59 protein-coding genes and 1 riboswitch (1 of these 60 cut by a window edge) are annotated in these 54654 nt (G+C 68.7%); of the genes, 29 read left to right on the top strand and 30 right to left on the bottom strand.

Annotated features, from left to right (window positions below):
* The first annotated feature begins 264 nt into the window (after positions 1–264).
* Positions 265–552: a hypothetical protein gene (locus tag A5705_RS19480; RefSeq protein WP_082956567.1), complete on the top strand. Its 288-nt coding sequence runs from the start codon at positions 265–267 to the stop codon at positions 550–552.
* 76 nt (positions 553–628) lie between these two features.
* Positions 629–1492, top strand: a complete 864-nt coding sequence (locus A5705_RS19475; RefSeq protein WP_197521300.1) for a protein NO VEIN domain-containing protein — start codon at positions 629–631, stop codon at positions 1490–1492.
* A 1247-nt stretch (positions 1493–2739) separates the two neighbouring features.
* Here A5705_RS19475 and A5705_RS27365 read toward each other — a convergent pair.
* A complete protein-coding gene (locus tag A5705_RS27365) occupies positions 2740–3075 on the bottom strand; it encodes a DUF732 domain-containing protein (protein ID WP_197521299.1) in 336 nt (111 codons plus the stop codon).
* A gap of 217 nt (positions 3076–3292) precedes the next feature.
* Here A5705_RS27365 and A5705_RS27880 point away from each other — a divergent pair, with 217 nt between their 5' ends.
* Both A5705_RS27880 and A5705_RS27875 read left to right on the top strand, forming a co-directional pair.
* Positions 3293–3550 (top strand): hypothetical protein, encoded by a 258-nt coding sequence (locus A5705_RS27880; RefSeq protein WP_156763165.1) that lies wholly within the window; start codon positions 3293–3295, stop codon positions 3548–3550.
* 643 nt (positions 3551–4193) lie between these two features.
* Complete coding sequence (locus A5705_RS27875) at positions 4194–4556, top strand: hypothetical protein (protein WP_156763164.1); 363 nt, start codon at positions 4194–4196, stop codon at positions 4554–4556.
* Between the two features lie 87 nt (positions 4557–4643).
* On the opposite strand, the gene A5705_RS19470 is transcribed toward A5705_RS27875, so the two are convergent.
* Positions 4644–4931, bottom strand: coding sequence for a hypothetical protein (locus A5705_RS19470; RefSeq protein WP_067874819.1), 288 nt, complete (start codon positions 4929–4931; stop codon positions 4644–4646).
* A 78-nt stretch (positions 4932–5009) separates the two neighbouring features.
* On the bottom strand, positions 5010–6515 hold the full coding sequence (locus A5705_RS19465) for a DUF4185 domain-containing protein (protein ID WP_082956565.1): 1506 nt from the start codon (positions 6513–6515) through the stop codon (positions 5010–5012).
* 312 nt (positions 6516–6827) lie between these two features.
* Between A5705_RS19465 and A5705_RS19455 the strand changes: the two genes are divergently transcribed.
* The 4 genes from A5705_RS19455 to A5705_RS19440 all read left to right on the top strand — a co-directional run bounded on the left by A5705_RS19455 (position 6828) and on the right by A5705_RS19440 (position 11707).
* Positions 6828–8249, top strand: coding sequence for an MFS transporter (locus A5705_RS19455; protein WP_067874824.1), 1422 nt, complete (start codon positions 6828–6830; stop codon positions 8247–8249).
* A gap of 229 nt (positions 8250–8478) precedes the next feature.
* Positions 8479–9705 carry an acetyl-CoA acetyltransferase gene (locus tag A5705_RS19450; RefSeq protein WP_067874827.1) on the top strand — a complete coding sequence of 409 codons (1227 nt, stop codon included), beginning with the start codon at positions 8479–8481 and terminating at the stop codon, positions 9703–9705.
* Positions 9706–9707: 2 nt separating this feature from the next.
* On the top strand, positions 9708–11222 hold the full coding sequence (locus tag A5705_RS19445) for a carotenoid oxygenase family protein (protein ID WP_068279355.1): 1515 nt from the start codon (positions 9708–9710) through the stop codon (positions 11220–11222).
* Between the two features lie 2 nt (positions 11223–11224).
* Positions 11225–11707: a VOC family protein gene (locus A5705_RS19440; RefSeq protein ID WP_068279352.1), complete on the top strand. Its 483-nt coding sequence runs from the start codon at positions 11225–11227 to the stop codon at positions 11705–11707.
* A 4-nt stretch (positions 11708–11711) separates the two neighbouring features.
* On the opposite strand, the gene A5705_RS19435 is transcribed toward A5705_RS19440, so the two are convergent.
* The 6 genes from A5705_RS19435 to A5705_RS19410 all read right to left on the bottom strand — a co-directional run bounded on the left by A5705_RS19435 (position 11712) and on the right by A5705_RS19410 (position 17814).
* A complete protein-coding gene (locus A5705_RS19435) occupies positions 11712–12146 on the bottom strand; it encodes a hypothetical protein (protein WP_067874835.1) in 435 nt (144 codons plus the stop codon).
* 10 nt (positions 12147–12156) lie between these two features.
* The gene (locus A5705_RS19430; protein WP_068279349.1) at positions 12157–12939 is read right to left on the bottom strand and encodes a VOC family protein; all 783 of its coding nucleotides are present in this window, start codon (positions 12937–12939) and stop codon (positions 12157–12159) included.
* 198 nt (positions 12940–13137) lie between these two features.
* Positions 13138–13611 carry an SRPBCC family protein gene (locus A5705_RS19425; protein WP_067874841.1) on the bottom strand — a complete coding sequence of 158 codons (474 nt, stop codon included), beginning with the start codon at positions 13609–13611 and terminating at the stop codon, positions 13138–13140.
* A 3-nt stretch (positions 13612–13614) separates the two neighbouring features.
* Positions 13615–13800 carry an antitoxin gene (locus A5705_RS19420; RefSeq protein WP_067874844.1) on the bottom strand — a complete coding sequence of 62 codons (186 nt, stop codon included), beginning with the start codon at positions 13798–13800 and terminating at the stop codon, positions 13615–13617.
* 34 nt (positions 13801–13834) lie between these two features.
* Positions 13835–16225, bottom strand: a complete 2391-nt coding sequence (locus A5705_RS19415; RefSeq protein ID WP_068279346.1) for a cation-translocating P-type ATPase — start codon at positions 16223–16225, stop codon at positions 13835–13837.
* Positions 16222–17814, bottom strand: a complete 1593-nt coding sequence (locus A5705_RS19410) for a serine hydrolase (RefSeq protein WP_068279343.1) — start codon at positions 17812–17814, stop codon at positions 16222–16224. Before A5705_RS19410 ends, A5705_RS19415 begins: the two co-directional genes overlap by 4 nt.
* A 133-nt stretch (positions 17815–17947) precedes the next feature.
* Here A5705_RS19410 and A5705_RS19405 point away from each other — a divergent pair, with 133 nt between their 5' ends.
* Positions 17948–18586: a hypothetical protein gene (locus A5705_RS19405; RefSeq protein WP_067874851.1), complete on the top strand. Its 639-nt coding sequence runs from the start codon at positions 17948–17950 to the stop codon at positions 18584–18586.
* A 4-nt stretch (positions 18587–18590) separates the two neighbouring features.
* Here A5705_RS19405 and A5705_RS19400 read toward each other — a convergent pair whose 3' ends face one another.
* Both A5705_RS19400 and A5705_RS19395 read right to left on the bottom strand, forming a co-directional pair.
* Entirely contained in the window at positions 18591–19709 is a 1119-nt protein-coding gene (locus A5705_RS19400; RefSeq protein WP_068279339.1) for an MBL fold metallo-hydrolase, read from the bottom strand.
* A 5-nt stretch (positions 19710–19714) separates the two neighbouring features.
* A complete protein-coding gene (locus tag A5705_RS19395) occupies positions 19715–20449 on the bottom strand; it encodes an enoyl-CoA hydratase (RefSeq protein ID WP_067874855.1) in 735 nt (244 codons plus the stop codon).
* 26 nt (positions 20450–20475) lie between these two features.
* Between A5705_RS19395 and A5705_RS19390 the strand changes: the two genes are divergently transcribed.
* On the top strand, positions 20476–21987 hold the full coding sequence (locus A5705_RS19390; RefSeq protein WP_068279336.1) for a carboxyl transferase domain-containing protein: 1512 nt from the start codon (positions 20476–20478) through the stop codon (positions 21985–21987).
* Positions 21988–22003: 16 nt separating this feature from the next.
* Here A5705_RS19390 and A5705_RS19385 read toward each other — a convergent pair whose 3' ends face one another.
* Entirely contained in the window at positions 22004–22552 is a 549-nt protein-coding gene (locus A5705_RS19385) for a TetR/AcrR family transcriptional regulator (protein WP_068279333.1), read from the bottom strand.
* Positions 22553–22651: 99 nt separating this feature from the next.
* Between A5705_RS19385 and A5705_RS19380 the strand changes: the two genes are divergently transcribed.
* The 3 genes from A5705_RS19380 to A5705_RS19370 all read left to right on the top strand — a co-directional run bounded on the left by A5705_RS19380 (position 22652) and on the right by A5705_RS19370 (position 25954).
* On the top strand, positions 22652–23809 hold the full coding sequence (locus tag A5705_RS19380; RefSeq protein ID WP_068279330.1) for an FAD-dependent monooxygenase: 1158 nt from the start codon (positions 22652–22654) through the stop codon (positions 23807–23809).
* 80 nt (positions 23810–23889) lie between these two features.
* Positions 23890–24600, top strand: a complete 711-nt coding sequence (gene prrA / locus A5705_RS19375) for a two-component system response regulator PrrA (RefSeq protein ID WP_156738272.1) — start codon at positions 23890–23892, stop codon at positions 24598–24600.
* A gap of 13 nt (positions 24601–24613) precedes the next feature.
* Positions 24614–25954: a HAMP domain-containing sensor histidine kinase gene (locus A5705_RS19370; RefSeq protein WP_068279327.1), complete on the top strand. Its 1341-nt coding sequence runs from the start codon at positions 24614–24616 to the stop codon at positions 25952–25954.
* A gap of 38 nt (positions 25955–25992) precedes the next feature.
* Here the strand turns inward: A5705_RS19370 and A5705_RS29225 are convergent, their stop codons facing one another.
* Genes A5705_RS29225 through A5705_RS19360 form a run of 3 tightly spaced genes read right to left on the bottom strand, consistent with a single transcriptional unit; the run spans position 25993 to position 28225 of the window.
* Entirely contained in the window at positions 25993–27066 is a 1074-nt protein-coding gene (locus A5705_RS29225) for a hypothetical protein (RefSeq protein ID WP_369829611.1), read from the bottom strand.
* On the bottom strand, positions 27066–27215 hold the full coding sequence (locus A5705_RS28215; protein WP_197516900.1) for a hypothetical protein: 150 nt from the start codon (positions 27213–27215) through the stop codon (positions 27066–27068). The genes A5705_RS29225 and A5705_RS28215 overlap by 1 nt, the downstream gene beginning before the upstream one ends.
* 11 nt (positions 27216–27226) lie before the next feature.
* Positions 27227–28225: an OmpA family protein gene (locus tag A5705_RS19360; protein WP_082956564.1), complete on the bottom strand. Its 999-nt coding sequence runs from the start codon at positions 28223–28225 to the stop codon at positions 27227–27229.
* A gap of 86 nt (positions 28226–28311) precedes the next feature.
* Here A5705_RS19360 and A5705_RS19355 point away from each other — a divergent pair, with 86 nt between their 5' ends.
* Together A5705_RS19355 and A5705_RS19350 are read left to right on the top strand one after the other, a co-directional pair.
* Positions 28312–28575 (top strand): DUF2630 family protein, encoded by a 264-nt coding sequence (locus tag A5705_RS19355; RefSeq protein ID WP_068279324.1) that lies wholly within the window; start codon positions 28312–28314, stop codon positions 28573–28575.
* Positions 28572–30167: an NAD(P)/FAD-dependent oxidoreductase gene (locus tag A5705_RS19350; RefSeq protein WP_231982514.1), complete on the top strand. Its 1596-nt coding sequence runs from the start codon at positions 28572–28574 to the stop codon at positions 30165–30167. The genes A5705_RS19355 and A5705_RS19350 overlap by 4 nt, the downstream gene beginning before the upstream one ends.
* 44 nt (positions 30168–30211) lie before the next feature.
* Here the strand turns inward: A5705_RS19350 and A5705_RS19345 are convergent, their stop codons facing one another.
* Both A5705_RS19345 and pdxH read right to left on the bottom strand, forming a co-directional pair.
* The gene (locus tag A5705_RS19345) at positions 30212–31507 is read right to left on the bottom strand and encodes a citrate synthase (protein WP_067874877.1); all 1296 of its coding nucleotides are present in this window, start codon (positions 31505–31507) and stop codon (positions 30212–30214) included.
* Positions 31508–31693: 186 nt separating this feature from the next.
* Positions 31694–32320 carry a pyridoxamine 5'-phosphate oxidase gene (gene pdxH / locus A5705_RS19340; RefSeq protein WP_156738276.1) on the bottom strand — a complete coding sequence of 209 codons (627 nt, stop codon included), beginning with the start codon at positions 32318–32320 and terminating at the stop codon, positions 31694–31696.
* Between the two features lie 116 nt (positions 32321–32436).
* Between pdxH and A5705_RS19335 the strand changes: the two genes are divergently transcribed.
* Positions 32437–33555 carry a citrate synthase 2 gene (locus A5705_RS19335; RefSeq protein WP_068279319.1) on the top strand — a complete coding sequence of 373 codons (1119 nt, stop codon included), beginning with the start codon at positions 32437–32439 and terminating at the stop codon, positions 33553–33555.
* Between the two features lie 205 nt (positions 33556–33760).
* Positions 33761–34216 carry a VOC family protein gene (locus tag A5705_RS19330; protein WP_067875260.1) on the top strand — a complete coding sequence of 152 codons (456 nt, stop codon included), beginning with the start codon at positions 33761–33763 and terminating at the stop codon, positions 34214–34216.
* Here A5705_RS19330 and A5705_RS19325 read toward each other — a convergent pair.
* Complete coding sequence (locus tag A5705_RS19325; protein ID WP_068279316.1) at positions 34213–35910, bottom strand: FAD-dependent oxidoreductase; 1698 nt, start codon at positions 35908–35910, stop codon at positions 34213–34215. The genes A5705_RS19330 and A5705_RS19325 overlap by 4 nt on opposite strands.
* 18 nt (positions 35911–35928) lie before the next feature.
* On the bottom strand, positions 35929–36954 hold the full coding sequence (locus A5705_RS19320; RefSeq protein ID WP_067874888.1) for a diiron oxygenase: 1026 nt from the start codon (positions 36952–36954) through the stop codon (positions 35929–35931).
* A gap of 198 nt (positions 36955–37152) precedes the next feature.
* Between A5705_RS19320 and serC the strand changes: the two genes are divergently transcribed.
* Both serC and sepH read left to right on the top strand, forming a co-directional pair.
* Positions 37153–38271, top strand: coding sequence for a phosphoserine transaminase (serC, locus tag A5705_RS19315; protein ID WP_067874891.1), 1119 nt, complete (start codon positions 37153–37155; stop codon positions 38269–38271).
* 121 nt (positions 38272–38392) lie between these two features.
* Positions 38393–39187: a septation protein SepH gene (gene sepH, locus A5705_RS19310; RefSeq protein WP_067874894.1), complete on the top strand. Its 795-nt coding sequence runs from the start codon at positions 38393–38395 to the stop codon at positions 39185–39187.
* Between the two features lie 27 nt (positions 39188–39214).
* On the opposite strand, the gene A5705_RS19305 is transcribed toward sepH, so the two are convergent.
* The 3 genes from A5705_RS19305 to A5705_RS19295 are packed head-to-tail and all read right to left on the bottom strand — an operon-like array spanning position 39215 to position 40733.
* Positions 39215–39484 carry a DUF2537 domain-containing protein gene (locus tag A5705_RS19305; protein ID WP_067875263.1) on the bottom strand — a complete coding sequence of 90 codons (270 nt, stop codon included), beginning with the start codon at positions 39482–39484 and terminating at the stop codon, positions 39215–39217.
* Positions 39481–40305: an RNA methyltransferase gene (locus tag A5705_RS19300; protein WP_067874897.1), complete on the bottom strand. Its 825-nt coding sequence runs from the start codon at positions 40303–40305 to the stop codon at positions 39481–39483. The genes A5705_RS19305 and A5705_RS19300 overlap by 4 nt, the downstream gene beginning before the upstream one ends.
* Complete coding sequence (locus tag A5705_RS19295) at positions 40302–40733, bottom strand: MarR family winged helix-turn-helix transcriptional regulator (RefSeq protein ID WP_067874900.1); 432 nt, start codon at positions 40731–40733, stop codon at positions 40302–40304. Before A5705_RS19295 ends, A5705_RS19300 begins: the two co-directional genes overlap by 4 nt.
* 119 nt (positions 40734–40852) lie before the next feature.
* Here A5705_RS19295 and A5705_RS19290 point away from each other — a divergent pair, with 119 nt between their 5' ends.
* Together A5705_RS19290 and A5705_RS19285 are read left to right on the top strand one after the other, a co-directional pair.
* A complete protein-coding gene (locus A5705_RS19290; RefSeq protein WP_067875266.1) occupies positions 40853–41128 on the top strand; it encodes a DUF2530 domain-containing protein in 276 nt (91 codons plus the stop codon).
* 18 nt (positions 41129–41146) lie between these two features.
* Positions 41147–41602, top strand: a complete 456-nt coding sequence (locus A5705_RS19285; RefSeq protein ID WP_067874903.1) for an SRPBCC family protein — start codon at positions 41147–41149, stop codon at positions 41600–41602.
* On the opposite strand, the gene A5705_RS19280 is transcribed toward A5705_RS19285, so the two are convergent.
* Entirely contained in the window at positions 41599–42495 is an 897-nt protein-coding gene (locus A5705_RS19280) for a DUF3027 domain-containing protein (protein WP_068279312.1), read from the bottom strand. The two genes, A5705_RS19285 and A5705_RS19280, sit on opposite strands and share 4 nt — an antisense overlap.
* A gap of 119 nt (positions 42496–42614) precedes the next feature.
* Here A5705_RS19280 and A5705_RS19275 point away from each other — a divergent pair, with 119 nt between their 5' ends.
* The 3 genes from A5705_RS19275 (at position 42615) to A5705_RS19265 (ending at position 45748) form a co-directional block, all read left to right on the top strand.
* Complete coding sequence (locus A5705_RS19275) at positions 42615–44276, top strand: MFS transporter (protein WP_068279309.1); 1662 nt, start codon at positions 42615–42617, stop codon at positions 44274–44276.
* A 14-nt stretch (positions 44277–44290) separates the two neighbouring features.
* Entirely contained in the window at positions 44291–44776 is a 486-nt protein-coding gene (locus A5705_RS19270; protein WP_067875269.1) for a DUF2771 domain-containing protein, read from the top strand.
* A 105-nt stretch (positions 44777–44881) separates the two neighbouring features.
* The gene (locus A5705_RS19265) at positions 44882–45748 is read left to right on the top strand and encodes an endonuclease domain-containing protein (protein ID WP_068279306.1); all 867 of its coding nucleotides are present in this window, start codon (positions 44882–44884) and stop codon (positions 45746–45748) included.
* A 73-nt stretch (positions 45749–45821) separates the two neighbouring features.
* On the opposite strand, the gene A5705_RS19260 is transcribed toward A5705_RS19265, so the two are convergent.
* The 3 genes from A5705_RS19260 to A5705_RS19250 all read right to left on the bottom strand — a co-directional run bounded on the left by A5705_RS19260 (position 45822) and on the right by A5705_RS19250 (position 49318).
* The gene (locus tag A5705_RS19260; RefSeq protein ID WP_068279303.1) at positions 45822–46826 is read right to left on the bottom strand and encodes a glutathione S-transferase family protein; all 1005 of its coding nucleotides are present in this window, start codon (positions 46824–46826) and stop codon (positions 45822–45824) included.
* Between the two features lie 22 nt (positions 46827–46848).
* Positions 46849–48774, bottom strand: a complete 1926-nt coding sequence (locus A5705_RS19255) for an acyl-CoA dehydrogenase family protein (RefSeq protein WP_067874918.1) — start codon at positions 48772–48774, stop codon at positions 46849–46851.
* A 133-nt stretch (positions 48775–48907) separates the two neighbouring features.
* Complete coding sequence (locus tag A5705_RS19250; RefSeq protein WP_067874920.1) at positions 48908–49318, bottom strand: cold-shock protein; 411 nt, start codon at positions 49316–49318, stop codon at positions 48908–48910.
* 164 nt (positions 49319–49482) lie between these two features.
* On the opposite strand from A5705_RS19250, the gene A5705_RS19245 reads away from it, so the two are divergent.
* From A5705_RS19245 to A5705_RS19230, 4 genes are all read left to right on the top strand, one after another.
* The gene (locus A5705_RS19245) at positions 49483–49896 is read left to right on the top strand and encodes a YccF domain-containing protein (protein WP_067874924.1); all 414 of its coding nucleotides are present in this window, start codon (positions 49483–49485) and stop codon (positions 49894–49896) included.
* A complete protein-coding gene (gene moaA, locus A5705_RS19240; RefSeq protein WP_067874927.1) occupies positions 49893–50972 on the top strand; it encodes a GTP 3',8-cyclase MoaA in 1080 nt (359 codons plus the stop codon). Before A5705_RS19245 ends, moaA begins: the two co-directional genes overlap by 4 nt.
* Positions 50965–51252, top strand: a complete 288-nt coding sequence (locus A5705_RS19235) for a MoaD/ThiS family protein (protein ID WP_067874930.1) — start codon at positions 50965–50967, stop codon at positions 51250–51252. The genes moaA and A5705_RS19235 overlap by 8 nt, the downstream gene beginning before the upstream one ends.
* A gap of 206 nt (positions 51253–51458) precedes the next feature.
* Positions 51459–51672, top strand: a riboswitch (cyclic di-AMP (ydaO/yuaA leader).
* 13 nt (positions 51673–51685) lie between these two features.
* On the top strand, positions 51686–52507 hold the full coding sequence (locus A5705_RS19230) for a transglycosylase family protein (protein ID WP_068279300.1): 822 nt from the start codon (positions 51686–51688) through the stop codon (positions 52505–52507).
* Positions 52508–52538: 31 nt separating this feature from the next.
* On the opposite strand, the gene A5705_RS19225 is transcribed toward A5705_RS19230, so the two are convergent.
* The 4 genes from A5705_RS19225 to A5705_RS19210 are packed head-to-tail and all read right to left on the bottom strand — an operon-like array spanning position 52539 to position 54162.
* Positions 52539–52964 (bottom strand): molybdenum cofactor biosynthesis protein MoaE, encoded by a 426-nt coding sequence (locus A5705_RS19225; protein WP_068279297.1) that lies wholly within the window; start codon positions 52962–52964, stop codon positions 52539–52541.
* Positions 52961–53443, bottom strand: coding sequence for a molybdenum cofactor biosynthesis protein B (locus tag A5705_RS19220; protein WP_067874935.1), 483 nt, complete (start codon positions 53441–53443; stop codon positions 52961–52963). The genes A5705_RS19225 and A5705_RS19220 overlap by 4 nt, the downstream gene beginning before the upstream one ends.
* Positions 53443–53952 carry a cyclic pyranopterin monophosphate synthase MoaC gene (gene moaC, locus A5705_RS19215; RefSeq protein ID WP_082956562.1) on the bottom strand — a complete coding sequence of 170 codons (510 nt, stop codon included), beginning with the start codon at positions 53950–53952 and terminating at the stop codon, positions 53443–53445. Before moaC ends, A5705_RS19220 begins: the two co-directional genes overlap by 1 nt.
* A 9-nt stretch (positions 53953–53961) precedes the next feature.
* Positions 53962–54162, bottom strand: a complete 201-nt coding sequence (locus A5705_RS19210) for a hypothetical protein (protein WP_197516901.1) — start codon at positions 54160–54162, stop codon at positions 53962–53964.
* Positions 54163–54255: 93 nt separating this feature from the next.
* On the opposite strand from A5705_RS19210, the gene A5705_RS19205 reads away from it, so the two are divergent.
* Positions 54256–54654, top strand: partial view of a helicase-associated domain-containing protein gene (locus A5705_RS19205; RefSeq protein WP_068279293.1) — the 5' portion only. 1854 nt of this gene lie beyond the right edge of the window; only the first 399 of its 2253 coding nucleotides appear in the window; the start codon lies at positions 54256–54258; its stop codon lies off the right edge, out of view.

Here is a 54654-nt window from a genome sequence, read left to right as displayed (position 1 = left end):
GACAAGCGCTGGTAACTGCTGGTCAGGGCCGTACAGCCACGGGAAACCTACTTGGAGGATTTTGTGACATAGCACTGGCACTCCGTCATGAAAGATCACCAGCAGCACCACCCGACCGCGCGGCACGGCGTCGGCGACTGTCCCGGTGAGGGCGAGATTGAAAGCGAAGCGATCCGCCCTTGGCGGGTTGGATCGCCACGATCCCGCCTTGGTGGACGCCCTAGGGCTGGTGGGGCTGGCATTGGCGCTTCATACGATGAGGTAATGGCGTTAGGCGATGTTCGGCATGAAGATGTGCTCGGCGCGATTGCTCTATTGGACGATCCCGTCGAAGGTCCGAGACTTCTCGACGAGCTTCACTTCGGGCCAGCCAAGTACCTCCGACTGATCTACAGGGGCAAGTTTTACGACTCCAAGGCGGTCGTGGGGATAGCGCACGGTCTGGGCGATGGGCGCGAGTACCTAACTCGCCGGGAGTTCACCGGCGGCGAGGAGAGTGTCGTACGAGTCCTCGAACGGCTGGGGTTCTACGTCGACAGGGGATTGCTATAGGGCATCACTCAACTGCGTGTCGATCGAACCCATGGCAAGCCAGCCGCATACCAGTACGTCGTACTCCTATGGGCTATTGCCCGAGCACGATCTGGGCTGCCCCGCATGGTCCCCGTTCAACCAGGTCCGTGCCGAGCTAGCGCAAATCCTTGCGCCGTTCGCGGTTGCGCAGGCCGCGCCGGACCCCGTCATGCCTTGGAGAGCGCTAGACGGATCGATGCTGTGGGAGTTGGAGAAGCCGTCGGGCGCGACATCAGTCAGCGAATCAGACGTAAAGTCGCTCAATCTCCGCGCTGGTCTATCGGAGTTGATGTACAACCGCATCCCCGACGGTGACGCCTCCTACCAAGGTGGGGGCAAAGGCTTCGCTGGGATAGCGGTCGACGTGATCGCCACGTTGGTAGGGAGCGAACCGGGGTTTTCCCCGCTATTGGAGCAACTTGGATTAGCTGATCTGAGGTCCGTCGCGAGAGCCGATGAATCCTCTGAGGTCGCGGACGCGATCGCTGCGGTCGAGTCGGTGAGTAATCCGCGACGCAAGTTCGGTAGACGCCTCACCGCAGAGGAGAATCTGGCGATCGAGATGCGAGCGGTTTTCGTGACCCGCGAGCACTTCGAGGATGAGTTGGGTTACAGGACTGAGGATGTCGGAACGTATGACTCCTACGACGTGCGGGCGAGCAATGGTCAACAAGTCATCAAGATCGAGGTGAAGGGCACGACCACGGATGGTGCAGCGGTTGTCTTGACGAGGAACGAGGTCAATCTCCACCGAGTGGAGTATCCGAACAACGCCCTCGCGGTTGTTCGCAACATCGTCCTTGATCGGAGTGGCGGTCGACCAGTTGCAACCGGCGGAGAGTTAATTCTTGTTATGCCGTGGGAGATTAACGAGGGCGGTCTGGTACCCATCGCCTATGACTACCGCACTGGCGTCTGAATCCGCTCGCAAGTCGACCAGCGTCATTCCACGAGTTGGACGGTGCCGGCCTCGTCGACCGTCCAAACTTCGATTCCCAACAGCCGTCGCACTTCATCCGAGACACGGAGAGCAGACCGTCGAGCAGATTCAGGCACGACCAAGGCGTATCGAACTCGCTCTTGCTGATCTCGCATCCTTCGAAGCAGTTGCCCATACGCGGTGTCCACGTCCAGCCCAGGCTCCGAAGTCGTTCCCTTGACCTCGGCAACCCCGCCGTCGTCTCACACGCCTTGTACGCCGCCGACAACTCCACACGCCGGTCAACCGCCGCACCAATCATGGACAAGATGTCCTGCTCGGCCGCCGTCCATTCCAGTTGCTCCCCAGACGCTTTCGCAGATGCCGCAAGCTCGACATTCAGCGCGGCCAAAAGCCGTTGCGCCTCTTTGGTTTTCGGTCTCTTGACAGCCATCAGCCCAGCATATCAGCCCCACCGGCGACGACCTGCGTTTATGCGTGCGCAGCCGGATCACCTGTTTCGGCCATGGGCCGCCTGGGGGGGGTGGACCGGGGGAGGGTGATCAGCGCCCCGTCGCAGGGTCGGTGCTGATCGGATGGTCGCTCAGTGTGGGTTGTGTCGCTGTTTTGTTTGGTGAGCGGCGAGCGGGGCGTGTTGCGCATGGGGCAGCGTTCGCACCACACGCCATCCCGTGGGGTGTTGCGCGGTTGGGTTGATGCACAGCGTGCGTCAGCAAGTTGACCGGATTGCCCCAGTGCCCGGCGGCACTCCCAGTCGGCTTCGCATGGTGGGCCGGTGGCTTCGCTACCAAAAGAGATGGGGGGTGGTTGCCGGTGCCGTCCGGCCCTTGCTCGAAACTGGGCAAAATGTGGTCACGGCGCTGGCGGCGGTGGGCCAATAGGGAAATCCGGCGGCGTCGGGAACCAGGTGCAAGAGCCGGTTGCGGTGGTGAGGCTGGTGATGTGCCAGTCGCATTCATCGCGGGAACCATCAGGGTAAGTGCAGGTGGAGTGTGATGCCCCGAACATTCCGATGCCGCCGCACTGCCCATTCGCGTTCGCAATGCATACCTGATGGGCCTGCGGGTTGGTCTTGTCGGTGCATTGCCCCGCCGCGTGCGCCGACGTTGGCGGTATCAACATCCACGCGACCAACACCGCCGCGGGGGGCACAGCTTTCAACCACATGATTCGATTCTTTCGGTCGCGGGGTCGCCGAAACGGATAGATCATTGTTCTCACCTCGTTTACATCTTTTTGCCGGGGCAATAGTGCCGATCCGGCGCACTGAGGAACTGCGTTGAAGCACGCATCTCAGTGAGATCGACCGCCGACGGGTCAACGTTTGGGTCGATGAACTTGCGGATGATGTCGGTCATGACCGCTGAGTCGCCTCTAGCGGTGCCGATATTGGCGCAGGCGTAGTGCGCTTCGCTCACAGCGTCATTGGAATCGAAACTTAGCGTAGCCCATTGGCTTTGGCTACGCAGGTCTCGCAGGAATGCGTCATCTGTGTCGTCGGCGCGGGCAGTGGCCGCCAACGTTAAGCTGGCGGCGGCCAGCGCCGCGAAGGCTCGTTTCATCATTGCTTGTCGCCCCCACCGTTTTACCTAGTGGGCATTGACCAGCTTGGGCAAGAATTAAACCTCTAGCACTGGATTACTTGAACGTTAATATCAAGCCCAACTATTCGACCGATGACAAATTAACTATTCGATCGGGTGACAATCCGTCTGCGTTTTGAGCGACGAGCGCCAGGGAACACTCAGATCGACTGAAGGACTGACAACGGGGAACGCCATGACCATCACGACTAGGGTCGCTTCAGCTGCTGCCACGGTTGCTGCTCTTGCCATGTTCGCAGCACCGCTGGCTCAAGCCGATATCCCGACCGTCCACGCCGAAAGCCCTAGCACCTCATGTACAGATTGGGGTAACTACACGGTGTGCCGCACGACGTCGTATGACATCAGAACCGGCGAGGGCTACACCATGGATTGCTACTACTACAACGATGGCACCAGCAAATGCAGTTGCAGCGGCTCGCTCTGTTCGTGAAGAGCGTCGTTTAGCGGTTCGGTGACCTAGTCGAGTGCCAATCACCGTGTGCCTGACCGGCACCTGCCTGAGTCGCGGCGTCCTGCGCTCCGGGCGGCCTCACGTTCTCTGCCATCGTCCAGGCCGCTCTTCCTCTAATCGAATTGCCGCCATCACCAGGGCATACCGCGCCGTTTGCGTGGCGCACGTTCAGGCGGTGCCGGTGCTCCGAAGTCCGAGAGCTTGCCCGAGCGGTAAGCGCCCATCCAATCGCCGGAGCCGTTGACGATCTGCTGCGGCGTTGTCGGCCCCGGCAGGGCGGGTCTCGCTGACACTGCCGCAGTCGGTGCCGGTGGCTGCGGCGCCGCGCAGAGCTCAGGCAGTGATGCAGTGCGGCCCCGGAAACAAGCACTCGGCTCGGGAGTCAAAGCGCGCTTTTGCGCCTGCAGGCGGCGGTGCCGTCAGCCCAAGTCGCGAGTCCACGACGGCAGCTCCCTGATGCAGAATTTGGCTGACTCCAGGGATGCGTTGACTGGCCTTTCGCACGAATTCGGCAACCTCCGATGCCCGCGGGCGAATTGATACTGCCCGGCTTTAGAACGGAAACACCCTTCAATGCCGTGCACCGCTAGAGTCAATCCGTCAGTCAACGAAAGGCGCGGCCATGTCTGACAACGAGAACCCCGCTGAAGCCCACTGGGATGATCCCCAATCGCTCGCCGAAGAAGCATTCCACGCCAGTCAGCGAGCGCAGCATGCACGGCGAGATGCGCAGGCGGCCCAGCGATCTGCAGCCGATAGTTTGGACGCCTCCGCGGACAGTCACGACCGAACTGCTAAGGCATACGAGGAATCTGCTGAGCAAAACGAACGTCGGCGGGATGAATACGGGCGCCACGCGGCTCAACACCGCAAGTACGCTCAGGAAGACCGCTGCATTGCCCAGCGGCTGCGCCAAATGGCAGAAAATGACTTCGTGGGCCGCCCTCCCCCTGCCTCCTCGAGCGGTGAGGAGTCATCCACGTAACTGCGCCCCGCCTCCGCGCAGGGCGCTAGCTGCTCATCTGGTGTGTTAGCTCGGCTCATGCTTGACACGCTCGCATGAGGGCGCGAGTCACCCGCCGGCCGAGTCCGCCGCCGCCATCAACGCCCTGGCCAACTTCCGGGCTTGGGGCAACGTCATGACCGGGGTATCGGGACAGTCGATGATGATCTCGCGCAACGCGCGGCCGTCCGCGTACTGCACACCGATGACGGACACCACGATGTCGACGCGTCCCGCATCGCCGGTGGCGTGCTTGATTCGCCACTCGGGGCCGTCGAATGCCCGGAAGCCGACCCCGAAGTCTTCCCATTCACCGACGCGGGTCGCGCGGGCGGGTGGTGCAAGGTTGGGTTTCATGGCTCGATCGTCTGCGGGATGCCGCCGGCGGGCACGAGTAGTGCACTACTTCACTCGGATTGCGTACGCCGCAAACGGCTACGGCAACACGGTGTGCATCAGCATCACGTCGTATGCCGACCACAGCGACAGGTTGAAGTACAGGTCCCTGCCCGACGACCAGGGGTGGATCATCGGCGCGTAGATGCCACCCGGCATCGAGAACGCCGACACCAGCGGCTGCTCCCCGCTCCACGGTCCCGTCGGCGTGGGCGCGGTCCGCGCCACCACGTCGTTGCTGCCGCCGTTGGTGTACAGCACCAGATACTGCTTGAGGTAGCTGTTGTACTGGGCCGACATCTCGCCGACCGGGCCGGGCCACAGCGGCGTTGCCGCACCGGGATTGGCCGCGACCCAGTGCCCGCCGTTGTCGCCGTTCCAGTACTGGTACTTGCTCAGGTCGGGCAGGTAGTTCGGGGGAACCCGCGCCAGAAATGCCGCACCGCCGCGGCCCGACGGCGTCCCGAACTGGTACAGGTAGCCGTCGTTGCCCTTCATGAACGCGCCCATCTGGAAGTTCTCGTTGCCGGGCGTGAACCCCATCCCGGGGATCGCGTCGGCCGAGGCCGTGCGGATGGTGCTCGGGAAGATCCCCCAGTTCTGGCCGTTGTCAACGGATCTCGCGATCGCCGAGTAGTTGGTACTCCATTCCCCGTCGCGGCCCCACTGCCTGATGGACATGTAGCTCATGTACTGGGTTCGCCCGAGGGAGATGGCGGCGGTCGGGATGATGCCCGTCTCGTGCGTCGCCTTGTGGATGGTATTGACGACCTGCTTGGAAAGCCCGGTGGTCCACACCGGCGAGCCGGAGTAGCGGTCGTTGGGCACACCCTCGGCGATGTGAATTCCGTGCGACAGGTCGCGGTCGGAACTGCGGAACAGCACGTTGTATCGCCACTGCTGGCCGTGCACCTTGCAATAGCCGAAGGTGTCACCGAACGCCATCAGGACCTGACGGTTGGCGGGATCGCCGTTGTCCCAAGCGATCCCGAGGTCGGTACCGGAGATGCCGAAGCGCTGCAGGGTCTTGTTGGGGCCGTCCGTTCCGGTCACCCAGTCGACCAGTGACGTCGGTGCCCCCGCGATGTTGGCGGGAGGCGGCGGCGCCGGTTGCTGGGCCGGCTGGGGTGCGGGCTGCGGCTGAACGGGTGCCGCGTTGGGCTGCAGCTGATTGGCGTTCGGCGGCTGCGGCATGCCCGGCGGCTGCGGATTGGGTCCGGGCGGCGGAACGACGCCCGCCTGGGGTTGGATCGGCGCGGAGTAGCGCTGGCCCCCCGCTCCCGGCCTCATGAAAGAACTGATCAGCGGGCCCAACTTGGGCAAGGGCGCCTGGTCGTTCGTGTGCGAGGGCCTGCGCCCCGTCGGCGGTTGGACGACCGGCTGGGGCGCGGGCATCGCCGGCGGCGCGGCCGGGGGGTCGACGTTGGCTTCCGGCGCGCTGCAGGGTGTGGCGTTCGCCGACGGCGCGGGACCTATCGCCACGAAGAAACCGACGGCGGTCACCGACGCCACCGATAGCGATAGGACTCGGGGAATCGCCGTCAAAGTCGTACCTTTCCAGGGGCGGGGCCGTCGCATTGACGTCCGCGGTTGGCTCATGTGACGATAGTGATTCGCGTGGCTCGTGTGACCAGTGATCTGCCGATAGGTATGCATCCGTGACCGTGTCGCAACGCATCGGTTTCCGGCCGAGACGCCTGCGCTTGTCGCTGCGAGGTGGCACAACGGCACATCCCCGGGATCATGTCGACACTCTCGAGCCCGAGGGGCGGAGCCCGCCGAGCCGCGGTACGCTGCCCACCGCCAGCACACCCCGGTCGGCGCCCCGCGCGGGCGCTCCACCAAGGAGGCCATCCGGTGAGTGTCCCTGATCAGTTGCAGCCGGATCCGTTCCAGCGGCCCGGGTTTCTTCGGCGGGTGGTCGCGGCGTCCATGGCCGGCACCGTCGTCGAATGGTACGAGTTCTTCCTGTACGGCACGGCGGCCACGCTGGTGTTCAGCAAGGTGTTCTTCCCGCGCGGGGGCAACGAGCTCGACGCCATCCTCGCCGCCTTCGTGACCTACGCCGTCGGCTTCGCCGCCCGCCCGCTCGGCGGGCTCGTCTTCGGCCACTTCGGGGACCGGTACGGGCGCAAGAAGCTGCTGCAGTTCAGCCTGCTGTTGGTCGGCGCCGTGACCGTCCTGATGGGCTGCCTGCCGACCTTCGCGCAGATCGGCTACTGGGCCCCCGCGCTGTTGGTGGTGCTGCGCTTCTTCCAGGGCTTCGCGGTGGGCGGCGAATGGGGCGGCGCGGTGCTGCTCGTCGCCGAGCACAGCCCCAAGGACAGCCGCGGTTTCTGGGCGAGCTGGCCGCAGGCGGCGGTGCCCGTCGGCAACATGCTGGCCACCGTCGTGCTGCTGGCTCTGACCTCGACGCTGTCGGACGCGGCGTTTTTGAGCTGGGGCTGGCGTGTCGCGTTCTGGTTGTCCGCGGTCGTCGTCCTGATCGGCTACTACATCCGCACGAAGGTGACGGACGCACCCATCTTCCTGGCGGCCCAGCAGGAAGCCGAGCGCTCCAAGACCACCCGGCTCGGTGCCCTCGAGGTGTTAAGGCGTTACCCGCGTGGCGTTTTCACCGCCATGGGCTTGCGCTTCGGTGAGAACACCATGTACTACCTCGTGGTCACCTTTTCCATCACCTACCTGAAGGTGCAGGTGCACGCCAACACCAAGGTCATCCTGTGGTGGCTGCTGGCCGCCCACGCCGTACACTTCGTGGTCATTCCACTGGTCGGCCGTCTCAGCGACCGATTCGGCAGGCGCCCAATCTATTTCATCGGCGCCCTCTGCGCCTGCACCTGGGGCTTCTTCGCCTTCCCGATGATGGACAGCCGGCGCAACGCGGTCATCATGGCGGCGATCGTCATCGGTCTGGTGTTCCACGGCCTCATGTACGCGGTCCAGCCGGCGGCCATGGCGGAGATGTTCCCGACCCGGATGCGCTACTCGGGGGTGTCGCTGGGCTACCAGGTCACCTCGATCGTGGCCGGCTCGCTGGCACCGATCATCGCGGTTCGGCTGCTCGAAACGTACAAGTCTTCGGTGCCGATCTCGTGGTACCTGGCGGCCACCGCGGCGGTGAGCGCGGTCGCCGCCCTGGCCGCGCGCGAGACCAAAGGCATCGACCTGGCGGCCGTCGACCTCGCCGACGCCGAGGCCCTCCGCGGACGCGCGGCCACCCCCGCCGCGGAATCGGATGGACCGGAGCCGACCGCGCTCGTCGAAGGCCCGGTTTAGCGCTGGCGGCGCCCTGAACAGCGCAAAGCCGAATCCACCGAGATCAGCACGCATTCTCGGGTCGGCGGCCGCGTTGATTCCCAATGTTTGTCAACCCCGCCGCGCGGTAATGATGCAAAAGAGGCGTGCGCGTCGGCCGGCCTTCGCGCCCGTCTAGGTCCCGTCGGTTCAGCCCGAGAGCCGACGGGGCCGCCCTCGTTCAGGGGGCCGGCGGAGTAGCGTTCCGCGTATGGACGGCTCGACGGGCGTGTGGATACTGGGCGGCTGCCAAAGCGATTTCGCCCGCAACCTCACCAGGGAAGGCGGAGACTTCGCGTCGTTGACCGCCGAGATCGTCGACGGCACGCTCTCCGCCGCGAAGATAGACGCCACGGATATCGGCGTCGTCCACGTCGGCAACGCCTTCGGCGAGATGTTCGCAAGCCAGGGCCACCTCGGGGCGATGCCGGCCACCGTCTGCGACCAACTCTGGGACACCCCGGCGTCGCGGCACGAGGCCGCCTGCGCGTCGGGCAGCGTGGCGGCGCTGTCGGCCATGGCCGATCTGCGGTCGGGCGCCTACGACACCGCGCTGGTGGTGGGGATCGAACTGGAGAAAACGGTGCCCGGCGACACCGCCGCCCAACACCTCGGCGCCGCGGCGTGGACCGGACACGAGGGCGACGGCGCCCGCTACCTGTGGCCGTCGATGTTCGCCCAGATCGCCGACGAGTACGACCGGCGCTACGGCCTGGACGACGCGCACCTGCGGGCCATCGCGCAGCTCAACTTCGCCAACGCGCGGCGCAACCCCAACGCCCAGACGCGCGCGTGGACGGTGCCCGACCCGATCACCGACGACGACGCGACCAATCCGGTGACCGAGGGCAGGCTGCGCCGGTTCGACTGCAGCCAGATGACCGACGGCGGCGCCGGAGTGGTGTTGGTGAGCGACGCGTACCTGCGCGACCACCCGGCGGCGCGCCCGATCGGCCGCATCGACGGCTGGGGGCACCGCACCGTCGGCCTGGGTCTGCGGCAGAAACTGGATCGGGCTGCGGACGATGCGTATGTGCTGCCCCACGTGCGCGCCGCCGTCCTCGACGCGTTGCGCCGCGCGCGGTTGACCCTCGACGGCGTCGACGGGTTCGAGGTGCACGACTGCTTCACGCCCAGCGAGTACCTGGCGATCGACCACATCGGGTTGACCGGCCCGGGCGAGTCGTGGAAGGCCATCGAAAACGGCGAGCTCGAGATCGGCGGCCGGCTGCCGATCAATCCCAGCGGCGGACTGATCGGCGGCGGCCACCCCGTCGGGGCGTCGGGGGTGCGGATGCTGCTCGACGCGGCCAAGCAGGTCAGCGGCGCGGCCGGCGACTACCAGGTCGAGGACGCGAAGGTTTTCGGCACCCTGAACTTCGGCGGCAGCACCGCCACCACCGTCAGCTTCGTCGTGAGCGCAACCGAAGGTTGGTGACCATGGATGTCGAGATCGTCGGCAAGTTCCTGTCGACCCTGCCCGAAGACGACGACCACCCCTACCGGACGGGACCGTGGCGGCCCCAGACCACCGAGTGGGACGCCGAAGACCTCACCGCGGTGGACGGTGAAATCCCCCGCGACCTGGACGGCGTCTACCTGCGCAACACCGAGAACCCGTTGCACCCGGCGCTGAAGACGTATCACCCCTTCGACGGCGACGGCATGCTGCACGTGGTCGGCTTCCGCGACGGAAAGGCGTTCTACCGCAACCGGTTTGTGCGCACCGAGGGATTCCTGGCGGAGAACGAGGCCGGCGAACCGCTGTGGCCGGGCCTGGCCGAAGCGGTGCAACTGGCCCGACGGGAGGACGGCTGGGGCGCGCGGACGCGGATGAAGGACGCGTCGAGCACCGACGTGATCGTCCACCGCGGCATCGCGCTGACCAGCTTCTACCAGTGCGGCGACCTGTACCGGCTCGACCCGTACTCGGCCGACACGCTCGGCAAGGAGACCTGGAATGGGCGCTTCCCCACCGACTGGGGCGTGTCGGCGCATCCCAAGGTGGACGCCAAAACCGGCGAGCTGCTGTTCTTCAACTACAGCAAGCAAGAGCCCTTCATGCGCTACGGCGTGGTCGACGACAGCGACGAGCTGGTCCACTACGTCGACGTCCCGCTGCCCGGGCCGCGGCTGCCCCACGACATGGCGTTCACCGAAAACTACGTGATCCTCAACGATTTCCCGTTGTTCTGGGATCCGCTGCTGCTCGAGCACGACGTGCACCTGCCGCGCTTCTATCCCGACATTCCGTCGCGCTTCGCCGTGCTGCCGCGGCGGGGCGGCACCGGCGACATCCGCTGGTTCGAGGCCGACCCGACGTTCGTGCTGCACTTCGTCAACGCCTACGAGGAGGGCGACGAGATCGTGCTCGACGGCTTCTTCGAGGGCGACCCGCAGCCGCTCGACACCGGGGGAACCAAGTGGGAGAAGCTCTTTCGGTTCCTGGCGCTGGATCGCCTGCAGGCCCGGCTGCACCGGTGGCGCCTCAACCTGGTCACCGGCGCGGTGACCGAGGAGCGGCTGTCGGAGTCCATCACCGAGTTCGGCACCATCAATCCCGACTACGCCGCGCGGGCCTACCGGTACACCTACGCCGCCACGGGCAAGCCGGGCTGGTTCCTGTTCGACGGCTTGGTCCGGCACGACGTGGTCACCGGCGGCGAGGAACGCATCGCCTTCGGCGACGGTGTCTACGGCAGCGAAACCGCGATGGCGCCGCGCCTCGGCGCGACCGGCGAGGACGACGGCTACCTTGTCACCCTGACCACCGACATGAACGCCGACGCCTCGTACTGCCTCATTTTCGACGCCGCCCGCATCGCCGACGGCCCGGTGTGCAAACTTCAACTGCCGGAACGCATTTCCAGCGGCACACATTCGACCTGGGCGCCGGGTGATCAGCTGCGGCGCTGGCATACCGCGGAGTCGGCGGCAAGCGGGCTGGGGCTGTGACGATGTATCCCGAATCCAACCATCGCGCAACGCACTGGCCCCCGCATTTGGCGCCGCTCGGCGCCATTCGCTTTGCCCGCCGCTCCTCGAATTTCGAAGAGACGGTGCGGTTTTACCGTGAGCTGGTGGGCCTGCCGCTGTACGAGACGTTCGAGGCCAGCTTCGGCAGCAACGGCGCCATCTTCGGCCTGCCCAGCTGGAACCTGACGCTGGAGGTCGTCGAGTCGGTCGACCCCGTCGCGGTGGACGACCACGAACAGCTCTGTCTGTATTTCCCCGACCGGCAGGCTCAGCAAGCCGCGATCGCGCGCCTGCATGGCGCGGGAGTGCCGCCCGTCGAACAGCATCCGTACTGGGAGGCGACCGGTGCGGTCACCTATCGCGACCCCGATGGCCGCGAAGTGGTGTTCGCGCCGTTCGTGTTCGGCGTCAACGAGCCCGCGGACAGCACCGGCTCGGGTAAGCACGAGTTTCCCTCGGCGTGAGACCTCACCGGCCCTGTCGGCCGGACGCCAGCGCCGCGATCACCGCGGCGGCCGAGCACACCACCGCGCAGACGGCGCCGACGGCGCCGACGTAGAGCCCGTACTCGGCCGCCACCGGCGGGTTGACGTTGAGCTTGTAATACCACACCGTGAGGGCCGCGATGAGCAGCGAAATGACAAGCGCGGCAACAGAAGCGGCCCTCACGGACAGGCCGCGGCCCACCATGGCGCCGGCCACCAACAGGGTCGATGCGAGCAACACGATCAGCTGCCCCGCCCCGAATCCCCTCGGCAGTTCCAGGTTGCCGTGGGTGCCGCCGATCGCGTTGGCCCAGCCACCGCCATTGACCGCGGTGGTGAGCCACGGCATCCAGGTGCTGGCCGAAATGAGCAGGGCGAAAAACGCCACCAGCCAACCAGGGCGCAGCCGGCGAGTCATGGTTGCGAGATTAGCCGACGTCACTCTCCAGCGATGACAGGTTGAAGATGACGCCCGTCGGGTCGGTCGCCGCGGCCAACCGGCCGTAGGGGGTGTCCTCGGCGGCCTGCACCACCGCGCCACCGTTGTCGGCGATCACCCGCAGCGTCTTGTCGACATCCTCGGCGCCGAAGAAAATCGTCCAGTTCGACCCGACGCCGTCCGGCAGGCAGCGCGCGCCGTCCATCACGCCGAGCAATTGCTGGTCACCGAACCAGGCCGTGATGTAACGGAATTCGTCGGTATCGGAAACTTTTTCGGTGCGCCATCCGAACACCTCACGGTAGAAATCGACGGCGGCGCCGAAGTCACGGGTGGTCAGCTGGTGCCACACCGGGGAGCCGGCCTCGCCGATCACCTCGAAGCCGCGGTGCTCCAGCGGCTGCCAAAGCCCGAAGAGCGCGCCCGACGGGTCGGTCACCAGGCCCATGTGGCCCTTGGCCGGTATCTCCATCGGTCCCATGCACGCCGCGCCACCCGCCCCGGTCGCCGCGGACATGGTCGCGTCGATGTCGGCGGTGTGGAAGTAGGTGGCCCAGTTGTCCGGCGAGCCGAATTCGGGCCGGTTGGCCATCAGGCCGGCGACCTGGTGGCCGTCCCTGGCGGCGGTGACGTATCCGCCGTACTCGGGCCCGGCGGATTCGAACGTCCAGCCGAAGACCGTGCCGTAGAAGTCCTGGGCGCGGTCGATGTCCGATGTCGTCAAATCGATCCAGCAGGGCGCGCCCAGCGGCGCGCCGTCACGGATGGGCACGATGACCTCTCCTCATGTGTCGTGTGTCCTGGCCCCGTCAGCGGGGTTCGCACATATCGACTGGCGCCGACGCGAAAACTCATCGGCCGAGGGGTCAGCGGCGGGCACCCGGCCACCGCGACACATAAACGCCTGCGACGAAACGCCGAGACCGCTCGCGAGGAATTATGTCTCGCGTGGGGGCGGGTCGGCGGCAGGTCAACGACGAACGCCGCCGTGCCCGTTCATGCCCGGGTCGGGCCGCGTGAACACCCTGACGAAGTTCTCCAGCGACTGGTTGATGTCGCTGCGCAGCGCCGCGGCGACGATCATCCCGATCGGCCCGAACAGCGCCGGGCCGCCGAGGTGCACGTCGAATCCGACGATGGAGCCGTCGTCGGTGGGCCGCACTTTGGCCATCAGCTTGACCTTGACGCCACCGACGCCGTCGCCGTTGAGCGTCATGCCTTCCGGTGGCTTGTAGCGCACGACCGTCCACTTGATCCGGTTGTACATGCCCTTGACCTCGACGATCGACTCGACGACCGTCCCCTTGTCGATGTCGTCGGGCAGCATGCTGCGCCACACCCGATGGATGGTCAGCCAGTCCTTGTACCGGGACAGGTCGGAGGCGTGCTTCCAGGCCACCTCGGGAGGCAGCGGCACGTCGATGGATCCGGATAGTTTCGCCATAGTTCAGTTCTGCGGCTCGTTGTTAGCGGAGTCGGCGGCCTTCTTGGCCTCGTCGGCCACCTTGTGGATGGTGTCGGAGTACTTGCCCTGCGTCTTGTCGTCGACGAACTCACCGGCCTTGTCGATCGCCATCTCGACCTTGTCCGCGTTCTGCGACAACAGGTCCTTCGCCTTGTCCAGGAATCCCATCTTGTGCCCCTTCCCCGAGGATCCGCCGGGAATTTTACTTGGCGGCCATCGCCGGCTCGCGCCACAACCGCGGCTGCACGCCCAGCATCCTGGCCCGCGTCCACCACATCGCCTCGATGGCAGCGGCGCCCAGCACACCGATCCCCAGCGCCGTCGACGTCACCACCGGGTTCGACGGGTCGAGCAGGAATTTCTGCTGCGCCAGCGGGGTGCTGAAGATCACCACGTACGCCAGCGCCGAGGAGGCGACCAGCGCCACCCGCCACCACTGGTAGGGACGCGCCGCGACCGCGAGCACCCACAGCGCGCTCACCAGCAAAGTGATCAGCGCCGCGGTCGAGGCCTGGTCCTGCTGCTGGAACGTGGCGTGGCGCCCGTGGTAGGCCACCAGGTAGGAGGCGAACGTGGCGGCGCCGACGACCAGCCCGGCCGGCAGGGCGGAGCTCAACACCCGGCGCACGAACCCCGGGTAGGCGCGTTCATTGTTGGGCGCCAGCGACAGGATGAACGACGGGATCCCGATGGTGAACCACGCCGCGATCGTGACGTGGATCGGCTGGAACGGGTACAGCAGCGGGTCGACGTGCAGGGGCCGGGCGAAGAGGCACTCGATGCCCACCAGCAGCGCCAGCAGCACCGAGTACACGGTCTTGGTCAAAAACAGGGTGGCCACTCGCTCGATGTTGCCGATCACCCGCCGGCCCTCGCCGACCACGTACGGCAGTGTGGCGAACCTGTTGTCCAGCAAGACGATCTGCGCCACCGCGCGCGATGCCGGGCTGCCGGCGCCCATCGCGACGCCGATGTCGGCATCCTTGAGGGCCAGCACGTCGTTGACGCCGTCGCCGGTCATCGCGACGGCGTGGCCATGCGATCGCAGCGCGCGCACGATCGCGCGCTTCTGGTCGGGCCGCACGCGGCCGAACGTGGTGTGGCTGTCCAGCGTGTCGGCCAATTCGGCCGGATCGGCCGGCAATTCCCGGGCATCCATCGTGTCGCCACGCAGCCCGAGCTCGGCCGCCACGGCGCCGACCGACACCGCGTTGTCACCGGAGATCACCTTGACCGAAACATCCTGGGCCGCAAAGTAGTCCAGCGTCTCGCGGGCGTCCGGGCGGACCTTCTGCTCGAGCACCACCAGCGCGACGGGCGTGACGCGACCCGGCGCAGCCGGGTCGTCGACAGCCACCTCGCTGCACCCCAGCAGCAGGACCCGCAACCCCCGGGCCCCGATCCGCTCTGCCCGTTCGGCTTCCGGCGACGCCGGATCCAGCAGCACGTCCGGCGCGCCGATGATCCAGTTGCCGTGATCGCCGAACGACACCCCGCTCCACTTGGTGGCCGACTTGAAAGGCGCTGTGGCGGTTGGCGTCCAGCCCGGCGGGCGGTCATAGGCGGCGGCGACGGCCTGCATGCTCGCGTTGGGGCGTGGGTCGGCCGCCGCCAGCGCCGCCAGCGCGTCGGCGATCGCCTCGGATCGCGCGCCGATCGCAGATACCTCGGCAATCCGCATGCCGGTTTCGGTCAGGGTGCCGGTCTTGTCCGCGCAGACCACGTCGACGCGGGCCAGGCCCTCGATGGCGGGCAATTCCTGCACCAGGCATTGGCGTTGGCCCAGCCGGATCACCCCGACCGCGAACGCGACCGACGTCAGCAGAACGAGTCCTTCGGGCACCATGGGCACCAGCGCGCCGACGGTCCGCAGCACGGACTGGCGCCATCCCGCGTGCGTGGTGAAGAACTGGGTGTAGATCGTCAGCAGACCGGCCGGCACCAGCAAATAGGTGACGAACTGCAGAATGCGGTTGATCCCATTGCGCAGTTCGGATTTCACCAGGGTGAACTTCCTGGCCTCCTCGGCCAGCCGGGCCGCGTACGCCTCCGCGCCGACCTTCGTCGCCCGATAGGCCCCGACGCCGGTGACGACGAAGCTGCCCGACATCACCGCATCGCCCGGGACCTTGGTGAGCGGATCCGCCTCGCCGGTCAGCAGCGACTCGTCGACCTCGAGGTTCTCCCCCTCGACGATCGCGCCGTCGACGACGACCTGATCGCCGGGACCGAGCTCGATGACGTCGTCGAGCACGACCTCACCGGGCAGCAGCGTTCGAGCGCCGGATTGCCTGCGCACCAACGGTTTGGCCTGCCCGACGATCGCGAGCTTGTCCAGCGTCCGCTTGGCGCGGATCTCCTGCACCATGCCGATGACGCTGTTGGCGACGATCAGCAGCCCGAACAGGCCGTTGATCACCGAGCCCGTCGCCAGCACGATCACCAGCAGCACGCCCAGGATCGCGTTGATCCGGGTGAAGACGTTGGCCCGGACGATCGCCGCCACGCTGCGCGTGGCGCGCTCCGGGACGGCGTTGCTCTGGCCCCCGGCTACCCGCTGCGCCACCTCGGCATCGGTCAGGCCCGCGATCATCGGGTGAAGGTTCCCAGCTTGTCCGAGTCGAAGTACTCCAGGTTCAGCGTAGGCGCCGGCGCACGAGAAAATGTAGCTTTGGAAATCGTTCCCGGTGGGGCGTTTTCGTCCGTCACGGGGAAGGTGAACGTGTCACCGTCCCAGTGCGTCAACGCGAACGTCCGATTCTTCGGCCCCAGCGACAGCTGCAGCGCGCCGTCGCGTTCGGTCACGACGGCCGGGCCCCAGTAGTCACTGGCGTAGACGCCGGCGTAGTCGCTCAGCGGTCGGGCCGGCGCCGGGTTGGCCGGCGGCCGTTTGCCCACCAGCGAGCCTTCCGGGTTGTTCATCCAGCCCATCACCTGCTTGTACTGCTCGGCCCAGTTCTCCCGAATCTGGCCGTACTGGACCAGATCCATGAACTCCGCGGTCAGCGTCTCGGGCACGCCGATCGGCGCGGCGTCGGTGAGCGCGATGATGCCCAGGTCCTCGGACGGCATCACCACGAAGTTCGTCGCCGCACCCAACGAGAAGGCGCCGGAGTGGCTGTATTCCGTGCGGCCCGAGGAGGTCACCGACACGTTGAAGCCGTACCCGTAAAAGCCGGAGCGCGCCCTGGGTGTGGTGGCGGGCACGGAGACGACCTGCGCGGTGGTGGCGGGGAGCAGCGCTTCCGGCGAGGCGATGCGCCGGCCCTGGTAACTTCCGTTGCCCAGCAACATGATCAGCCAGCGTGCCATGTCGTTGACCGACGAGCTCACGCCGCCCGCGGCCGACTGGGGATCCGGATCGCGCTGGAAGCGCGGCTCCCACTTGTCGCCGACCTTGACGTGGTTGACGGCGTGGTCCTGCCTGGCCGCGAAGTCGGCGAAGCGCGAACTCGTGGCCGCCATGCCCAGGGGGCGGTACAGCGCCTCGTCGCAGAGGTCCTCCCACGGCTTGCCCGCCGCGGCCGCCACCGCCTCGGCGGCGGCCGTCACACCGAAGTTGGTGTAGGCGTAGCTGTTTCGAAAGGGTGCCAACGGCAGATATTTCAGGCGCTCGAGCGCCTGCCGGCGGTCGTAGCCCAGATCCTCCAGCTTGTCCCCGGCGTGGTCGGGCAACCCGGAGCGATGCGAATACAGGTCGGCGATCGTCGCGTGGGCGGTGACGTACGGGTCGCTCAGCGCGAACCATGGCAGCTTCGAGACCACGGGCGTGTCCCAGCTGACGACGTTGCCGCTGACCTCGCGGGCCACCACCGTCGCGCCGACCGACTTCGACACCGACGCCAACTGGAAGACGGTGTCCGCGCCGACCTTGTTGTCCGGCGCGTCACCCTTGCTCGCATCCCGGACCCCGAAGCCCTTGGCGTACAGGGTCTTCCCGCCGTGAACAATGGCCACGGCCATCCCGGGGATGCCGGTGCTCTTCATCAGGTCGCCGACCAGGCCGTCGACCTTGGCGACGGCGTCGTCGATGCGGCCGGCGGGAATCTCGACGCCCGACACCTCGTTGGGCGGCGCGCCGGACGGGACGGGCGGCGGGCCGGACGCCGGTGGCGCGGACCGGCATCCCGTCAACGCGAGGAGGCCCAGCACCACCGCGGCCGCCGCCGCGCGTTTTGTCATGGCGGAACTCTAGCGTGACAGCAATGGCCGCCGGGACGACAATCGATTTAACATTCCCGACCCCCCGCGGACACCACGCGGCGCGACATTTATCTCCAACAGGGCATGACGAAAGGTCGTCGACACGGACGATTTGGACATCGACAATCCCTACTGGGAGGCCGTGAGGGATTGCGTCGAGGCCGACAGTTTCGAGGGCAACCCCGTGGTCGGCGAGTTCCGGTTGGACCGAAGCGTACAAGAAAGCATGGCGCGCGCGCCGAACCGGCAGCTGCTCGTCCGGAAATACTCCTGGACCATCCCCGACCCCGGCACCGTGGCGTTCGTCGCGCGGCACGCCCAAGGCGGACTGGTCGATCCGATCGCGGGCACGGGCTATTGGGCCTACCTGCTCGCGCAGGTGGGCGTCGACATCGTCTGTTACGACCTCAACCCGGGCGCGGATCTGGCCACCAACGGATGGCACGACGACGTTATGCACGTCCGGGTCGTCGCGAAGGACTGCGCCGAGGCCGCGGCGATGCACGCCGACAGGACGCTATTCCTTTCGTGGCCACCGCATGGCCAGGACGTCGGCGCTCGCATCCTGAAGGCCTACAAGGGAAGTCGCGTCATCTATGTCGGCGACGGCCACGGCGGTGCCACCGGCGACGATCGGATGCACCGGATACTCGACACCCACTGGACCGAAGTCGATTCCCACCAGCCGGTGCAATGGTGGGGCCAACACGATCGGGTGACGGTGTATGAGCGCACCCGGCCGGACGGGTAGCGGGTCACAGCCGCCACCAGGGGTTGAATCTGCGCGGCGCGGCGGGATCGATGCGCTGGCCGGGTAGCGGCACCGCCACCTGTACGTGAACGGGCTCAGCCGCCTTGAGCACCCGCTCGACGGGTTCGGCCCACGGGTGGGGGGCCAGCCGGAACGTTCCCCAGTGGATGGGCACCAGCAACCCCGAGCCCGAGTCGGTGACGTCGAGGTGCGCGCGAACGGCCTCCTCGGGATTCATGTGGATGTCCGGCCAGGCCGTGTTGTAGGCCCCGACGGGCAGCAGGGTCAGGTCGAACGGGCCGTGGTCGGCGCCGATCTGCGTGAAGCTCTTGGTGTAGCCGGTATCGCCGCCGAAATACGCGCGCTGCGTCGGGCCGATGAACGCCCAGGACGCCCACAGCGTGGTGTTGCGATCCAGGAAGCGGCCCGAAAAGTGCCGCGCCGGCATGCAAATCACGGTGAGCTGGTCGAGCTTGGTGGCCTGATGCCAGTCGAGTTCGACGATGCGGTGCTCGGGGATTCCCCACGCGCGTAGGTGGGCTCCCACTCCGAGCGGCACGAAGAACGGGGCCCGCTGCGTGCGCGCGAGCGCGGTGACGGTGTCGATGTCGAGGTGGTCGTAGTGGTCGTGGCTGATCACCACCGCGTCGACGGCGGGCAGCCCCTCCAGTTGCACGGGCGGCGGGTGCAGCCGCTGCGGCCCGACGATGTCCGAGGGCGAGCACCGGTTGCTCCAGACGGGATCGGTGAGCACCCGGTAACCGTCGATTTCCAGCAGTGCCGTCGAGTGGCCGAACCAGCTGACGGCCAACCGGCTGGGCGCGCCGTCGAAGATTTCCGGCGCGGCCAACGGGATGGGCCCCTTCGGTCGGCTGCCGCCGCGACCGGCCAGCAGCTCCCACACGATCAGCCGCAATTCCTCGCGGTCCATCTGGTAGACCGAGGCGGGATCGAGGTTGACGAACTCGCCGTCGGAGTAGTTGGGCGACGCCTCCGCGACCGCCCGGATCGACGCGGGCGTCGCGCCGAGGGCGGCCGGGGCGCCGTGCAGCGCGCGCACCAGCCAACCGCCGGCCGCCAGCGAGGCCGTGCCGGCGGCCAGTCGCAGCGCCCCCCGCGGCATGCCCGTCAGGCTCCCTGAAATTTCGGCGGCCGCTTCTCGATGCGCGCGACCTGAGCCTCGATGACGTCCTGGCTGGCCCACGCCCGGTCGAAGAGCTCCTTGTGCTCGGGCCACGCTTCTTGGATGGCGCCGTCGTCGTTGAGCACCCGCTTGGCGTGTTGTATCGCCAGCGGCGCCAGGCCCGCGACCTCGGCGGCCCAGGCCTGGGCGTCGGCCAGCGTCCCGATGCGGTTGACCATTCCCGTCAGCACCGCCGCTTCGGTGGTCAGCTTCTCCGCGGTCAGCAGCATCGCGCGGGCCCGCCCATGGCCGACCAACGAGGACAGCCGGCGGATGCTCCAGTTGTCCAGGGCCAGGCCATATTTCGAGGTCGGGAACTGGAAGAACGCGTCGGGTGCGGCGACCCGCAGGTCGCATTGCATGGCCAGCTGCAATCCGGCGCCGATCGCGGGGCCGTTGATCGCCCCGATCACCACGATCGGCGCGGCGTCCATGACCTTGTGCAGCTCGATGAGCCGGTCCGGATAGTCGGCGGCGAAGGCGTCCCCGGACAGGTCCGCGCCGGCGCAGAACACGGTGCCCTGGCCGGTCAGCACGATCGCCCGGGTGGATCCGTCGTCGCCGGCCTTGGCGATGGCCTCCCGAAGCTCGTCGACGAGCTGGGAATTGAGGGCATTGCGGCGCTCGGGGCGCTGCAGCTCGATGGTCATTACGGCTTCGGTCTGGGTCACGCCGATCATTAACCCAGCCTATATAGCCTCGTGTCGTGACTCGCACCACGACCGGACAGCTGCTGGATGCCGTGCTCGACAAGGGCTCGTTCGAGAGCTGGGACAGCGATCCGATGGCACTGCCGGTTTCCGAGTCCTACGCGCGGGAGCTGGCCGGCGCGCGCGCCGCCACCGGCCTGGACGAGGCGGTGCTCACCGGCGAGGGCCGCATCTCCGGGCGCCGTGTCGCGGTGGTGGTGTGCGAGTTCGACTTCCTCGGCGGCTCTATCGGGGTGGCCGCGGCCGAACGGATCACCGCCGCGGTGGAGCGGGCGACCGCCGAACGGCTGCCCCTGCTGGCCTCGCCGAGCTCGGGCGGCACCCGCATGCAGGAGGGCACGGTCGCGTTCCTGCAGATGGTCAAGATCGCCGCGGCGGTCCGGCTGCACAAGCGGGCGCACCTGCCGTACCTGGTCTACCTGCGCCACCCGACCACCGGCGGCGTGTTCGCCTCGTGGGGGTCGCTGGGCCACGTCACCGTCGCCGAGCCGGGCGCGCTGATCGGCTTTCTCGGGCCGCGGGTGTATGAGCTGCTGTATGGCGAACCCTTTCCGCCCGGCATCCAGACCGCGGAGAACCTGCAGCGCCACGGGGTGATCGACGGCGTCGTCGCGCTCGGCGAACTGCGCCGGACGCTCGATCGCGCGCTGTGGGTGATCGCCGACCCGCCCGAGCCGCTGCCCGCGACGCAGCCGCCCGAGCCGACGCCCGACGTGCCGGCGTGGGATTCCGTGGTGGCGTCCCGGCGGCCGGACCGGCCCGGTGTCGGCACGCTGCTGCGCCACGGCGCCACCGACTGCGTGCTGTTGTCCGGCACGGGCGCCGGGGAGGCGGCCACCACGCTGCTGGCGCTGGCCCGGTTCAACGGCCAGCCCGCCGTGGTCCTGGGCCAGCAGCGGATCACCGGGGGCCTCGTGGGGCCCGCGGCGCTGCGCGAGGCCCGGCGCGGCATGGCGCTGGCCGCCGAACTGCGCCTGCCGCTGGTGCTCCTCATCGACGCCGCCGGGCCCGCGTTGTCGGCCGAGGCCGAAGAGGGCGGGCTGGCCGGCCAGATCGCCCAGTGCCTGGCCGAACTCGTCACGCTGGAGACGCCGACGGTGTCGATCCTGTTGGGCCAGGGCAGCGGCGGACCGGCGCTGGCGATGGTGCCCGCCGACCGGGTGCTGGCCGCGCTGCACGGCTGGCTGGCGCCGCTGCCGCCCGAGGGCGCGAGCGCGATCGTCTTCCGCGACACCGCCCACGCTCCCGAACTCGCCGCCGACCAGGGGATCCGCTCGGCCGACCTGCTGGCGTCCGGGATCGTCGACGCCATCGTGCCCGAGCATCCCGACGCCGCCGACGAACCGGTCGAGTTCTCCCAACGACTGTCGCGCGCGATTGCCGCAGAGGTGCACGCGTTGCGCGAGATGCCCCCCGAGGAGCGCCTGGCCGTCCGGCTGCGGCGTTACCGGCGCATCGGCCTACCCGCCGCGAGCAGACGCAAAAGCCCCGCACCGGACCCGATCTAGGGGTTTTTGTGTCCGCTCACGCCGCCCCGGTGAGGTAACGCTGAATCGTCGGCCCGAGCCACTCGACGATCTCGTCGCGGGTCATCCCGACGACCGGAGGCAGCCGTAACACGAAGCGGCACAACGCCATCCCCAGGATCTGCGTGGCGATCAGCCCGGCGCGCATCCCGGATTCCCCCGCGGGCGCCAGCGTGGCGACCAGCGGCTGCAGTTGGGCCCCGAAGATCTCGTGCATCCGTTGCGCGGCTTCGCCATTCGTGGCGCTGCATCGCAGCAGGATGACCAGAGCCTCGTCGCCCTCCCAGCGTTCGAGGAAGTGCCGGACCACCGACCGCCCGACCTCCGTCCGGTCGACCGCGGCCAGGTCGGGAAACCTCAGGTCGAAGTCCGCCGCGGCGGCGAAAAGCTTGTCCTTGCTGCCGTAGTACCGCATCACCATCGCGGGGTCCACCCCGGCGTCGGCGGCGATGGCCCGGATGGTGGCGCCCTGGAAACCGGACGCGCCGAACCGCTCGCGGGCCGCCGTCAGGATCGCCGCCTTGGTCAGTTCCGAGGATCTCTTCATGTCAACAATTGTAGGCCAACAAGTGTTGACATCAGGGCATCGGCGCGCAAGCATGGACTTATGCCAACAAGCGTTGACTTTGGACGAGAGGAGCCGATCATGTATGACACCGACGTTTTGGTGGTAGGCGCCGGCCCCACGGGCCTGGCACTGGGCGCTTCGTTGCTCGTCCGCGGCGTGCGGGCGGTCGTGGTGGACGCGCTCGCCGAGGGCCAGAACACGACCCGCGCGGCCGCGGTGAACGCCCGCACCCTGGAGGTGCTCGAGGACCTCGACGTGGCCCGGCGAATGGTCAAAGCGGGGCTGATCGCGCCGCGATTCACCATGCGGGAGGGCCGGCGCATCCTGATGCCCGTCGACTTCAGTCCGCTGCCGACGAAGCACCCGTACACGTTGATGCTGTCCCAGTCCGACACGGAGCGGCTGCTGCTGGAGCGACTGCACGAACTCGGCGGCCGGGTGATCCGGCCCAAGACGCTGAGCCGGCTCATTCAGGACGGCCAGGGCGTCACCGCCACCTTCGACGACGGCGACACCATCCGGGCCGGCTACGTCGTCGGCGCCGACGGCATGCACAGCACGGTCCGCGACCACGCCGGAATCGGGTTCACCGGAGGCGAATTCGCCGAATCCTTCACGCTCGCCGACGTCCGGCTGGACGGCGACGCACCCCGCGACGAGGTGATCCTGTTCTACGCGGCGGAGGGCCTGAACGTGCTGGCACCGCTGCCCGGCGACATCTTCCGCATCGTCGCTCCGGTTCCGGACGCGCCGAAGGCGCCCTCGCCGGAATTCGTGCAGGCCCTGCTGGATGCCAGGGGCTTCGGGCCCGGCCAGTTGAAGGTCACCGAGCTGCTGTGGGGAACGCGGTTCCGCATCCACCACCGCGTCGCCGACACCTACCGGGCCGGCCGGCTGCTGCTCGCCGGCGACGCCGCCCACGTGCACAGCCCCGCCGGGGGCCAGGGCATGAACCTCGGTATCACCGACGCGATCTCCCTGGCGGGCGCGCTCACCGACGTCCTGCGCGGCGGTCCCGACGCCGGGCTGGACGCCTACGCCGCCACCCAGCGCGGGCGGGCCGAGCGCGTGCTGAAACTGACCGGTCGCCTGACCCGGATCTCCACCGTGCCGCGTCCACTCGGCCCGGTCCGCAACCTCGGGATGCGCCTGGCCGCGCGCGTCCCCGGCGTGCGCAGGCGACTGGCCGTGCAACTGAGCGGCCTGGGCGCGCCGAGCGGTCGCAAACGCCCCTGATCGGGACCGGTTCGGGGGGCGTTTGCGTCTGCCGGCGCCCAAGTCGCGCCTCCCACCGCCGACGGCGAGGATCAGGCAAAATGAACGCCATGGACACTGGTGCCACCTCGCCTCGGGTGTTGGTCGTGGACGACGACTCCGACGTGCTCGCCTCGCTCGAACGTGGCCTGCGCCTGTCCGGGTTCGAGGTGTCGACGGCGGTCGACGGCGCCGAGGCCTTGCGCAGCGCGACCGAGACCCGCCCGGACGCGATCGTGCTCGACATCAACATGCCCGTCCTGGACGGCGTCAGCGTCGTCACCGCGCTGCGGGCCATGGACAACGACGTGCCGGTCTGCGTGTTGTCCGCGCGCAGCTCGGTCGACGACCGGGTGGCGGGGCTGGAGGCCGGCGCCGACGACTACCTGGTCAAGCCGTTCGTGCTGGCCGAGCTGGTCGCGCGGGTGAAGGCGCTGCTGCGCCGCCGCGGCTCGACCGCGACGTCGTCCTCGGAGACCATCACGGTCGGCCCGCTGGAGGTGGACATCCCCGGCCGGCGGGCACGGGTCAACGGCGTCGACGTCGACCTGACCAAGCGGGAATTCGACCTGCTGGCCGTGCTGGCCGAGCACAAGACGGCGGTGCTGTCCCGCGCGCAGCTGCTGGAGCTGGTGTGGGGGTACGACTTCGCCGCCGACACCAACGTCGTCGACGTCTTCATCGGGTACCTGCGCCGCAAGCTGGAGGCCAACGGCGGTCCCCGGCTGCTGCACACCGTCCGCGGAGTCGGGTTCGTGCTGCGAATGCAGTAACCATGAAGTGCGCATGAACCTGTTGTCCCGGATTTTCGCCCGTACGCCTTCGCTGCGGACCCGGGTCGTGGTCGCGACGGCCATCGGCGCCGCCATCCCGGTGCTCATCGTCGGCGCGGTGGTCTGGGTCGGGATCACCAACGACCGCAAGGAGCGGCTGGACCGCCGGCTCGACGAGGCCGCCGGCTTCGCGATTCCCTTCCTGCCGCGCGGACTCGACGAAATCCCGCGCTCGCCCAACAGCCGCGACGCGATCATGACGATCCGCCGCGGCGACCAGGTCAAGTCGAACTCCGACGTCACGCTGCCCAAGCTGGACGTCGACTACGCCGACACCTACGTCAGGGGCGTGCGCTACCGGGTGCGGACGGTTGAGATACCCGGCCCGGTGCCGACGTCGCTAGCCGTGGGCGCCACGTACGACGCCACCATCGCCGAGACCAACAACCTGCACCGGCGGGTCATGCTGATCTGCGGATTCGCCATCGGCGCGGCGGCCGTGTTCGGTTGGTTGCTGGCCGCCTTCGCGGTGCGCCCGTTCAAACAGCTCGCCCAGCAGACGCGGCTGATCGACGCCGGAGACGAGGCGCCGCGGGTCGAAGTGCACGGCGCCAGTGAAGCCGTGGAGATCGCCGAGGCGATGCGGGGGATGCTGCAGCGCATCTGGGACGAGCAGAACCGGACCAAGGAGGCGCTCGAGTCGGCCCGCGACTTCGCGGCGGTGTCCTCCCACGAGCTGCGCACGCCGCTCACCGCGATGCGCACCAACCTCGAGGTGCTGTCCACCCTGGACCTGGCGGACGACCAGCGCAAGGAAGTGCTCAACGACGTCATCCGCACCCAGTCGCGGATCGAGGCCACACTGAGCGCGCTCGAGCGGCTGGCCCAGGGCCAGCTGTCGACGTCGGACGATCACGTGCCGGTCGACATCACCGAGTTGCTCGACCGCGCCGCGCACGACGCCATGCGGGTCTACCCGGAACTCGACGTGTCGCTGGTGCCGTCGCCGACGTGCATCATCGTGGGGCTGCCGGCGGGGTTGCGGCTGGCCGTTGACAACGCGATCGCCAACGCCGTCAAACATGGTGGCGCGACGCGCGTTCAGCTGTCCGCGGTCAGCTCGCGTGCCGGCGTGGACATCGCCGTCGACGACAACGGCAGTGGGGTTCCCGAGGCCGAACGCCGGGTGGTGTTCGAGCGATTCTCGCGCGGGTCGACGGCGTCGCATTCGGGCTCGGGTTTGGGGCTGGCGTTGGTGGCCCAGCAGGCCCAGCTACACGGCGGGACGGCTGCGCTTCAGGACAGCCCCCTGGGCGGTGCGCGGCTGCTGCTGCACATCCCCGCGCCGAGCTGACGCCGGATGCTGGCGCGACATTACGCCCGTGCCGGACGTCACTTCCTCGAACTCTTGCGCCACGGCGTGAAACACGCACGCGCGGCGGACTCTTCATCTTTGAACCAGACCTGCGCGACGGTCGGGTCGTAAGTCTCGTCGTCCGGGGTGTAGTAGAGCCGGGTGTCCGAACGGCCCTTGACCAGCCATCCGGCCGGTCCCCCGCCGTCGGGGGTGGCGCGGGCGGACCCCGGACCGTAGGGCTCATACGGCAAGACGGGCTTCCATTTGGGTGACTGCGCGGTGCCGGGCAGCCTCTTCGGCGCCGACTGTTCGGCGATCGGCGCCGCTTTTTTCACCGGACGCCCCGTGGCCTTTCTCGGCGGCACCCTCTTGCCGGGCGGAACCTTCTTCGGTGCCGCCTTTCTCGCACCCGGGACCCTCTTGACCGGCGATCCCTTGGCGCCCGGGCGAGCCTTCTTCGGCGGCGGTTTCCTCGCCGACGCGCGCTTGGCCTTCGGCTCCTTGTCGGCCCGTGCCGCGCGGGAAAAGAACCTTCTCAGGAACAAAAACCTGGCCTTGGGCGGCCGCTTCGGCTCCGGAGTCGTCGCTTCTTCCGCGACCGGGATCTCCGTCGTCGGCGGCTCTTGTGCGACGGGCAGCTCGGTGGCGGGCGACTCTTCCGCGAGGGGTGTGTCGGTGGCCGGCGGCGCGTCGTCGACCGGGATCGCCGTCGGCGGCGGCTCCGGCTCGACCGGATTGTCCGGGAGGCGCGGCTCGTCGCCGACCGGGACCGCGGTCTTAGGCTGGGCGGGCTCGACGTGGACGTCCGCGGCCGGCGGCTCGTCAGTGCACTCTTCAGTGACGGGGATCTCCCTCGTCGGCGCGTTCGGCTCGACGGGGACCGTCGTCGTGAGCTGTTCGTCGTCGGCCGGGATGTCGGTCGCGAAGAACTCGTAGGGAGCCGAAATCCTGGTGGTCGGCTCGGGCTCGATGTCCGCCGCGACGGCCAACGCGTCGGCCTGCGCCGCCACCGGCATCGGCCGTTTGACGGGCCGCACCTTCAGCGCGAGCGTCAACACCAAACCCATCACGAAGGACAGGCCGAAGAGCAACCAGTGCACGTGGCTCATCACTTTCCGCCTATCCCGGGGCCGGTCCGGGCGGCGGGGAACTCTTCAACGCCGACGCGCTTGTTCATGACGTTGGCGATCACCCGGGCGACCGCCGAGCCGGCCACGAATGCGAGCAGGTACCACAACCACTGGATCACAAAATCCATGCCGGATCTCCTTAACTCACAACGATTTCGACGCGGCGATTCTTGGCGCGGCCCTCGGCCGTGTCGTTCGGGGCGATGGGGTTCGCCGAACCGAGGCCCTTGACCACCAGCTGAGTGCCCGCGACGCCATGGGCGACAAGGAAATCGGCGACCTTTTGGGCACGCTGGGTGCTCAGCGGAATGTTGATCGCCTCGACTCCGGAATTGTCGGCGTAGCCGTTGAGCGTCACCCGCGCCATCGGACACGCCTTGAGCTTGTCGGACACCTGGGTCAGTACCGGCTCATCGGCCGGGGTCAGGCTGACACCGTCATTGGCGAACTCGATCGGGCCGCCCGTCACGGCGATGATCGCCCCCCGCAGGTCGGTGCACTGCACGGCGGCGGGGGCGACGGGTGGTACGGGCGGCGCAACCGGCCCCCTGATCACAAGGTTGTCAACGACGTTCAGCTTGGACCAGGTGCGCACCGCCTCCTGGTGGACAACGTTGTTTTGCTCTTGCGATGAGGCGGTGCCGGCCACGGTGATGGTGTCCCCCCGGACCATCAGACTGAAATCGGGAATCGAGGCGCTGTCTTTGAAAATCGGTCCGGCTTTTGAAAAGTCGAGCGCGTCGATATTGGGATTGATGTGTATTTGGTCGACGATGTTGACACCCGGCGGCAGCGAACCGTTAAGCGCCCTCAACAACGCCGCCTTGGCGGAGTCGTCGGGGAAATCCCCGCTGAGGGTTAAGTCATTGCCGCTGCGCGTAATTGAAAGCGGCGACAGGGACAGCTTCCGGGCGGCGGACGCGCTTGTCGGCGCCCCGGCGGGCGGGGCATGGGCGGATCGGGGTCGCGCGCACCCGCCGTAACCGATTGCGGCAATGAACAACGGAATAAGCGCGACGGCAATCAGCCAGGGCAGTCCAGGCGACCGCCGGTGCAATTCCGGCGCCGGCCGCGAGTCGGTATCTGCGGGCACTTGCCGCAAATCCGTGCCTATCCCCACTATTGCCCCCTCGGTCATTATTCACCCGCACTTTCGTTTTGCAGGCGATATGCAGCCTACCGATTCGGCGGGGCGACGCCTGCCAGGTCGGGCACACTGGAGGCATGGGAAACGGCAGAAAACCGACCGACAGCGACACCCTCGCTCACATCCGCACCCTCGTCGACGAGGAGAGGGCCCTGCGCTCGCAGGTGCAGCGGGGCGACATCAGCGGCTCAGAGGAGCATGATCGCCTGCGCCGGGTGGAGGTCGAGCTCGACCAGTGCTGGGACCTGTTGCGGCAGCGCCGTGCGCTGCGGGAAAGCGGTGGTGACCCACGCGAGGCGCAGGTGCGCCCGCCCGACGAGGTCGAGGGCTACCTGAGCTGAGCTACCGCGGGAATGCCGACGCCTTCGACGCGATCGTCGTCGGCGGCGGCCACAACGGGCTGGTCGCGGCCGGCTACCTGGCCCGCGCGGGCCTGCGGGTCCGGGTGCTGGAGCGGCTGGAGCACCCGGGCGGGGCCGCGATTTCGGCGCAGGCCTTCCCCGGTGTCGGCGTCCGGTTGTCGCGGTACTCCTACCTGGTCAGCCTGCTGCCGGCCCGGATCGTGGACGACCTGGGCGCCGCGGTGCGACTGGCTCGCCGGCCATATTCGTCCTACACGCCTGATCCGGAGACCGGGGGCCGCCGCGGGCTGCTGATCGGGCGCCCCGGGACGTTCGGCGCCATCGGCGCCGCCGAAGACGAGGGCCGTTTCGCCGCCTTCTACCGGCAATGCCGGCTGGTGACCGAACCGCTCTGGCCGACGCTGCTCGAGCCGCTGCGCACCCGTGATGAGGCCCGCCGGCACGTCGTGGACGGCGGCGATCCCGGGGCCAAGGCCGCATGGCGGGCCATGATCGACGAGCCCCTCGACCGCGCCATCACCGGGGCGGTGGGCAACGACCTGGTTCGCGGCGTCATCGCGACCGACGCGCTGATCGGCACGTTCGCCCCGCTCGACGACCCGTCGCTGCGGCAGAACGTCTGCTTCCTCTACCACGTGCTGGGCGGGGGCACCGGGGACTGGGACGTCCCCGTCGGCGGGATGGGCTCGCTGTCCGCGGCCCTGGCGTCGGCGGCATTCGCTTATGGTGCCGAAATCATCACCGGCGCAGACGTTTTCGCGGTCGAACCCGACGGCGGCGTGCGCTACCGGGTCGGCGACGAAGAGCACGCGGTGCGGGGCCGGTTCGTGCTTGCCGGCGTCACACCCACGGTCCTGGCCGGCCTGCTCGGCGAGCGGCCGACGACCCCCGCGCAGGGCGCACAGGTCAAGGTGAACATGGTGCTGCGACGCCTGCCCCGATTGCGTGACAGCGGCGTCACACCCGAACAGGCGTTCGCCGGGACGTTCCACGCCAACGAGACCTGGCCCCAGCTGGACGCAGCGTATGCGCGCGCGGCGGCCGGGGACATCCCGAATCCGCTGCCCTGCGAAGCCTATTGCCATTCGCTGACCGATCCGAGCATTCTGTCGGCCGAGCTGCGCGAGTCGGGCGCCCACACCATGACGGTGTTCGGCCTGCACACCCCGCACTCGCTGTTCGACGGCAACTACTCCGGCGCCCTGCGTGACCGCCTGACCGAGTCTGTGCTCGCGTCGCTGAATTCCGTTCTGGCCGAGCCGATTCAGGAGGCATTGATGACCGATGTGCAGGGCCGGCCCTGCATCGAGACGACGACCACCCTGGACCTGCACCGCACACTGGGGATGACGGCGGGCAACATCTTCCACGGCGGCCTCACGTGGCCCTTCGCCGACGACGACGACCCGCTGGACACGCCGGCGCGGCAATGGGGGGTCGCCACGGCGCACGATCGAATCATGTTGTGCGGCTCGGGCGCCCGCCGCGGCGGGGCGGTGTCGGGCATCGGCGGGCACAACGCCGCGATGGCCGTGCTGGCCACCCTCGCGAGCAGTCGCAAAAGCCCCTGATTTGGTGTCGAAATGGGTACTTTTGCGTCTGCTCGGCGGGAAAACTAGCGGTCGTTGATGGTGGCGTAGTCCCGCTCGGTGTACCCGGTGTAGATCTGGCGCGGACGCCCGATCTTGCTGTCGCCCTCGTCGTGCATCTCACGCCAGTGCGCGATCCAGCCCGGCAGCCGGCCCAGCGCGAACAGCACCGTGAACATCCTGGTCGGGAAGCCCAGGGCCCGGTAGATCAGGCCGGTGTAGAAGTCGACGTTGGGGTATAGCTTGCGCTCGACGAAGTAGTCGTCGGTGAGCGCCGCCTCTTCGAGTTCCTTCGCGATGTCGAGCAGCGAGTCGTCGCCGCCCAGCTTGCCCAGGATCTTGTCGGCCTGTTCCTTGACGATCCGGGCCCGCGGGTCGTAGTTCTTGTAGACGCGGTGCCCGAAGCCCATCAGCTTCACGCCGGCCTCGCGGTTCTTCACCTTCCGGACGAATTCGCCGACGTCGTCGCCGCTCTCCCGGATCTGCTCGAGCATCTCCAGCACCGCCTGGTTGGCGCCGCCGTGCAGCGGACCCCACAGCGCGTTGATGCCGCCGGAAATGGAGGTGAAAAGGTTGGCCCGTGAGGAGCCGACCAGCCGGACCGTCGACGTCGAGCAGTTCTGCTCGTGGTCGGCGTGCAGGATGAACAGCATGTCCAGCGCCCGCACGATCTCGGGGTCGGCGTGGTACGGCTCGGCCGGCAACCCGAACGTCATCCGCAGGAAGTTCTCCACCAGGGAAAGCGAGTTGTCCGGGTAGAGGAAGGGCTGCCCGATCGACTTCTTGTAGGCATACGCGGCGATAGTGGGCAGCTTGGCCAGCAGACGCGTGGTCGACAGCTCGACCTGGCCGTTGTCCATCGGGTCCAGCGCGTCCGGGTAGTAGGAGCTCAGCGCGTTCACCACGCTGGACAGCACCGGCATCGGGTGGGCGTTGGGCGGGAAGCCGTCGAAGAAACGCTTGAGGTCCTCGTGCAGCATCGTGTGCCGCTGGATCCGGTTGGTGAACTCGTCGAGCTGTTCCTTGTTCGGCAACTCGCCGTAGATGAGCAGGTAGCTGACCTCGATGAAGGTCGACTTCTCGGCGAGCTGCTCGATCGGGTAGCCGCGGTAGCGCAGAATGCCGGCGTCACCGTCGATGTAGGTGATGGAACTCTTGCACGAGGCGGTGTTGACGAAGCCGTTGTCGAACGTCGTGTAGCCGGTCTTGGACAAAAGGGGGCCGAGCGCAATCCCGTCGGCTCCTTCGGTGGCTTGCACGACCTCAAGGTCGATCTCGCCCCCTGGGTACTTCAGAGTTGCGGTGTCGTCGGTGTCGGCCACGAGAACCCCTTTGCGCTCTGGCTGGTATGGCTGCCCTGACTAGGTGCTTACTGCTGAAGGTAGTCGTTGTCGGGACGGCGTGCCTGCCCGGGGTCAAGTCCGCCGGTCTGGCGGCCGTCGGCTGGTTAAACCACGGTGAATTGCCGACGTGACGTGCGTCATACCGCGGCCGAGCGTGGGGCGCATTCAGGGCTGAAGGCGCTCGATTCGATCGCCGATCACCCGAATCCGGTTGTGCACCCGGTTTTCTCGGCCCTGCCAGAATTCGACCACCTCGGCCGCCAGCAGGTACCCGCCCCAGTTGGGCGGCACGGGGACGCATTCGGAGTCGGAGAAGCGGGCCGTGACCTCGGCGAGCTGGTCCAGCAGTGCGGCGCGCGACGCGATCGGCCGCGATTGGTGTGACGCCCACGCACCCAGTTGTGAGCCCCGCGGCCGCTTGGACCAATAGTCCTGCGTGACCTGCGGGTCGACCTTGCTCACCCGCCCGCTGATGTGCACCTGCCGGCCCAGCAGGTACCAGGGAAAGGTTGCCGACGCGTACGGCGTCGCCGCCAGCTCGGCGCCTTTGGCCGAGTCGTAGTTGGTGAAAAAAGTGATCCCCGTCTCGTCCGCACTCTTGCACAGCACCGATCGGCTGACCGGCCGGCCGTCGGCGACGGTGGCCAACACCATGGCGTTGGGTTCGGCCACGCCGGCGCGCTCCGCGTCGTCAATCCACTTGCGAAACAAGACAAGCCAGCCCTCCGCCAGCCAGTCCGCGTCGAGGTCCGTGCTGCCGTCCTTCTCGACCGACCCGTACTCCACGCGCATCGTCTCCAGGTGTTCTCTGCCTGCTCCGGGCCCCGGTCCTGCCATTGCGCCAACGCTACCGGGGGTCGCTACCGGCCGGTAGCATCCGCCCGCCGATGGGGTGCGAGAATTTGCGTATGACTGTGCCCGAGAACTTCGTCCCCGGCCTGGAGGGCGTGGTGGCGTTCACCACCGAAATCGCCGAGCCGGACAAAGACGGCGGCGCGCTGCGCTACCGCGGCGTGGATATCGAAGACCTGGTGAGCCAGCAGGTGACCTTCGGCGACGTGTGGGCGCTGCTGGTCGACGGCAAGTTCGGTCATGGGCTGCCGCCCGCCGAGCCCTTCCCGCTGCCGATCCACACCGGCGATGTGCGGGTCGACGTGCAGGCGGGGCTGGCCATGCTGGCGCCGATCTGGGGCTACAAGCCGTTGCTGGACACCGACGACGCCACCGCCCGCGATCAGCTGGCCCGCGCCTCGGTGATGGCGCTGTCCTACGTCGCGCAGTCGGCGCGCGGCATCTATCAGCCCGCCGTCCCGCAGCGGGTCATCGACGAATGCCCGACCGTCACAGCGCGATTCATGACCCGCTGGCAGGGCGAACCCGACCCCCGGCACGTCGAGGCGATCGACGCCTACTGGGTGTCGGCCGCCGAGCACGGCATGAACGCCTCGACGTTCACCGCGCGGGTGATCGCCTCGACCGGAGCGGACGTCGCGGCTTCGCTGTCGGGGGCGATCGGGGCGATGAGCGGCCCGCTGCACGGCGGCGCGCCGGCCCGGGTGCTGCCGATGCTCGAGGAGGTCGAGCGCACCGGCGACGCGCGCGGCCTGGTGAAGGGCATTTTGGACCGCGGAGACAAGCTGATGGGTTTCGGCCACCGCGTGTACCGCGCCGAGGACCCGCGGGCCCGGGTGCTGCGGGCGGCCGCCGAGCGGCTGGGCGCCCCGCGCCACGAGGTCGCCGTAGCGTTGGAGCAGGCCGCGCTGGCCGAGCTGCGGGAGCGGCGCCCGGACCGCGCCATCGAGACCAACGTCGAGTTCTGGGCCGCGGTCATCCTGGACTTCGCCCGGGTGCCGGCCAACATGATGCCGGCGATGTTCACCTGTGGACGCACCGCGGGATGGTGCGCCCACATCCTCGAGCAGAAGCGGCTGGGCAAGCTGGTCCGCCCGTCGGCCATTTACGTCGGTCCGGGCCCGCGCAGCCCGGAAGCCGTCGAGGGTTGGGACCGGGTTCTCACCCACGCCTGAGTTCGGCGAGCGATAACCACACCGCGAATTTCGGCCCAACATTTCGCACTGCGGTCACGCTCGCGTGAGTTAGTTGTCGGTGCCCGGCGATTGAATGGGCGTGTTTCGCGATGACCCCGATGACTTTGCATCGCGGGACGAGTCAATACCCGTGTGCCGGCCCACGCCGGGGTTGGCACGGTAGACCTACAACAAGGAGACCACCATGGCGATCGACATCGAACCCGCACTGTCCCCGCACCTCGTCGTCGACGACGCCGCCGCGGCGATCGACTTCTACGTCAAGGCCTTTGGCGCCGTCGAGCTGGGCCGGGTGCCGGGCCCCGACGGCAGGCTGGTACACGCCGCGCTGACCATCAACGGCTCCACCGTGATGCTCAACGACGACTTTCCGGAAACCTGTGGCGGCAAGTCGATGACGCCGAAGGCCCTGGGCGGCACCCCCGTCACCATCCACCTGACGGTCACGGACGTCGACGCGAAGTTCCAGCAGGCGCTGGACGCGGGCGCCACGGTGGTGGCTCCGCTGGACGACCAGTTCTGGGGAGACCGCTACGGCGTGGTCGCCGACCCGTTCGGCCACCACTGGTCGCTGGGGCAGCCGGTGCGCGAGGTCAGCCCCGAAGAGATCGCAGCCGCGATGTCCGGGCAGCCGGGCTAGGCGTCCAGTAGCCGTGCCAGCAGCCGGCGTCGCCGCGGCGGCGCCGGCGCGGTGGCTGCTACGGCGAGCATGTCGGCGACATCGGTGAATTTGTTGCGCGGCCGCCCGCCGTGGGCACTGTGGCCGCCGCGTTCGATTTCCGCGGCGTCGATCGCGCGCCATCCCGCGGAGTCGACGACGTCGGGCTGGCGCCCACGCACCAGTTCGTCCAATGCGCCGGGCGTGGCGGCCGGGTCGGTGAGCCGGCCGGCGTTGAAATCGGCGACCAGCGCCTGGACCGTTTGCAGGGAGCAGGACTTGTTGGTGCCAATGAACCCCGTCGGTCCGCGCTTGATCCAACCCGCGACGTAGGCGCCGGGCACCGGACGCCCGGAGCCGGGGTCGACGACGCGGCCGCCGTCGTTGGGCACGACGGCCGCCGATTCGTCGAACGGAAGCCCACGGATCTCCTTGCCGCGGTAGCCGATCGACGTCAGCACCAGGCCCGCCTCCAGCCGGCGCACCTCCTCGGTGCCGGTGACGGTGAACTCGACGCCCGTGGCGCGCCGCTCTCCGGGCACGCGGTGCGGCGTCAGCCCATAGGCCAGCCGGATTCGGCGGCGAGACGTCGGCACCGCGGCGTCACCCAGTTTGCTCAGGATCTCCAGCTTGTTCTTGGTCAAGGGATCCGACTCGACCGCGAGATCGCTTGCCACCCTTTGCTGGTCGACGGCGTCGAGCACGACCTCGGATGCGCCGGTGAGCCCGATCAGTTCGGGCAGGGTGAAGGCCGAATGGGCCGGGCCGCGCCGGGCGGCGATCACCACTTCGCGCACCGCGGAGCGCCGCAACGCCTCGAGCGCATGGTCGGATATGTCGGTGCGGGCAAGAACGTCGGGGTCCGCGGTGAGGACGCGGGCCACATCGAGGGCGACATTGCCGTTGCCGATGATCACCACCCGCTCCTGACTGAGATCGACTGGCAGGTCGGTGAAGTCGGGATGCCCGTTGACCCACGCGACGAACTCGGTGGCGGTCCCGGTGCCCGGCAGGCCCATGCCGTCGATGCCGAGGCGACGATCGTCGGGTGCACCCACCGCATACACCACGGCGTGATGGTGGGCCAACAGATCCGCGTGACTCAGGTGCCTGCCGATCTCGACGTTCAGGTAGAACCGGAAGTGCCGGTGGGCGGATATCCGGTCGAAAAGCCGGGTGACCTTCTTGGTGTTCTGGTGGTCGGGCGCCACCCCGGCGCGCACCAGCCCGTAGGGCGTCGGCAGCTTCTCAAAGACGTTGACCCGCACGCCCTGTTGGGTGAGCAGCTCGTCGGCGGCATACATCGCCGCGGGGCCCGAGCCGACGATGGCAACGGTCAACGGCCGCCGGCGGGCGCGCACCTCGGCGGCGGGGATCACGGGGGCCAGCTTCGAGGTGGGCGGCAGCTTCTCGCCCTCGGGCCGCTCCGGGTAGAAGGACGCGTTGATCTCCACGAACGGCAGCTGCTTGGCGTCCAGCCGGGTGTCGGGCGCGATGGCGCCGACCGGGCAGGCGCTCACGCACGCGCCGCAGTCCACGCACGCCACCGGATCGATGTAGAGCATCTCGGTGGTGGCAAACCCCGGCTCGTCCGGTGACGGGTGGATGCAATTGACGGGGCACGCGAAAACACAGGACCCGTCGTTGCAGCACGACTGGGTAATAACGTGCGGCATAAGGGAACCCGTGCAGTCCTAAGCGGCCGGCGCGGCGGCCAGGTGCCGGCGCTGCGGCTCGCTGCGGTAGCGCGACGGCTTGCCGTTGATCTTGCAGAGCCGCCACATCAGCCGGGCCGACCGCGTTTCCATCAGCCCGGTGTCGTGAGCCAGCATTCGCACATCACCGAACATGTCGCTGAGCCACTTGCGCGACTCCGGGGACCGGAAGAACAGTTCCTTCTTGACCTCGCGCGGAATCTCGAATTCGCGCCAGAATGCCTTGGGCGGCACCACGATTGCGCGGCACAACACCTTCATGGTCAGCGGCAGGTACAGCGCCGTCCAGAACCGTTGGCGGTCGGTCAGCTCCGGCAACCGCCTGCGCAGGAACTCGTGGGCGAACGAGATGTGCCGGGCCTCCTCGGCCACGTGGATGGCCATCACCCGCTCCATGATCGGGTGCAGCGACTTACCTTCGCGCAGCACGTTTTTCTGCGTGTGGTCGATGGGTTCCTCACCGGCGAGCACGCCGATGAAAAACGCCACCGGCAACGGGCCGGCGACCAGTGGAACCAGCGGCGACAGCCACTTGAGCATCCGCGGCATTCCCGGCACGTCGGCGCCGATGCGGTTCACCATCTCCTGGAACATCATGGTGTGGTTGCACTCTTCGACAGATTCGTGCAGGCAGTACCGGTATTCGGGCGACCCGTTGGGCACCCAGAACGTGTAGTTCATCAGGCCGCGGATCAGGATCGACTCGAAATGCAATCCCACCTTGGCGACGTTGGCCTGTCGCCACATGCCGATCTTGATCTTGCGCTCTTGGGATTGGGCCTGATACCAGGGATGCCGCCCCAATGGATCGGTCAACGGCAGGATCCATCGGGGGTCGTTCTCCGTGACCGCGAATTCCGGTGAGTCCCAGTCGATGTCGGTATACGGGTTGAAGTTGCGCCGCACCGACCCCTCGGACAGTGTGGCAAGCATGTTCACGTACTCGGCGTCGTCGCGCACTTCCATGTTGCGTCGCCAACGCCGGACCATTCGCGTCCTGTCCATTCCAAGCCTCCCCAACGAGGTTTACATTTGGACGTGCAATGTCCAGACAGTACCGCAGGTACCGGATATTTTCTAGACCGCTCCAAGGCACTGTGGGCTGACCAGTGGTCACCCGATCCGTGTGGTCTGGCTCACAACCCGTCGCCCACTCCAGCCCGCGGCGCCGCCGCCTTCGGATCGCTCACTAGGCTGGCTGACATGGCTGACCAGCTCGACATCCCCTCCGACATCAAACCCCGCGACGGCCGCTTCGGCTCCGGCCCCTCCAAGGTCCGACCCGAGCAGCTGAAGGCGTTGACCACCACCGCCGCGCCGCTGTTCGGCACGTCGCACCGGCAAGCGCCGGTCAAGGATCTGGTGGGCCGGGTTCGCTCCGGAGTGCGAGAGCTTTTCTCCGTGCCCGACGGTTATGAGGTCATCCTTGGCAACGGCGGTGCGACGGCGTTCTGGGACGCCGCCGCCTTCGGGCTGATCGACACGCGCTCGCTGCACCTGTCGTTCGGCGAGTTCAGCTCGAAGTTCGCCTCCTGCGTCGCCAAGAACCCGTTCGTCGGCGACCCCATCATCATCAAGTCGGACGCCGGCAGCGCGCCCGAGCCGCAGGCCGATCCGTCGGTCGACGCGGTCGCCTGGGCGCACAACGAGACGTCGACCGGCGTCGCGGTGCCGATCCGCCGGCCCGCCGGCTCGGACGGCGCCCTGGTCCTCATCGACGCGACGTCGGGTGCGGGCGGCCTCCCCGTCGACATCACCCAGGCGGACGCCTACTACTTCTCGCCCCAGAAGAACTTCGCCAGCGACGGCGGGCTGTGGCTGGCCGTCCTGAGCCCCGCCGCGCTGGCGCGCATCGAGTCCATCGCCTCCTCCGGGCGCTGGGTTCCCGACTTCCTGTCGCTGCCGATAGCCGTCGAAAACAGCCTGAAGAATCAGACGTACAACACCCCGGCGATCGGCACCCTGGCACTGATGGCCGAGCAGCTGGACTGGCTGCTCGGCAACGGCGGCCTCGACTGGGCGGTGAAGCGCACGGCGGATTCCTCGCAGCGGTTGTACTCGTGGGCGCAGGAGCGGCCCTACACCACGCCGTTCGTCACCGATCCGGCGTTGCGGTCCCAGGTGGTCGGCACGATCGACTTCGTCGACGAGGTCGACGCCGCGGCCGTCGCCAAGACGCTGAGGGCCAACGGCATCGTCGACACCGAGCCCTACCGCAAACTGGGCCGCAACCAGTTGCGGGTGGCGATGTTCCCCGCCGTCGACCCCGATGACGTCAGCGCCCTGACCCAGTGCGTCGACTGGGTGGTCGAGCGCCTTTAACTCAACCGTCACCGGCCCGCAACCCGCCAGCGTGTCAGAGCGGGTTACCGGCGTTGGCTGCATTAGAGTGCGGACCTGACGGGTCCGTCGCTGACCGGCGCGGAGCCTCCGAGGAGAAGCCATGCGGGAACTCAAAGTGGTTGGTCTCGATGACGAGGGCAAATACATCCTCTGCCAGGGTGACGACCCCGCAGAACGGTTCAAGCTGGTGGCCGACGACAGACTCCGGGCCGTCCTCCGCGGCGAGTCGCCACCGCCCGAGCAGCCGCAGCTGGACATCCAGGTCACTAACATGTTGAGCCCCAAAGAAATTCAGGCCCGAATCCGCGCCGGCGCGTCAGTCGACCAGGTGGCCACCGCGTCGGGCTCAGACATTTCCCGGGTCCGCCGGTTCGCTCACCCCGTGTTGCTGGAACGCGCTCGCGCCGCGGAACTGGCAACGGCGGCGCACCCGATGCTCGCCGACGGGCCCGCCGTCCTCACGCTGCTGGAGACGGTCAGCGCCGCCTTGGTGGCGCGCGGGCTGGAGCCCGACCGGCTCAGCTGGGACGCCTGGCGCAACGAAGACAGCCGCTGGACCGTGCAACTCGCTTGGAAGGCGGGGCGTTCCGACAACATCGCGCACTTCAGCTTCGCCCCCGGCGCCCACGGCGGAACGGTCACGGCGGTCGACGACGCGGCCAGCGAGCTGATCGACCCGGCCTTCGAGCGCCCGCTGCGGCCGCTCGCCCGGGTGGCCCGCCTGGACTTCGAGGCCCCGCAACCTCCCGCCCCCGAAGGAAAAGCCGCCGAGCCCGCCGAGCCCGCCGAGCCCGCCGCACCGCCGGAACAGCCGGTGCACACGCGGCGCGGCAAGCCGGTCATCCCGGCGTGGGAAGACGTGCTGCTCGGCGTCCGATCCGGCGGCCACCGCTAGCCCGATGGCGGGGGCCCGCGGTCCCCGCTAGCCGACCGTCATCGCCAGCAGCGTCAGCCATGCCCCGGCCACCCCCACGGCCGCGCCCAGCACAAACCAGCGCAGCACCGGCGTGCGCCGCCAGCCCCACAACGTCGGCGCCAAGCCACCCGCCGCCACGGCGTTGAGCCCGACCGCCAACAACGGATGCACCCGGATCAGCCCGAGACTGAGCACCACCACGGCGACGCCTGTCACGCCGGCGACGAACGCGGAAACCGTCAAACCCGTTGCCCAGGGGACGGACTCGTCACTCACCACGTGAGCCTAGCCCGCTCGTAGAACGCCAGGGCCGCCGCCGTCGCGACGTTGAGCGAGTCGGTGCCGCGCGACATCGGGACCCGCACCGGCACGTCACTGAGCCGCAGAGTGGCCGTCGTCAGCCCGGGGCCCTCGGCGCCGACCAGCACCGCGACACGCTCGTCGACCGCCGCCGCCATCGCTTCGGCCAGCGCGGACGCCTCGCGCTGCGGTGTCATCGCCATGAGCCGAAACCCGTTCTCCTTCAACAGCAGAAGGTCGTGGGGCCAGTGCGAAGCCCGCGCGTAGGGCACCAGCAGCGCGTGACCCATCGACACCCGCACGGCCCGGCGGTACAGCGGGTCGGCGCAGCCCTCGCCGAATATCACCGCGTCGACCCCCAGCCCGGCCGCGTTGCGGAAGATCGAGCCCAGGTTCTCGTGGTCGTTGACACCCTCGAGCACCGCGACTGTCCTGGCGGACTCCGCCACCTGCGCGACGCTGGGCTCCGGCACCCTGCGGGCGGCCGCGAGGACGCCGCGGTTCAGGTGGAAGCCGACCACCTGCGCCATCACCTCGGCCGACGCCCGGTAGAACGGCGCCGCGGCACCGGCCAGGTCGTCCTTGAGCTCCAACAGCCGACGCTCGGTGCCCAGCAGGGCGTGCGGGGTGAATCGGGACGCCAGCATGCGCTGCACGACCAGCACCCCTTCGGCGATCACCAGCCCCTTGCCCGTCGGCAGATCGGGACGGCGATCGACGCTGTTCAGGTCGCGGAAATCGTCGACGCGCGGGTCGTCGGGGTCGGTGACGTCCTGAACATCCAAGCCGCCGGTCACGGGCTTTCGTCGACCAGCGCAAGCATCAGATCGGCGGCCTCGCGCAGGGTCTCGCGCTGATCGCCGTCCAGGGTCGCCAGCCGCTTGGCCAGCCACTCCTGGCGGGCGCGACGGTTGGCCTTGACCAACTCGGCACCGGACTCGGACACCGAGACCAGCACCTGCCGGCCGTCGACGGGATGCGGGGCGCGGTCCACCAACCCCATCTCTGCGAGCGACGCGATCACCCGGGTCATCGACGGCGGTCGCACGCGCTCGCGAATCGCCAGCGCGCCGGGCGTCATCGCGCCCTCGTTGGTCAGCGTCGCCAGCGCCGACAACTGCGACAGCGACACCGGCGATGACGGATTGCGGAACCGCAGTTGGCGGGCCAGCCGCATCACCGCCAGCGACAAGTCGCTCGCCAGCCGGGCGTCGCTGTCAGGCATGGCGCGAGGTTACACGTAACGCCACTGATGCGGGACACCAAACTGACATCCGTGGACTTTGGTCCTCGACCTCGCTCGGGCGGTTCCGGGCCCCGTCGCCGCCGGGTATGTTGATCGCGATGTCTGTCGAACCCGGCCACACCCCGGAGCCGCCGCCGCTCCCGCGGGCGCTGCTGGAGGTGTGGCCCGTCATCGCGGTCGGCTTCCTGGGCTGGCTGATCGGCGCGGCGCTGGCTTTCGCCGTGCCGGCCCTGCAGAGTTGGCGCCCGGTGACGCTGGGCGGGCTGGGCGTGGGACTGCTCGGCACCAGCATCTTCGTGTTGCAGCTCGCCGGCGCTCGCCGCGGCGCCCGTGGCGCGCAGACGGGCCTGGAAACCTACCTCGACCGCAACTAGTTCCGCCTTGGAGGACCGATGGCCGCCCCGCTGCTGCAAGCGCAAGTCGACATCGACGCACCGGCATCGAAGGTCTGGGCGTTGATATCCGACTTCGGCAGGATGCCGGAGTGGAGCCCGCAGTGCCGCTGGATGAGGCCGTTCGGGCCGCTGCGCGCGGGCACCCGCACCCTCAACCTCAACCGCCGCCACCGCATGTTCTGGCCCACCACCTGCACGGTTGTCGAGGTCATCCCCGAAAAGAGGCTCGCGTTCCGTGTCGACATCAACGGCACCATCTGGAGCTACGAGCTCGAGCCCACCGGCCAGGGCACGCGGGTGATCGAGAGCCGTCACGCCGAGAACGGCGTCAGCGCGTTTTCCAGTCTGTCGGTTAACGCGCTCATGGGTGGGACCGCGAACTTCGAACGCGAGCTGCTCGACGGGATGAACGCCTCGCTGGCGAGAATCAAGGCCGCCGCCGAGCGGGGCTAATCGCCCGGTTCCGCCGGCTCGGTCTCCGCGGCCTCCGGTATGGGCTCCGGTATCGGCTCCGGCTCGGCCTCGGCCGCCTCCGGTATCGGCTCCGGCGATTGCGGCGGCGGCTTCTCCGCGACGTCCAGCACGCCGTCGTCGTACGGCTCGTACGCGGGCGAGCCGGTGCCAGCGGGGGCCGGCGTGTCGGAATGGGCGCCGCAGCCGTACTGCTTGTCGACGATGCGCCCGTCGGCGGACAGCTCGTTACCGCACACACCGAACATCGCGCCCAGCGAACCGGCCAGGGGCAGGAAGAAACCACAATCGCGGCACATCCGCTTGGTGGACCGGGCCATCGCCGAATCGGGACCGAATTCCCCGGTGTGCCAGCGCTCGGCCGCCTCGGCGCGGCCGACGGCGCTCATCACCCAGCGCCGGCCCAACCCGATTTCGGCGGCGGTCTCGTCGATCTCCGGGTCGCCGCTGGCGGCGTAGCCGGGGACCAATCGCGGGTCGTCCGCCGCGGGCGCCAGCAGGTCGCCGGGGCTCAGATCGCCCGGCCGCACCCGTTGATCCCACGGCACCCACTGCGGCGCCAGCAGCGCCGTCGGCCCGGGGATCAGCACCACTTCGCTGATCGTGGCGTGGTCGGCACCCGGGTACGCGGCGACGACGGCCGCCCATTGCCACCCCTGGTAACCGGGCAGATGCGCCAGGAACCGGTGGGTCGCGGCGGTCGGGTCCTCGTAGCCGACGCCCAGGTAGTCCCCGACGGCCTCGGCGCCGGCGAACTCCTCGACGGCCGCCCTGGCCCGGTCGGCCGCGCCGGTGAGCACCGCCGCCAACTCGTCGGGCCACTCGGCCACGGTCGTCGCGGCGGATTCCACCGACCCTTCACTGGGTCCGGTCACGCTGTCCCCTCTCTTGCACTGCGTCTCCAATACTAAGGTTGGCGAGCCACGCCCGGTTGCCTGCCGGCATAAGACAGAATTGATTCGTGTCCGGACGGCGGCGTGACGATCGGGGTCGGGTGGCCTCCAACCCGGGTCGCCGGAGCGGCCCGGACCGCAACGGCTCGGCGGGCCAGCACCCGGGCATGGCCAACTACCCGGCCGATGACGCCGGCCGGGCGCGGTCGCGACGCCCCCCGCCGATGCCCAGCGCGAACCGGTATCTGCCGCCGTTGGGCGAGCAGGCCGAGCCGGGCCGCACGGGTGACACACCCCCACGCGGTCCCACCGCCGGCGAACGGATCACGGTCACCCGCGCCGCGGCGATGCGCAGCCGCGAGATGGGTTCCCGCATGTACTGGATGGTGCAGCGGGCCGCCACCGCCGACGGCGCCGACAAGTCCGGCCTGACGGCACTGACGTGGCCGGTGGTCGCCAACTTCGCGGTGGATGCCGCGATGGCCGTCGCGCTGGCCAACACGCTGTTCTTCGCCGCGGCCAGCGGGGAGAGCAAGTCGAAGGTCGCGCTGTACCTGCTGATCACCATCGCGCCGTTCGCGGTGATCGCGCCGCTCATCGGCCCGGCGCTGGACCGGCTGCAGCACGGCCGGCGCGTCGCGCTGGCGCTGTCCTTCGCGCTGCGCACCGCGCTGGCGGTGTTGCTGATCATGAACTACGACGGCGCCACTGGCAGCTACCCGTCGATGGTGCTCTACCCGTGCGCACTGGCCATGATGGTGCTCTCCAAATCGTTCAGCGTGCTGCGCAGCGCGGTGACGCCGCGGGTGATGCCGCCGTCCATCGACCTGGTGCGGGTGAACTCCCGGCTGACGGTATTCGGCCTCCTGGGCGGCACGATCGCCGGCGGCGCCATCGCGGGCGGCGTCGAGTTCGTCGGCACCCACCTGTTCAAGCTGCCCGGCGCGTTGTTCGTCGTCGTCGCCGTCACGATCGCCGGCGCCTTGTTGTCGATGCGGATCCCGCGCTGGGTGGAGGTGACCGCGGGCGAGGTCCCGGCCACCCTGAGCTACCGCAATGACGGCGGGCCGCCGCGGCGGGGCTGGCCTGAGGAGGTCAGGAAGGTCGGCGGGACGCTTCGGCAACCGTTGGGCCGCAACATCATCACCTCGCTGTGGGGCAATTGCACGATCAAGGTGATGGTCGGCTTCCTGTTCTTGTACCCGGCGTTCGTCGCCAAGGCCCATCAATCCAACGGGTGGGAACAACTGGCCATGCTGGGCATGATCGGCGCCGCGGCGGGGATCGGCAACTTCGCGGGCAACTTCACCAGCGCCCGCCTGAAGCTGGGCAGGCCGGCCGTGCTGGTGGTGCGCTGCACCGTGGCGGTGTCCGCGGTCGCGCTGGCCGCTTCGGTGGCGGGCACCCTGGCGGCGGCCGTGATCGCCACCCTGGTCACCTCGGGGTCCAGTGCGATCGCCAAGGCCTCGCTGGATGCCTCGTTGCAACACGACCTGCCCGAGGAATCGCGCGCATCGGGGTTCGGGCGATCGGAATCCACGCTGCAGCTGGCGTGGGTGCTGGGCGGTGCGCTGGGCGTGCTCGTGTACACCGAGCTGTGGGTCGGCTTCACCGCCGTCAGCGCCCTGCTCATCCTGGGCCTGGCGCAGACCCTCGTCAGCTTCCGCGGCAATTCGTTGATCCCCGGCCTCGGCGGCAACCGGCCCGTCATGGTCGAGCAGGAAGGCATGCGCGCCGGCAGGCCGGCGGCGGTGCCTGAGTGAAACGCGCCACGGTCATGATCGTCGCGGCCGTGGTGGCCCTCGCGTGCATCGGCGCCGGGGTCGGGGCGTGGCTGCTGGTGCGACGGCCTGGTGTGCAACGGCCCGAGATCAGCGCGTACTCGCACGGGCACCTGACCCGGGTCGGGCCGTACCTGTACTGCAATGTGCTGAACCTCAACGACTGTCAGACGCCGCAGGCCCAGGGCGAGCTGCCGTTCAACGAGCGCTACCCGGTGCAGCTTTCCGTCCCGGAAGCGATCGCGCGGGCGCCGTGGCGCCTGCTGCGGGTCTACGAGGATCCCGCCAACACGACCGTGACCATGTACCGGCCGGACAGCCGCTTCGCGGTCACCATCCCGTCGGTCGACCCGCAGCGCGGGCGGCTGACCGGGATCGTCGTGCAGTTGCTGACGCTGGTCGTCGACGAGGGCCAATCGAATGACACCGCCGCGCTGCGCGCCGTGCCGCACGCGGAATGGTCGGTGCGCCTGACGTCCTGACCTATTGCTGGCCGAACGTGGAGTTGTTGCGCCCAAACCACGTGATTTCCCGCAGCAACTCGACGTTGGACCGCGGGTGTCGGTGGCGACCGGCACCGTGTGCGCATGGAGATCCTGGATTGGCCGTTCAGAGGAACCGACGCGCTCGCGGCCGGAGTCCTCAACCGGCATCGGTTACGCACCGATTTCGAGATGGTCCATCGCAACGTCTACATCCGTCGCGGCCTGAAGTTGACGCCCGTAACCCGAGCGGTCGCCGCCTGGCTGTGGTCCGAGCGGACCGCGACGTTGGCGGGCCTGTCCGCCGCGGCGTTGCACCGCACGGCTTGGATCGACCACTGGCTGCCGGCCGAACTGAACCGACCCAGCCGCCATAAGGCGCGCGGCATCATTGTGCACAGCGACACCTTGGACGACGACGAAACGTCTGCGCGCGACGGCATTCGCATGACCACGCCGGCCCGCACGGCATTCGACCTCGGAAGGCGAAAAGGCCTGACAACGGCCGTGATTCGGCTGGACGCTCTCATGCATGCAACAGGGGTGAAGGCTGCTGACATCGAGCTGATCGCCGACCGCCATCGCGGCGCCCGCGGGTTGATTCAGTTGCGACGGGTGTTGCACCTGGCCGATGGGGGCTCGGAATCGCCGTACGAGACGAAGACCCGTCTGGCCCTGGTCAGCGCCGGGTTGCCACGGCCTCGGACCCAGATCGAGGTGCTCAACGAATGGGGTTTGGTGGTGGCCCGGATCGATATGGGATGGGAGGAGTGGAAGGTGGGCGTCGAATTCGACGGCGCGCACCATTGGACCGATCCTGCGCAGCGAAGCCGCGACATCGACCGACTGGCGGAACTCGAGGCGCGTGGCTGGGCGATCGTCCGCGTCAGCGCCGAGATGCTACGAAACCGACCGGACGTCGTCGTCGCGCGCGTGCATCGCGCCTTGCTCGCGGCTGGTTGCCCACTATGACGCGCCCAACGTGGAGTTGTTGCGTGAAAACACAACAATTTCTCGCAACGACTCCACGCTCGGCGGGAAGATCTCAGGCGCCGTGGCCGGCCGGCACTCGCTCCCCCTCGACCGGCGGCCCGGGCGGGGTGCCGTCCCCGAACGGCCTGCCGCCCAACGCCTCTCGCTCGTGCGGGGTCAGCCAGCCGGCCAGGTCGGGGCCCTTGGGCACGATACGGGTGGGGTTGATGTCGGCGTGCACGATGTAGTAGTGCTGCTTGATCTGGACGAAGTCGACGGTGTCGCCGAAGCCGGGGGTCTGGAACAGGTCACGCGCGTAGGCCCACAACACCGGCATCTCGGACAGCTTGCTCCGGTTGCACTTGAAGTGCCCGTGGTAGACGGGGTCGAAGCGGGCCAGCGTGGTGAACAGCCGGACATCGGCCTCGGTGATGGTGTCGCCCACCAGGTAGCGCTGCCCGGAAAGGCGATCGCTCAACCAGTCGAGCGCGGTGAACAGCCGGTCGTAGGCCGCCTCGTAGGCCTGCTGCGAGCCGGCGAAACCGCAGCGATAGACGCCGTTGTTGATCTCGGTGTAGACCCGCTTGCTCACCTCGTCGATCTCGGCACGCAGCGGCTCGGGGTAGAGCCGCGGTGCGCCGTCGCGGTGGTAGGCGGTCCACTCGGTCGACAGATCCAGCGTCATCTGCGCGAAGTCGTTGGTGACCACCGCGCCGCTCGGCACGTCGACGATCGCCGGCACCGTGATGCCCTTGGGGTAGTCGGGGAAGCGTTTGAAGTAGGCGTCCTGCAGCCGCGGGATCTTCAGCACCGGGTCGACGCCGCCCGGGTCCAGGTCGAAAGTCCAGCTGCGCTCGTCGTGGGTGGGGCCGCAAAACCCAATGGAGAGAACGTCTTCCAGGCCCAATAGCCGCCGCACGATGATCGCGCGGTTGGCCCACGGGCAGGCGCGGGCCACGACAAGCCGATACCGTCCGGGCTCCACCGGGTAACCGTCGCGTCCGTCGGCCGTGATGCGGGTGGTGATGTAGTTGGTGTCACGGGTGAATTCGCCCGCCGGGGCGACATAGGAGGCCATGGCGACAATTCTGCCCGGGAACTCAGGTCAGGAAGCGGCGCGCCAGGTTGGTCTCGGTCGAAGCCCCCGGCTCCCAGTGGGCGATCCACGGACCGGTGCCCTCCGACTGATCGATGATGCCGTCCTCCAGCCAGGTGTAGTGCCCGGCCAGCACGTCACGGGTCAGCCGCACGTCGCTGCTGTCGGTGTTGGACCACAGCGCCTCGAACAGGGCCTCCACCCGCAGCGTCGCCTGCTCACAGAACGTTTCGGCCAGCTGGTATGCCTGCCGACCGACGGCCGGGTCGGCGGCCCGCTGCCCCTCGGCGCGGACGCACGCCGCGGACATCGCGAACAGCTCCGCGCCGATGTCGACGATCCGGCCCAGGAACCCCTGCCGTTGCTCGAGCCTGGCCTGCCAGCGCGCCATCCCGTAGAAGGTGTTGCGGGCCAGCTTGCGCGTGGAGCGTTCGACGAACCGCAGGTGTGCCGCCAGCGGGCCGAACTCGCTGTACGCGGTGGGCCGCTGCCCTTCACCGAACACCAACTGCGGCAACCACTTTGCGTAGAATCCGCTGGCGCCGACGGCCGCGGCGGCCTTCTCCCGCAGACCGGTGTCGGGCTTGGCGAGGTCGCCGGCCGCGGTCAGATGGGCGTCGACCGCCTCCCGCGCGATGAGCAGACGCATGATCTCGCTCGATCCCTCGAAGATGCGGTTGATCCGCAGGTCGCGCACCACCTGCTCGGCGGGCACCGCGCGCTCGCCGCGCGCGGCCAGCGACTCCGCGGTCTCGTAGCCCCGCCCGCCGCGGATCTGCACGAGCTCGTCGGCGATGAGGCAGGCCATCTCGCTGGACCACAACTTGGCCAGCGCCGCCTCGATCCTGATGTCGTTGCGGCCTTCGTCGGCCATCTGCGCGGACAACTCGAGCACGGCGTCGAGCGCATAGGTGGTGGCGGCGATGAAAGAGATCTTGCTCGCCACCGCTTCGTGTTTGGCCAGTGGCTTGCCCCACTGCACGCGCTCGCCGGACCATTCGCGGGCTATCTTCAGCGCCCACTTCGACGAGCCGGTCGCGCTCGCGGGGATCGACAGCCGCCCGGCGTTGAGCGTCGTCAGCGCGATCTTCAGGCCGTCGCCTTCCCGGCCGATCAGGTTCTCGGCGGGCACCCGCACGCCGTGCAGCCTGGTCACACCGTTCTCGATGCCGCGCAAACCCATGAACGAGTTGCGCCGCTCCACGGTGATCCCGGGCGAATCGGCCTCGACGACAAAGGCGCTGATGCCCCCGCGATGCCCGTCACTCTTGGGCACGCGCGCCATGACCACCAGCAATTCGGCGACCACGCCGTTGGTCGTCCACAACTTCACGCCCTCGAGCTCGTACGCCTTGCCGTCCTCGATCGGTGTCGCCGTGGATGCCAGGCGCGCCGGGTCGGAGCCGACGTCGGGTTCGGTGAGCAGGAACGCCGATATCGCGCCGGCGGCACACCGCGGCAAGAACCTCTGCTTCTGTTCGGGGGTCCCCGCGAGTTTGAGCGGCTCCGGCACCCCGATCGACTGATGGGCCGACAGCAGCGCACCGAGCGCGGGGTGGACGGACGAAACCATCACCAGTGCCCGGTTGTAGGCGACCTGCGACATGCCCAGGCCGCCGTACTCGGTGGGGATCTTCATGCCGAAGCAGCCCAATCCGGCCAGACCCTTGACGTATTCGTCCGGGATCTGCGCGTCGCGTTCGACGACGCTACCGTCGACGCCTTCGAGGAATTCGCGCAACCGGTCGAGGAAGGCGCGGATGCGCTCCTCGTCGGCCGCCGACGGCCTGGGAAACGGATGGATGAGGTCCAGCGGAAAGTGGCCGAGAAAGAGTTCTTTGGCGAACGACGGCTTGTCCCAACCACTTTCGCGGGATTCCTCGGCGAGGGCCCTGGCTTGCTCCTCGGTGACCTGCGCTTGCTGTGCCATCGCCGCCTCCTCGCTAACGACTCACATTCGAGGCCTGAGTACCGGCTGGTGGGCCAGACATTACGACCTACGAATGTCGAAGTTACCACCGGGTAGCTTCACGGCGCACCGGTTCGCTGCGAGTCGACGCCGGTTAGGAGTCGAGCTCCCGGGCCACGGCCTTGACCACCTCGGAGACCCGACGGGCGGTCTTGCGGTCCGGGTAGCGACCCTTACGCAACTCGGGCTGCACGGCGCCCTCCAGCAGCGTGATCATGTCCTCGACCATCCCGTGCAACTCGTCGGGGCTGTGCTTGTGCTCGACGGGCGCCGCCTCCCGCCGCGTCTTGGAAAGGCTGGGCGGGGGATCGATCAGCTTGAGGCTCAAGGCCTGCGGTCCGCGCCGGCCGGAGGCGACGCCGAATTCCACCCGCTGTCCCGCCTTGAGCCCCTCGACCCCGGCGGGCAACGCCGACGAGCGGACGTAGACGTCCTCGCCGTCCTCCTGCGACAGGAAGCCGAACCCCTTTTCGGCGTCGTACCACTTAACCTTGCCGGTCGGCACTGGTCTCACCTGCTTGTCTGACGGATCACTGGATTGGGTGACGCAAGAAGCGTCCCGCCTGCGCAGGACGCATGTTGAATCCTGATCCTACTCGGCTGCCCGCCTGCCGAGCACCCCCGTTACCCGGCACTGGGTACCCTGGCATTACCGTTTGGAGGGGAGCTATGCGCCTGATCCTCAACATCATCTGGCTCGTGTTCGGCGGCCTGTGGATGGCCGCCGGATACCTGCTCGCGGCGCTCGTCAGCTTTCTGCTCATCGTCACCATTCCCTTCGGCTTCGCGTCGCTTCGCATCGCGTCGTACGCGTTGTGGCCGTTCGGCCGGACGATCGTCGACAAGCCCACCGCCGGGACGGGCGCCCTCATCGGAAATGTCGTCTGGATAGTGCTGTTCGGGTTGTGGCTGGCGATCGGTCACCTGGTGAGCGCCGCGGCGATGGCGGTGACGATCGTCGGCATCCCGCTGGCGCTGGCCAATCTCAAGTTGATCCCGGTGTCTTTGATGCCGCTGGGCAAGGAGATCGTTCCCGTGAGCTCGCCCGACTCGCCGGGCCGATTCGGGGCGGTGCCCGCATGACGCTGACGGCATTGGGCCTACCGACGGTGCCGGGCCGCACTGCCGGCGCCGCGGCCCGAGACGCTCCCGCCGGCGGCCCGCTCGTGGACACCTACGGGCGTGCCGCCACCGACCTGCGGGTCTCGCTGACCGATCGCTGCAACCTGCGTTGCAGCTATTGCATGCCGGCCGAGGGCTTGGACTGGCTGCCCGGAGAGCAACTGCTGCGGCCCGACGAGCTCGCCAGGCTGATGTACATCGCCGTCACCCGCCTCGGCATCACCAGCGTGCGGTTCACCGGGGGTGAGCCGTTGCTGGCGCGCCACCTCGAAGAGGTGGTGGCCGCGGCGGCCGGACTGACGCCGCGCCCCGAGATCTCGCTGACCACCAACGGTCTGGGCCTGGCGCGGCGGGCCGCCGCGCTCGCCGAGGCGGGCCTGGACCGCGTCAACGTGTCGATGGACAGCGTGGACCGTGACCACTTCGCGGCCATCACCCGCCGGGACCGGCTCGCCGACGTGCTGGACGGCCTGGCGGCCGCAAAGGAGGCGGGTCTGACGCCGGTCAAGGTCAACGCGGTGCTCGACCCGGTGACAGGTCGCGAGGACGTGGTCGGCCTGTTGCGGTTCTGCCTCGAGCACGGCCATCAGCTGCGCGTCATCGAGCAGATGCCGCTGGACGCCGGGCATCAGTGGCGCCGCGGCGCCGCGCTCAGCGCCGACGATGTGCTGGCGACGCTGCGCCCGCACTTCCGGTTGCGCCCGGACCCGGCGCCGCGCGGGTCTGCGCCCGCCGAGCTCTGGCTGGTCGACACCGGCCCGGGCACCCCGAGCGGCAAATTCGGCGTCATCGCGTCGGTGTCTCATGCCTTCTGCTCCACGTGCGACCGCACCCGGCTCACGGCCGACGGCCAGGTTCGCAGCTGCCTGTTCTCGACCGAGGAGACCGATCTCCGGGGGCTGCTGCGCGGCGGCGCGAACGACGACGCGATCGAGGCGGCCTGGCGTGGTGCGATGTGGGCCAAGCCCGCCGGCCACGGCATCAACGATCCCGACTTCGTCCAGCCCGTCCGGCCGATGAGCGCGATCGGTGGCTAGCCCGACGGAGGCCCCCGCCGAAGCGCAGGGCATCGAAGTGACGGTCCGCTACTTCGCCGCCGCGCGCGCCGCCGCGGGAGTCGACGCGGAGAATTTGGTCGTGCGTGCCGGCACGACGGTCGCCGGGCTGGTCGAGCGGCTCGCCGTTCGTGGATCCCGCCTCGCCACCGTGTTGAGCCGCTGCTCGTATCTCTGCGACGGCATCGCGGTCCGCGACGAAACGGCGGCGTTGCGCCCCGGTAACACGATCGATGTCTTACCGCCCTTCGCCGGCGGCTGAAACTGTGAGATACCTCACGTAACGGAACGATAACGGCAAAATCACGCCGCGATATCGGGCACCATGACCTGCGCAAATCCCTAGTGTTCCTGGGCTTTTCGCACATGGCCGTGAGGGAAACGCCGGGTTTCGCAAGACGTGACGAGACGAACAGAAGGCGCTAGCGTCTCCGAGGGTTCGTCAATCGACCGAACGGCGTTCCTCCTACACCTATCGCGCCGAGCTCCATCCATAGGTGGGGGACACCGACATTTTGGATGGAGGCGGGGGACCCACCGGTCCACCGCGATCGGACTGGAGCCGCTTGCGGCTCCTTGGGGTGAAGCCGACGCCGGCTCCCATGGGAGTACGGCGTTGGCCGGGTGGCCTCTCCAACCCGAACCCGACAGCTGACCTCGTAGGCGCGTCACGAGAGAGGAATATTCGCGCGCGCATGAGTGGACGTCATCGTAAGCCCACCACTTCCAGCATCAGCGTCGCCAAGATCGCCTTCACGGGGGCGGTTCTTGGTGGCGGCAGCATCGCCCTCGCCGGCCAGGCGGCCGCGGCCACCGACGGCGAGTGGGACCAAGTAGCCCGCTGCGAGTCGGGCGGCAACTGGGCCATCAACACCGGCAACGGCTACCACGGCGGCGTGCAGTTCAGCGCAGCCACGTGGGCTTCGCACGGCGGTGGCCAGTACGCCCCGTCCGCCGAACTGGCCACCAAGGAACAGCAGATCGCGGTCGCCGAGCGGGTGTTGGCCACTCAGGGCCGCGGCGCCTGGCCCGTCTGCGGCGGCCCGCTGTCGGGCGCCACACCGCGCGAGGTGCCGGCCCCCGCGCCGGCGGGGATGGATGCCCCGCTGGACGCGCCGGGGCTCAACGGCGGCCCCGGCCCGCTGGCTCCGCCGCCCGCCGATGCGCCCCCGCCGGACGCTCCGCCGCCGCCTCCCCCGCCGCCCGCGGATCCGGCACCGCCGGTGCAGCTGACCTCCTTCGGCCCGTCCCCCCCCCCCCCCGCCGGCGCGCCGGTCCCGCCGGCTCCCCCGGCCGACGCAGTCCCGCCGGCTCCCCCGGCCGACGCGCCGGCGCCGCCGCCCGCGGACCTGCCGCCCGCGCCACCCGCTGACGCGCCCGTCGTCGACGCGCCGGCCCCACCGCAGCCCGCGTCCAACGTCGGCTACACCAGGCAACTGTGGGAAGCCATCCGCGGCGCGGACATCCACGGGAACGACGCACTGGACGCGCTGGCGCAGCCGCCTCAGGCAGGCTGACGCCGCCGAGTCGGTAACAGGCCCGGCGGCTCTAGGCCGAGCCCACCCACTCTTCGGTGCCGTCATCGAAGAACTGGTGCTTCCACACCGGCAGCCGCGCCTTGATGGTGTCCACCAGGCGGGTGCAGGTGTCGAACGCCGCCCCGCGATGGTCGGCGGCGACGGCCGATACCAGCGCGGCCTCACCGATGTGCAGCACGCCGATGCGGTGGCTGGCGGCGACGGCCCGCACGCCGCTGGATTCCTCCGCGACCTCGGCCACCACCTGGGCCAGGACCTCCGCGGCCGACGGGTGCGCGGAATACTCCAGCCGCACCACCCGGCGGCCGCCGTCGTGGTCGCGGATCATGCCCACGAACCCGACGACGGCTCCGGCCGACTGGTGGCCGACCAGTTCTTCGTGCTCGGCCAGAAAGATCGGCTCTTCGGTCATGGCGGCGCGCAGGACGTGCGTCATCGCTCGTGATCCCCGCCGGCGAGTTGGTCCAGCGCGTGGTCGAGAACGTCGGCGAGCACCCCGAGGCCGTCGCGCACCCCGCCGGGGGAACCCGGCAGATTGACGATCAACGTCCGGCCGGCCACGCCGCACACGCCGCGCGACAGCACGGAGGTCGGCACCTTGGGCAGCCCGGAACGGCGGATGGCGTCGGCGAGTCCTGGAATCATGTAATCCAGCACCGCGACCGTCTGGTCGGGCGTGCTGTCGCTCGGCGAGATGCCGGTGCCGCCCGAGGTGATGATCAGATCCACCTCGGCGTCCAGCGCGGCATGCAACGCCTGCCCGACCGGCTCCCCGTCCGCGACCACCTCCGGCTGTACCGACGAAAACCCTTGCTGCTCGAGCCATTCCGCAATGATGGGCCCGCACCGGTCGTCATACGCCCCTGCCGACGCGCGGGTCGAAGCGATGATCACCCGTGCGGATCGCGCGCTCATCACCGCTCCCAGCTTCCGCTTTTGCCGCCCTGCTTGCGCAGTACCCGGATGTCGTCGATGCGAGCGGCCGGGTCGACCGCTTTGATCATGTCGTAGAGCGTCAGCCCGGCGACGCTGACCGCGGTCAGCGCCTCCATCTCCACCCCGGTGCGGTCGGTGCTGCGCACGGTCGCGGTGATCTCGATGTCCGACTCGCCGATGGCGAAGTCGATGTCGACCCCGGTGAGCGCCAGCTGATGGCAGAGCGGGATCAGCTCGCTGGTGCGCTTAGCCGCCAGGATGCCCGCCACCCGCGCCGTGGCCAACGCGTCGCCCTTGGGCAGGCCGCCGGTGGAGATCAGCGCCACCACCCGCGGCGAGGTCCGCAGCGCGCCCGCGGCGACGGCGGTGCGCTTGGTGGCGCCCTTCTCCGTGACGTCGACCATGTGCGCCGCGCCGCGCTCGTCGAGGTGCGACAGCGTTCCCGCCGAGGCCTCGGGGACCTCAGGGGCCTCAGAGGCCCTAGCCATCCGAGCGGCCTACCGGTTGACGACCGTCACCGGGTGGACGTAGGGCAGGTCGGTCGCGGGCAGCGGGAACACCAGCTCGCCGTAGGGCGACAGCGCGCCCGTCCGGTCGCTGACCAGTTCGCTCACGGCGTGGTCGTCCGGGTCCGTCGTCGGCCAGCCGTTGTCGACGTAGTTGGTCTTGCGCGCCCTGCCCTCAGGAGTTTCAGCCACGCGGTCCATTCTGACAGGTCGCGCACGCGCGTGTAGCGCAAGGCCGTGCGCGCGTGGCCGTTGGGTCCGCCGCCTGCTTTACGCTGGTCAGCAATGACCGACAACACCCCGGATATCCCGCTGGGGTCCTGGCTGGCCGACCTACCCGACGAGCGGCTGATCCGGCTGCTCGAACTCCGGCCAGACCTCGCGCAGCCCCCGCCCGGCAGCATCGCCGCGCTGGCCGCGCGGGCACAGGCGCGCCAGTCGGTCAAGGCCGCCACCGACGACCTGGACTTCCTCCGGCTGGCGGTGCTCGACGCGCTGCTGGTGCTGCAGGCCGATTCCACCCCGGTGCCGACCGCCAAGCTGCTGGCCCTCATCGGTGATCGCGCCGACGAGGCCGACGTGCTCGGCGCGCTCGACGACCTCAGGCAGCGCGCCCTGGTCTGGGGCGAGACGGCCGTCCGGGTGGCCGCCGACGCCGGCCATGCGTTGCCGTGGCATCCCGGG

The organism is Mycobacterium sp. E787 (assembly GCF_001668725.1).
GTDB lineage: Bacteria > Actinomycetota > Actinomycetes > Mycobacteriales > Mycobacteriaceae > Mycobacterium.
Note: the sequence above shows the minus strand (reverse complement) of the source record. Positions and strands in the feature narration are given on the sequence as shown.

Bases quoted from the DNA above. Each gene is read 5' to 3' on its own strand.
- A5705_RS19385 (WP_068279333.1), bottom strand. From the start codon at position 22,552: ATGAAGAGATCCTCGGAACTGACCAAGGCGGCGATCCTGACGGCGGCC.
- A5705_RS19290 (WP_067875266.1), top strand. From the start codon at position 40,853: ATGTCTGTCGAACCCGGCCACACCCCGGAGCCGCCGCCGCTCCCGCGG.
- A5705_RS19260 (WP_068279303.1), bottom strand. From the start codon at position 46,826: ATGGCCTCCTATGTCGCCCCGGCGGGCGAATTCACCCGTGACACCAAC.
- A5705_RS19230 (WP_068279300.1), top strand. From the start codon at position 51,686: ATGAGTGGACGTCATCGTAAGCCCACCACTTCCAGCATCAGCGTCGCC.
- A5705_RS19415 (WP_068279346.1), bottom strand. From the start codon at position 16,225: ATGATCGCGGGCCTGACCGATGCCGAGGTGGCGCAGCGGGTAGCCGGG.
- A5705_RS19270 (WP_067875269.1), top strand. From the start codon at position 44,291: ATGATCGTCGCGGCCGTGGTGGCCCTCGCGTGCATCGGCGCCGGGGTC.
- A5705_RS19295 (WP_067874900.1), bottom strand. From the start codon at position 40,733: ATGCCTGACAGCGACGCCCGGCTGGCGAGCGACTTGTCGCTGGCGGTG.
- A5705_RS19450 (WP_067874827.1), top strand. From the start codon at position 8,479: ATGGACGGCTCGACGGGCGTGTGGATACTGGGCGGCTGCCAAAGCGAT.
- A5705_RS19285 (WP_067874903.1), top strand. From the start codon at position 41,147: ATGGCCGCCCCGCTGCTGCAAGCGCAAGTCGACATCGACGCACCGGCA.
- A5705_RS19220 (WP_067874935.1), bottom strand. From the start codon at position 53,443: ATGAGCGCGCGATCCGCACGGGTGATCATCGCTTCGACCCGCGCGTCG.
- prrA (WP_156738272.1), top strand. From the start codon at position 23,890: ATGAACGCCATGGACACTGGTGCCACCTCGCCTCGGGTGTTGGTCGTG.
- moaA (WP_067874927.1), top strand. From the start codon at position 49,893: ATGACGCTGACGGCATTGGGCCTACCGACGGTGCCGGGCCGCACTGCC.
- A5705_RS19335 (WP_068279319.1), top strand. From the start codon at position 32,437: ATGACTGTGCCCGAGAACTTCGTCCCCGGCCTGGAGGGCGTGGTGGCG.
- A5705_RS19255 (WP_067874918.1), bottom strand. From the start codon at position 48,774: ATGGCACAGCAAGCGCAGGTCACCGAGGAGCAAGCCAGGGCCCTCGCC.
- A5705_RS19470 (WP_067874819.1), bottom strand. From the start codon at position 4,931: ATGAAACCCAACCTTGCACCACCCGCCCGCGCGACCCGCGTCGGTGAA.
- A5705_RS19265 (WP_068279306.1), top strand. From the start codon at position 44,882: ATGGAGATCCTGGATTGGCCGTTCAGAGGAACCGACGCGCTCGCGGCC.
- A5705_RS27365 (WP_197521299.1), bottom strand. From the start codon at position 3,075: ATGAAACGAGCCTTCGCGGCGCTGGCCGCCGCCAGCTTAACGTTGGCG.
- A5705_RS19395 (WP_067874855.1), bottom strand. From the start codon at position 20,449: ATGATCGGCGTGACCCAGACCGAAGCCGTAATGACCATCGAGCTGCAG.
- A5705_RS19400 (WP_068279339.1), bottom strand. From the start codon at position 19,709: ATGCCGCGGGGGGCGCTGCGACTGGCCGCCGGCACGGCCTCGCTGGCG.
- A5705_RS19425 (WP_067874841.1), bottom strand. From the start codon at position 13,611: ATGGCGAAACTATCCGGATCCATCGACGTGCCGCTGCCTCCCGAGGTG.
- serC (WP_067874891.1), top strand. From the start codon at position 37,153: ATGGCTGACCAGCTCGACATCCCCTCCGACATCAAACCCCGCGACGGC.
- A5705_RS29225 (WP_369829611.1), bottom strand. From the start codon at position 27,066: ATGAGCCACGTGCACTGGTTGCTCTTCGGCCTGTCCTTCGTGATGGGT.
- A5705_RS27880 (WP_156763165.1), top strand. From the start codon at position 3,293: ATGACCATCACGACTAGGGTCGCTTCAGCTGCTGCCACGGTTGCTGCT.
- A5705_RS19355 (WP_068279324.1), top strand. From the start codon at position 28,312: ATGGGAAACGGCAGAAAACCGACCGACAGCGACACCCTCGCTCACATC.
- A5705_RS19330 (WP_067875260.1), top strand. From the start codon at position 33,761: ATGGCGATCGACATCGAACCCGCACTGTCCCCGCACCTCGTCGTCGAC.
- A5705_RS19245 (WP_067874924.1), top strand. From the start codon at position 49,483: ATGCGCCTGATCCTCAACATCATCTGGCTCGTGTTCGGCGGCCTGTGG.
- A5705_RS19225 (WP_068279297.1), bottom strand. From the start codon at position 52,964: ATGACGCACGTCCTGCGCGCCGCCATGACCGAAGAGCCGATCTTTCTG.
- A5705_RS19440 (WP_068279352.1), top strand. From the start codon at position 11,225: ATGTATCCCGAATCCAACCATCGCGCAACGCACTGGCCCCCGCATTTG.
- A5705_RS19320 (WP_067874888.1), bottom strand. From the start codon at position 36,954: ATGGACAGGACGCGAATGGTCCGGCGTTGGCGACGCAACATGGAAGTG.
- A5705_RS19325 (WP_068279316.1), bottom strand. From the start codon at position 35,910: ATGCCGCACGTTATTACCCAGTCGTGCTGCAACGACGGGTCCTGTGTT.
- A5705_RS28215 (WP_197516900.1), bottom strand. From the start codon at position 27,215: ATGGATTTTGTGATCCAGTGGTTGTGGTACCTGCTCGCATTCGTGGCC.
- A5705_RS19370 (WP_068279327.1), top strand. From the start codon at position 24,614: ATGAACCTGTTGTCCCGGATTTTCGCCCGTACGCCTTCGCTGCGGACC.
- A5705_RS27875 (WP_156763164.1), top strand. From the start codon at position 4,194: ATGTCTGACAACGAGAACCCCGCTGAAGCCCACTGGGATGATCCCCAA.
- A5705_RS19420 (WP_067874844.1), bottom strand. From the start codon at position 13,800: ATGGGATTCCTGGACAAGGCGAAGGACCTGTTGTCGCAGAACGCGGAC.
- sepH (WP_067874894.1), top strand. From the start codon at position 38,393: ATGCGGGAACTCAAAGTGGTTGGTCTCGATGACGAGGGCAAATACATC.
- A5705_RS19410 (WP_068279343.1), bottom strand. From the start codon at position 17,814: ATGACAAAACGCGCGGCGGCGGCCGCGGTGGTGCTGGGCCTCCTCGCG.
- moaC (WP_082956562.1), bottom strand. From the start codon at position 53,952: ATGGCTAGGGCCTCTGAGGCCCCTGAGGTCCCCGAGGCCTCGGCGGGA.
- A5705_RS19360 (WP_082956564.1), bottom strand. From the start codon at position 28,225: ATGACCGAGGGGGCAATAGTGGGGATAGGCACGGATTTGCGGCAAGTG.
- A5705_RS19445 (WP_068279355.1), top strand. From the start codon at position 9,708: ATGGATGTCGAGATCGTCGGCAAGTTCCTGTCGACCCTGCCCGAAGAC.
- A5705_RS19380 (WP_068279330.1), top strand. From the start codon at position 22,652: ATGTATGACACCGACGTTTTGGTGGTAGGCGCCGGCCCCACGGGCCTG.
- A5705_RS19435 (WP_067874835.1), bottom strand. From the start codon at position 12,146: ATGACTCGCCGGCTGCGCCCTGGTTGGCTGGTGGCGTTTTTCGCCCTG.
- pdxH (WP_156738276.1), bottom strand. From the start codon at position 32,320: ATGCGCGTGGAGTACGGGTCGGTCGAGAAGGACGGCAGCACGGACCTC.
- A5705_RS19480 (WP_082956567.1), top strand. From the start codon at position 265: ATGGCGTTAGGCGATGTTCGGCATGAAGATGTGCTCGGCGCGATTGCT.